General features: G+C 54.6%; 61 protein-coding genes, 1 other RNA gene and 1 pseudogene (1 of these 63 only partly in view). 49 read left to right on the forward strand and 14 right to left on the reverse strand.

The genetic code is table 11. The features are described from left to right. The 20 genes and pseudogenes from D7024_RS04480 to rnpB form a co-directional block, all read left to right on the forward strand. Positions 1-156: pseudogene (locus tag D7024_RS04480) on the forward strand (electron transfer flavoprotein subunit alpha/FixB family protein); the annotation flags it as partial. Positions 157-217: 61 nt separating this feature from the next. Then, complete coding sequence (locus D7024_RS04485) at positions 218-433, forward strand: biotin/lipoyl-containing protein (protein ID WP_121450708.1); 216 nt, start codon at positions 218-220, stop codon at positions 431-433. 344 nt (positions 434-777) lie between these two features. After that, the gene (locus D7024_RS04490; RefSeq protein ID WP_165859266.1) at positions 778-1,755 is read left to right on the forward strand and encodes a TAXI family TRAP transporter solute-binding subunit; all 978 of its coding nucleotides are present in this window, start codon (positions 778-780) and stop codon (positions 1,753-1,755) included. 1 nt (position 1,756) lies between these two features. Next, entirely contained in the window at positions 1,757-2,251 is a 495-nt protein-coding gene (locus D7024_RS04495; RefSeq protein ID WP_121450710.1) for a DUF1850 domain-containing protein, read from the forward strand. Between the two features lie 26 nt (positions 2,252-2,277). Then, positions 2,278-4,197, forward strand: a complete 1,920-nt coding sequence (locus D7024_RS04500) for a TRAP transporter permease (protein ID WP_121450711.1) — start codon at positions 2,278-2,280, stop codon at positions 4,195-4,197. A 258-nt stretch (positions 4,198-4,455) separates the two neighbouring features. Then, complete coding sequence (locus D7024_RS04505; protein ID WP_121450712.1) at positions 4,456-5,148, forward strand: tRNA (adenine(22)-N(1))-methyltransferase; 693 nt, start codon at positions 4,456-4,458, stop codon at positions 5,146-5,148. Then, entirely contained in the window at positions 5,139-6,260 is a 1,122-nt protein-coding gene (locus D7024_RS04510; protein ID WP_121450713.1) for a Nif3-like dinuclear metal center hexameric protein, read from the forward strand. Before D7024_RS04505 ends, D7024_RS04510 begins: the two co-directional genes overlap by 10 nt. 348 nt (positions 6,261-6,608) lie before the next feature. Beyond that, the gene (gene kamA, locus D7024_RS04515) at positions 6,609-7,838 is read left to right on the forward strand and encodes a lysine 2,3-aminomutase (protein WP_121450714.1); all 1,230 of its coding nucleotides are present in this window, start codon (positions 6,609-6,611) and stop codon (positions 7,836-7,838) included. A gap of 1 nt (position 7,839) precedes the next feature. Beyond that, the gene (gene ablB / locus D7024_RS04520) at positions 7,840-8,682 is read left to right on the forward strand and encodes a putative beta-lysine N-acetyltransferase (protein WP_121450715.1); all 843 of its coding nucleotides are present in this window, start codon (positions 7,840-7,842) and stop codon (positions 8,680-8,682) included. 28 nt (positions 8,683-8,710) lie between these two features. Next, the gene (locus D7024_RS04525; protein ID WP_121450716.1) at positions 8,711-9,475 is read left to right on the forward strand and encodes an ABC transporter substrate-binding protein; all 765 of its coding nucleotides are present in this window, start codon (positions 8,711-8,713) and stop codon (positions 9,473-9,475) included. Between the two features lie 57 nt (positions 9,476-9,532). After that, the gene (locus D7024_RS04530) at positions 9,533-10,183 is read left to right on the forward strand and encodes an amino acid ABC transporter permease (protein ID WP_121450717.1); all 651 of its coding nucleotides are present in this window, start codon (positions 9,533-9,535) and stop codon (positions 10,181-10,183) included. A 19-nt stretch (positions 10,184-10,202) separates the two neighbouring features. After that, positions 10,203-10,925 (forward strand): amino acid ABC transporter ATP-binding protein, encoded by a 723-nt coding sequence (locus D7024_RS04535; protein WP_165859392.1) that lies wholly within the window; start codon positions 10,203-10,205, stop codon positions 10,923-10,925. A 169-nt stretch (positions 10,926-11,094) separates the two neighbouring features. Next, positions 11,095-11,421 carry a YtrH family sporulation protein gene (locus D7024_RS04540; RefSeq protein ID WP_072866966.1) on the forward strand — a complete coding sequence of 109 codons (327 nt, stop codon included), beginning with the start codon at positions 11,095-11,097 and terminating at the stop codon, positions 11,419-11,421. Next, entirely contained in the window at positions 11,418-11,912 is a 495-nt protein-coding gene (locus tag D7024_RS04545; protein WP_121450719.1) for a sporulation membrane protein YtrI, read from the forward strand. The genes D7024_RS04540 and D7024_RS04545 overlap by 4 nt, the downstream gene beginning before the upstream one ends. Positions 11,913-12,496: 584 nt before the next feature. Next, positions 12,497-13,507, forward strand: coding sequence for a 4Fe-4S dicluster domain-containing protein (locus D7024_RS04555; RefSeq protein ID WP_121450721.1), 1,011 nt, complete (start codon positions 12,497-12,499; stop codon positions 13,505-13,507). Beyond that, positions 13,497-14,231 (forward strand): formate dehydrogenase subunit gamma, encoded by a 735-nt coding sequence (locus tag D7024_RS04560; protein ID WP_121450722.1) that lies wholly within the window; start codon positions 13,497-13,499, stop codon positions 14,229-14,231. The genes D7024_RS04555 and D7024_RS04560 overlap by 11 nt, the downstream gene beginning before the upstream one ends. 31 nt (positions 14,232-14,262) lie before the next feature. Beyond that, the gene (gene tatC, locus D7024_RS04565) at positions 14,263-15,021 is read left to right on the forward strand and encodes a twin-arginine translocase subunit TatC (RefSeq protein WP_121450723.1); all 759 of its coding nucleotides are present in this window, start codon (positions 14,263-14,265) and stop codon (positions 15,019-15,021) included. Positions 15,022-15,047: 26 nt separating this feature from the next. Further along, positions 15,048-15,260: a Sec-independent protein translocase subunit TatA/TatB gene (locus D7024_RS04570; protein ID WP_121450724.1), complete on the forward strand. Its 213-nt coding sequence runs from the start codon at positions 15,048-15,050 to the stop codon at positions 15,258-15,260. Positions 15,261-15,449: 189 nt separating this feature from the next. Then, positions 15,450-15,617 carry a histidine kinase gene (locus D7024_RS04575; RefSeq protein ID WP_121450725.1) on the forward strand — a complete coding sequence of 56 codons (168 nt, stop codon included), beginning with the start codon at positions 15,450-15,452 and terminating at the stop codon, positions 15,615-15,617. A 218-nt stretch (positions 15,618-15,835) separates the two neighbouring features. Then, positions 15,836-16,267: RNase P RNA component class A (rnpB, locus tag D7024_RS04580), an RNA gene on the forward strand. Between the two features lie 106 nt (positions 16,268-16,373). On the opposite strand, the gene D7024_RS04585 is transcribed toward rnpB, so the two are convergent. The 3 genes from D7024_RS04585 to D7024_RS04595 all read right to left on the reverse strand — a co-directional run bounded on the left by D7024_RS04585 (position 16,374) and on the right by D7024_RS04595 (position 18,915). Continuing rightward, positions 16,374-17,474 carry a glycosyltransferase gene (locus D7024_RS04585; RefSeq protein WP_125185618.1) on the reverse strand — a complete coding sequence of 367 codons (1,101 nt, stop codon included), beginning with the start codon at positions 17,472-17,474 and terminating at the stop codon, positions 16,374-16,376. A gap of 17 nt (positions 17,475-17,491) precedes the next feature. Further along, positions 17,492-18,589 carry a mannosyltransferase family protein gene (locus tag D7024_RS04590; RefSeq protein WP_121450727.1) on the reverse strand — a complete coding sequence of 366 codons (1,098 nt, stop codon included), beginning with the start codon at positions 18,587-18,589 and terminating at the stop codon, positions 17,492-17,494. A gap of 119 nt (positions 18,590-18,708) precedes the next feature. Continuing rightward, positions 18,709-18,915, reverse strand: coding sequence for a hypothetical protein (locus D7024_RS04595; protein ID WP_121450728.1), 207 nt, complete (start codon positions 18,913-18,915; stop codon positions 18,709-18,711). Between the two features lie 144 nt (positions 18,916-19,059). Between D7024_RS04595 and D7024_RS04600 the strand changes: the two genes are divergently transcribed. Both D7024_RS04600 and D7024_RS04605 read left to right on the forward strand, forming a co-directional pair. Next, positions 19,060-19,833, forward strand: a complete 774-nt coding sequence (locus D7024_RS04600) for a DEAD/DEAH box helicase (RefSeq protein ID WP_121450729.1) — start codon at positions 19,060-19,062, stop codon at positions 19,831-19,833. 7 nt (positions 19,834-19,840) lie between these two features. Further along, positions 19,841-21,403, forward strand: coding sequence for a helicase-related protein (locus tag D7024_RS04605; protein WP_121450730.1), 1,563 nt, complete (start codon positions 19,841-19,843; stop codon positions 21,401-21,403). 173 nt (positions 21,404-21,576) lie between these two features. Here D7024_RS04605 and D7024_RS04610 read toward each other — a convergent pair whose 3' ends face one another. The 8 genes from D7024_RS04610 to D7024_RS04645 form a co-directional block, all read right to left on the reverse strand. Further along, the gene (locus D7024_RS04610) at positions 21,577-21,705 is read right to left on the reverse strand and encodes a cyclic lactone autoinducer peptide (protein ID WP_121450731.1); all 129 of its coding nucleotides are present in this window, start codon (positions 21,703-21,705) and stop codon (positions 21,577-21,579) included. Then, on the reverse strand, positions 21,695-22,342 hold the full coding sequence (locus tag D7024_RS04615; protein WP_121450732.1) for an accessory gene regulator ArgB-like protein: 648 nt from the start codon (positions 22,340-22,342) through the stop codon (positions 21,695-21,697). Before D7024_RS04615 ends, D7024_RS04610 begins: the two co-directional genes overlap by 11 nt. Next, entirely contained in the window at positions 22,342-23,184 is an 843-nt protein-coding gene (locus D7024_RS04620) for a sensor histidine kinase (protein WP_121450733.1), read from the reverse strand. The genes D7024_RS04615 and D7024_RS04620 overlap by 1 nt, the downstream gene beginning before the upstream one ends. A 3-nt stretch (positions 23,185-23,187) precedes the next feature. After that, complete coding sequence (locus D7024_RS04625; protein ID WP_121450734.1) at positions 23,188-23,823, reverse strand: hypothetical protein; 636 nt, start codon at positions 23,821-23,823, stop codon at positions 23,188-23,190. Between the two features lie 132 nt (positions 23,824-23,955). Then, the gene (locus tag D7024_RS04630) at positions 23,956-24,483 is read right to left on the reverse strand and encodes a gamma carbonic anhydrase family protein (RefSeq protein ID WP_121450735.1); all 528 of its coding nucleotides are present in this window, start codon (positions 24,481-24,483) and stop codon (positions 23,956-23,958) included. Positions 24,484-24,796: 313 nt separating this feature from the next. Further along, positions 24,797-25,429 carry a GNAT family N-acetyltransferase gene (locus tag D7024_RS04635; protein ID WP_121452464.1) on the reverse strand — a complete coding sequence of 211 codons (633 nt, stop codon included), beginning with the start codon at positions 25,427-25,429 and terminating at the stop codon, positions 24,797-24,799. 159 nt (positions 25,430-25,588) lie between these two features. Next, entirely contained in the window at positions 25,589-26,941 is a 1,353-nt protein-coding gene (locus D7024_RS04640) for a sigma-54-dependent transcriptional regulator (RefSeq protein WP_121450736.1), read from the reverse strand. Beyond that, positions 26,916-28,469, reverse strand: a complete 1,554-nt coding sequence (locus D7024_RS04645; RefSeq protein ID WP_121450737.1) for an ATP-binding protein — start codon at positions 28,467-28,469, stop codon at positions 26,916-26,918. The genes D7024_RS04640 and D7024_RS04645 overlap by 26 nt, the downstream gene beginning before the upstream one ends. Before the next feature lie 383 nt (positions 28,470-28,852). On the opposite strand from D7024_RS04645, the gene D7024_RS04650 reads away from it, so the two are divergent. From D7024_RS04650 to D7024_RS04660, 3 genes are all read left to right on the forward strand, one after another. Further along, positions 28,853-29,524 (forward strand): hypothetical protein, encoded by a 672-nt coding sequence (locus D7024_RS04650; protein ID WP_121450738.1) that lies wholly within the window; start codon positions 28,853-28,855, stop codon positions 29,522-29,524. A gap of 213 nt (positions 29,525-29,737) precedes the next feature. Further along, positions 29,738-30,691: a sulfite exporter TauE/SafE family protein gene (locus D7024_RS04655; RefSeq protein WP_121450739.1), complete on the forward strand. Its 954-nt coding sequence runs from the start codon at positions 29,738-29,740 to the stop codon at positions 30,689-30,691. Positions 30,692-30,717: 26 nt separating this feature from the next. Continuing rightward, a complete protein-coding gene (locus tag D7024_RS04660) occupies positions 30,718-31,200 on the forward strand; it encodes a DUF1634 domain-containing protein (RefSeq protein ID WP_121450740.1) in 483 nt (160 codons plus the stop codon). Positions 31,201-31,320: 120 nt separating this feature from the next. On the opposite strand, the gene D7024_RS04665 is transcribed toward D7024_RS04660, so the two are convergent. Both D7024_RS04665 and D7024_RS04670 read right to left on the reverse strand, forming a co-directional pair. Then, complete coding sequence (locus tag D7024_RS04665) at positions 31,321-31,641, reverse strand: hypothetical protein (RefSeq protein WP_121450741.1); 321 nt, start codon at positions 31,639-31,641, stop codon at positions 31,321-31,323. 16 nt (positions 31,642-31,657) lie between these two features. Beyond that, on the reverse strand, positions 31,658-32,647 hold the full coding sequence (locus D7024_RS04670; protein ID WP_121450742.1) for a sulfite exporter TauE/SafE family protein: 990 nt from the start codon (positions 32,645-32,647) through the stop codon (positions 31,658-31,660). A gap of 391 nt (positions 32,648-33,038) precedes the next feature. Between D7024_RS04670 and D7024_RS04675 the strand changes: the two genes are divergently transcribed. Beyond that, positions 33,039-35,075, forward strand: coding sequence for an FAD-dependent oxidoreductase (locus tag D7024_RS04675; protein ID WP_121450743.1), 2,037 nt, complete (start codon positions 33,039-33,041; stop codon positions 35,073-35,075). On the opposite strand, the gene D7024_RS04680 is transcribed toward D7024_RS04675, so the two are convergent. Then, positions 35,032-36,684, reverse strand: a complete 1,653-nt coding sequence (locus D7024_RS04680) for a PAS domain-containing sensor histidine kinase (protein ID WP_121450744.1) — start codon at positions 36,682-36,684, stop codon at positions 35,032-35,034. The two genes, D7024_RS04675 and D7024_RS04680, sit on opposite strands and share 44 nt — an antisense overlap. Before the next feature lie 175 nt (positions 36,685-36,859). On the opposite strand from D7024_RS04680, the gene D7024_RS04685 reads away from it, so the two are divergent. The 23 genes from D7024_RS04685 to D7024_RS04795 all read left to right on the forward strand — a co-directional run. Further along, entirely contained in the window at positions 36,860-37,891 is a 1,032-nt protein-coding gene (locus D7024_RS04685; RefSeq protein WP_165859267.1) for a bis-aminopropyl spermidine synthase family protein, read from the forward strand. A 561-nt stretch (positions 37,892-38,452) separates the two neighbouring features. After that, positions 38,453-39,160, forward strand: coding sequence for a 30S ribosomal protein S2 (rpsB, locus tag D7024_RS04690; protein ID WP_121450746.1), 708 nt, complete (start codon positions 38,453-38,455; stop codon positions 39,158-39,160). 149 nt (positions 39,161-39,309) lie between these two features. Then, complete coding sequence (gene tsf, locus D7024_RS04695) at positions 39,310-39,963, forward strand: translation elongation factor Ts (RefSeq protein ID WP_121450747.1); 654 nt, start codon at positions 39,310-39,312, stop codon at positions 39,961-39,963. A gap of 81 nt (positions 39,964-40,044) precedes the next feature. Then, positions 40,045-40,776 (forward strand): UMP kinase, encoded by a 732-nt coding sequence (pyrH, locus tag D7024_RS04700; protein ID WP_013823596.1) that lies wholly within the window; start codon positions 40,045-40,047, stop codon positions 40,774-40,776. After that, entirely contained in the window at positions 40,766-41,326 is a 561-nt protein-coding gene (gene frr / locus D7024_RS04705) for a ribosome recycling factor (protein ID WP_207666892.1), read from the forward strand. Before pyrH ends, frr begins: the two co-directional genes overlap by 11 nt. A 5-nt stretch (positions 41,327-41,331) precedes the next feature. Then, the gene (locus D7024_RS04710) at positions 41,332-41,547 is read left to right on the forward strand and encodes a hypothetical protein (RefSeq protein ID WP_243113693.1); all 216 of its coding nucleotides are present in this window, start codon (positions 41,332-41,334) and stop codon (positions 41,545-41,547) included. Between the two features lie 3 nt (positions 41,548-41,550). Further along, positions 41,551-41,718: a 4Fe-4S ferredoxin gene (fdxA, locus tag D7024_RS04715; RefSeq protein WP_121450749.1), complete on the forward strand. Its 168-nt coding sequence runs from the start codon at positions 41,551-41,553 to the stop codon at positions 41,716-41,718. Positions 41,719-41,778: 60 nt separating this feature from the next. Next, positions 41,779-42,603 carry an undecaprenyl pyrophosphate synthase gene (uppS, locus tag D7024_RS04720; protein ID WP_121450750.1) on the forward strand — a complete coding sequence of 275 codons (825 nt, stop codon included), beginning with the start codon at positions 41,779-41,781 and terminating at the stop codon, positions 42,601-42,603. Continuing rightward, the gene (locus tag D7024_RS04725) at positions 42,582-43,370 is read left to right on the forward strand and encodes a phosphatidate cytidylyltransferase (RefSeq protein ID WP_243113694.1); all 789 of its coding nucleotides are present in this window, start codon (positions 42,582-42,584) and stop codon (positions 43,368-43,370) included. The genes uppS and D7024_RS04725 overlap by 22 nt, the downstream gene beginning before the upstream one ends. A gap of 10 nt (positions 43,371-43,380) precedes the next feature. After that, positions 43,381-44,454, forward strand: coding sequence for a sporulation integral membrane protein YtvI (gene ytvI / locus D7024_RS04730; RefSeq protein ID WP_121450751.1), 1,074 nt, complete (start codon positions 43,381-43,383; stop codon positions 44,452-44,454). A gap of 15 nt (positions 44,455-44,469) precedes the next feature. Beyond that, positions 44,470-45,621, forward strand: coding sequence for a 1-deoxy-D-xylulose-5-phosphate reductoisomerase (locus tag D7024_RS04735; RefSeq protein WP_121450752.1), 1,152 nt, complete (start codon positions 44,470-44,472; stop codon positions 45,619-45,621). 5 nt (positions 45,622-45,626) lie between these two features. Beyond that, positions 45,627-46,646, forward strand: coding sequence for an RIP metalloprotease RseP (gene rseP / locus D7024_RS04740; protein WP_121450753.1), 1,020 nt, complete (start codon positions 45,627-45,629; stop codon positions 46,644-46,646). Between the two features lie 13 nt (positions 46,647-46,659). Next, the gene (gene ispG, locus D7024_RS04745) at positions 46,660-47,721 is read left to right on the forward strand and encodes a flavodoxin-dependent (E)-4-hydroxy-3-methylbut-2-enyl-diphosphate synthase (protein WP_121450754.1); all 1,062 of its coding nucleotides are present in this window, start codon (positions 46,660-46,662) and stop codon (positions 47,719-47,721) included. 21 nt (positions 47,722-47,742) lie between these two features. Next, complete coding sequence (locus tag D7024_RS04750; protein ID WP_121450755.1) at positions 47,743-49,458, forward strand: proline--tRNA ligase; 1,716 nt, start codon at positions 47,743-47,745, stop codon at positions 49,456-49,458. Between the two features lie 11 nt (positions 49,459-49,469). Further along, a complete protein-coding gene (locus D7024_RS04755; RefSeq protein WP_121450756.1) occupies positions 49,470-50,639 on the forward strand; it encodes an MGDG synthase family glycosyltransferase in 1,170 nt (389 codons plus the stop codon). Positions 50,640-50,671: 32 nt separating this feature from the next. Beyond that, on the forward strand, positions 50,672-51,346 hold the full coding sequence (locus D7024_RS04760) for an MgtC/SapB family protein (protein WP_121450757.1): 675 nt from the start codon (positions 50,672-50,674) through the stop codon (positions 51,344-51,346). A 148-nt stretch (positions 51,347-51,494) separates the two neighbouring features. After that, the gene (gene rimP, locus D7024_RS04765) at positions 51,495-51,962 is read left to right on the forward strand and encodes a ribosome maturation factor RimP (RefSeq protein ID WP_121452466.1); all 468 of its coding nucleotides are present in this window, start codon (positions 51,495-51,497) and stop codon (positions 51,960-51,962) included. Between the two features lie 12 nt (positions 51,963-51,974). Beyond that, a complete protein-coding gene (nusA, locus tag D7024_RS04770; protein ID WP_121450758.1) occupies positions 51,975-53,060 on the forward strand; it encodes a transcription termination factor NusA in 1,086 nt (361 codons plus the stop codon). Positions 53,061-53,177: 117 nt separating this feature from the next. Then, the gene (gene rnpM, locus D7024_RS04775; protein WP_121450759.1) at positions 53,178-53,444 is read left to right on the forward strand and encodes an RNase P modulator RnpM; all 267 of its coding nucleotides are present in this window, start codon (positions 53,178-53,180) and stop codon (positions 53,442-53,444) included. Then, entirely contained in the window at positions 53,441-53,758 is a 318-nt protein-coding gene (locus tag D7024_RS04780) for a L7Ae/L30e/S12e/Gadd45 family ribosomal protein (protein ID WP_121450760.1), read from the forward strand. The genes rnpM and D7024_RS04780 overlap by 4 nt, the downstream gene beginning before the upstream one ends. A 95-nt stretch (positions 53,759-53,853) precedes the next feature. Further along, positions 53,854-56,403, forward strand: a complete 2,550-nt coding sequence (gene infB, locus D7024_RS04785; RefSeq protein WP_121450761.1) for a translation initiation factor IF-2 — start codon at positions 53,854-53,856, stop codon at positions 56,401-56,403. A gap of 25 nt (positions 56,404-56,428) precedes the next feature. Further along, positions 56,429-56,788, forward strand: coding sequence for a 30S ribosome-binding factor RbfA (gene rbfA, locus D7024_RS04790; protein ID WP_121450762.1), 360 nt, complete (start codon positions 56,429-56,431; stop codon positions 56,786-56,788). Further along, positions 56,781-57,671, forward strand: the 5' portion of a protein-coding gene (locus D7024_RS04795; protein WP_121450763.1) for a DHH family phosphoesterase. 81 nt of this gene lie beyond the right edge of the window; the window shows 891 of its 972 coding nt (coding positions 1-891); it begins with the start codon at positions 56,781-56,783; the stop codon falls past the right edge of the window. The genes rbfA and D7024_RS04795 overlap by 8 nt, the downstream gene beginning before the upstream one ends.

Below are 57,671 nucleotides of genomic sequence, written 5' to 3' on the forward strand. Positions count from 1 at the left end.
ATGGGCTCATCCAAGGTGATTGTGGCTATAAACAAGGACCCGGAAGCCAATATCTTCAAGGTGGCCGATTACGGGATCGTGGGGGACCTGTTTGAAGTGGTGCCCCTGCTCACACGGGAGTTCAGAAAGCTCCTCGGGAAGGAAAAAGAGTGTTAAAGAGCTAATCCTGTAGATTAGATAACGCGACAGAATCCCATTATACAGGAGGTTTAGTTCCATGAGTGTTCCCGTCAATTCTCCCATGGTAGGCAAACTGATCTCGGTTGATGTCAAATTAGGCGATCAGGTCAAGGAAAACGATCCCGTGGCTACCATCGAGGCCATGAAAATGTACGTTAAAATTTACGCCCCGGCCAGCGGTGTAGTCAAAGAGATTAAGGCCAACCCGGGCGATGTGGTTAATCCCGATACGGTAATTTTAACTTTAGAGTAAGGTAAGGGCTTATACAATTGTATCAGACTTGTTATTGCTGCAGTTTAAAAGCAGTCCATCAAGGAGAGAGGCCTTCTAATTGAGGTTAAGAAGGCCCTCTCCCATCCTGTTCCGGGCCTTTTTACTCCGGTGATAACACAACAAGAGAAAGCTTTGAAAATACCGCAAAATTCAAAAACTAAAAAATATTAACCAGGTTCATACATGAATAAAATTTAAAAATACAGGCAGAAGGGAGGGAAGTTCCAGGGATACCATTTTGCAGTTCTCCGGCGGCCTTAATCACCAAACAATTATTTCAAGGAGGTATTATGGTGGTGTCTTTCAGGAACAGGTTTAGGGTTTTGTTAGCAGTCACGCTGGCCATTTTGCTGGTTCTGGCCGTGGCCGGGTGCGGCGGCCAGGGAGGCGGTAAAGTGCAGCGGTTGTCCATTGCCACCGGCAGTACCGGGGGAACCTACTATCCTTATGGCGGCGCCATGGCGGGAATAATTAACAAGCACGTTCAGGGCGTTGAGGCTACGGCCGAAGTTACCGGTGCCTCCGTGGAAAACGCCCGCCTGCTGGACAGCAACGAGGCACAAATTGCACTGATGATGAACGACGTTGTTTACCACGCCATCAAGGGAGAGCAGGCTTTTAACAAGCCCATCGAGTTGCGTACCCTGTTTGCCATGTACCCCCACTTTTTCCACGTAGTGACGTTGAAAGACAGCAAAGTTAATTCCATGGCCGACTTGAAGGGCAAAAAAGTTTCCGTAGGAGCGCCGGGTAGCGGCACCGAGACCATGGCCAACCAGGTGTTAAACGCCCTCGGCCTGAGTTACGACCAGTTCCAGGTATTCCGTTTGTCCTTTACCGAAAATACTGAAGCCTTGCGGGATAAGGTAATTGACGTGGGCATATGGTCGGTCGGCCCTCCCACGTCCTCCATCATGGATCTCGCCACCACGCACCAGATCAAGCTTTTGAGCTTCAGCAAGGAAGAGATGGCTAAGGTCTACGAGAAGTACCCCTACTACGGTGAGATGAAGCTGGAGGCCGGGACCTACAAAGGCGTCGACGAGGAAATAACGGCCCCGTCGGTATGGAACAGCGTGATGGTACACAAGAACATGTCCGAAGACTTGGCCTACAAGATTGTCAAAGCTATTTTTGAAAACAAAGAAGAAATCGTCCAGGTGTACTCCGGTGCCAAGTACACCACCCCCGAAAATTCCATCCAAAACGCCGTGGCGCCCCTGCACCCCGGTGCGGTGAAATACTTTAAAGAAATTGGGTTGGAAGTTCCCCAGCACCTCATTCCCCCGGAGATGAAGTAGTTTGATTAAAGCCGGTAAATGTAAGGTTTGGGTGCTCGTGCCAAGCCTCTTCTTGATTTTTGCGTTGCTGGTGCCGGTGTTGGTTCTGCTGGGTTATCATATGGCCTCGCGACCACATATGCTGCTGGTGCGTGAGGTTAATTCAGGCCGTGAGTTACGGGTGGGCTACATCAACCAGGGGGAGAAGTTTGAGATTCGTTACATGCACTCCGTCGACCGCCTGCCCGTGTACGAAGAGTTCCAATTAATCAATGGCGAACTGGTTCTCACCGGCACCAGGTTCCTTTCTTTCGGAGCGGGGTTGGGGTACGCTGGCGAGGGACTTTTGCGCGGCGAAGGCAAGTGGAACATCATCGAGGGCATGTACCGGCGAGTGGATTCCCTGCCGTTGAGAGTAGGTACCATTGCCGACCACACCTTGCTTTACCGTGGGCGGGAAATTCACCTGGGCGACCACTTTGATGGGCAGGCGCTGGTGCGTATCGAAGTAAAATAGTTTTATTTGGAAAGGAGGAGCGCACTATGAGTGATCCCGCATTGAGCCCCAGCGGGGAAAGAAGGAAAAGGGATTTTCTAACTCCCCTTGCCATCACGGCCGTATCCCTGATCCTGACCTTCTTTCACCTTTATACTGCAGGTGTATCTATGCTTACGGCCTGGATACAAAGGGACATCCACCTGGTTTTGATCCTTATTATAGTATTCCTGGCACTACCGGCACGCAGGGGCGGTGAACGGAACCGGGCCACCATTCTGGACTGGGTTCTTATTGCTTTAGCCCTGGCGTCGGGATCTTATATCGTGGTAAATTACCAGGACATCGTGCAGCGGTTGGGTGCGCCCAACACCGCCGACATTGTTTTCGGTATTATTATGATCGGTTTAATCCTGGAGGCTACCCGCCGGGCTACCGGGTGGGTGCTGGTGATCATTGCCGGCACGTTTTTGCTTTATAACTTTATCGGGCCCTATATCCCGGGATTGCTGGGCCATAAGGGCTACTCCGTAAGCCGTGTTGTCTCCCAGATGTACCTGACCACCGAGGGGATATTTGGTGTGCCCCTGGGGGTTTCGGCCAGTTATATTTTCCTGTTCATTTTCCTGACCTCCATGCTGGAAAAACTGGGCATGGGCGATTTCCTGCTCAGACTGGCCATGGCCCTGATGGGCCGCTTTGCCGGGGGACCGGCCAAAACGGCCGTGCTGGCCAGCGGCTTCATGGGCTCCATTTCGGGCAGCGCGGTGGCCAACGTGGTGGGTACCGGTACCTTTACCATACCCCTCATGAAGCGCAATGGCTACAAGCCGCACTTTGCCGGGGCGGTGGAAGCCTGTGCCTCCTCCGGCGGGCAGCTCATGCCGCCCATTATGGGTGCGGCGGCCTTCATCATCGCGGAATTCCTGGGTATTCCCTATATCAACGTGGTGGTGGCGGCGATCATACCGGCGCTATTGTATTACCTGTGCGTTCTCTTCGGCGTCCACTTTGAAGCCTGCCGGCTGGGCTTAACCGGGCTGCCCAGGGAACAGCTGCCCAATGCCTGGAAGGTGTTAAGGGAGGGCGGCCATTTCCTGATCCCCCTGGTCGTCCTGGTCTATTTCCTGGCTGTGCTCCAGTACACACCCGTTCGCTCCGGATTTTACGCCATTATCGCCATGTTCATTGTCTCCTTCTTTAATAAGGAGACCCGGATAAACTGGTCGCGCTTTAAAGAAGGAGCCGTGGCGGCTGCGCAAAATACGTGTACCGTGGCCCTGGCCTGTGCTGCGGCAGGCCTGGTGATCGGCAGTATCAATATCACGGGTGCCGGGTTGAAGATCTCCTCGTTCATTGTCGCCCTTTCCGCCGGCACCCTGTGGCTCGCGCTTTTGATGACCGCCGTGGTGGCCCTGATCATGGGCATGGGCCTGCCTACCACCGCCGCATACATCGTGACCGGCACCATGGCCGCGCCGGCGCTGATCAAGCTGGGCGTGCTGCCCCTGGCTGCCCACCTGTTCGTCTTCTACTTTGCCATTATTTCCGCTATTACTCCGCCGGTGGCCCTGGCGGCCTATGCCGCGGCGGGTATTGCCAAGGACGATCCCATGAGAATAGGTTTCACGGCCTGTAAAATTGGCCTGGCCGCCTTTATCGTGCCCTTCATGTTTGCCTACGAGCCGACCCTGATCGCAGAAGGCGACTTCTGGCACATTGCCTGGGCCGTACTAACGGCCATCATCGGGGTAATGGCCCTGGCCGGGAGTACCATTGGCTTTGTGGTGCGGGCGGCCAGCGTGCCGGAGAGAGCCATGCTGCTGGCCGGTTCCCTGATGACCCTTTATCCGGGTATATACACAGATATCATCGGCTTAATCTTGATTGCTTTGGCCCTCGGTGCCAACATTATCAAGGGGAAAAAGCTGGTCGGGAAAGTTTCGGCCCAGAGCTTTATACCGTGATTATGCACACAACCCTGGCAGGTTGCAAATAAACCGGAGGTTAAAGATAAGGTTCCCCACCAGTGGGGGCCTTAGTTTTTTTGCCGCCCTTATCTTGCGGTTGGGCGCTGGTAAATGTTACAATATACCGTAGCATAACGCCGGGGGTTGTCCCTCGTGCTCCGGTGCTCCTGGCCGGCCTCCCCCCGGTTTAAACTTCGGCGATTTATTTAACGTGAACTTGTAATCATAAACAACGAAAAATGGAGGGACTATTTATTGCGTCTGACCAGGCGTCTTGCGGCCATTGCCGCCTATGTACCACCGGGGGCAGTGGTGGCGGATATTGGGACTGATCATGCCCTGTTGCCCATCTATCTGGTGGAGAAGGGTATCTGTCCCAAAGCGGTGGCTACCGAATTGAATGCCGGGCCTTACCGCAGCGCCCGTACAGCGGTTCACCTGCAGGGCCTGGACGGTAAAATTGATGTGCGCCAGGGTGACGGCCTGCGCCCCCTTTTACCCGTGGAAGCGCAAGTGATTGTGCTGGCCGGCCTGGGGGGTAACACCATCCGGCAGATTCTGGCCGCTGCCCCGGAGGTGCTGGCCGCCGTCAGGCGGCTGATCCTGCAGCCCATGGTGGATGCGGGGGATCTGCGGTTGTGGTTGGTGGAAGAGGGCTGGCGCCTGGTTGATGAAACGCTGGTAGAAGAGGACGGCCATTTGTATGTGATTGTGGTGGCCGAACCCGGCCTGGAAAAAGTAACGGATCCTTTTACGCTGGAGATCGGCCCGCGCCTGGTAGAAAAGAAACACCCGCTCCTTCCCGCTTACCTGAACAAATTAATGGCGGAGTACCAGCGTGTTCTAAAGGCCCTGGCCCGCAGCCGTAGTCCCCGGGCTAAGGACAAGTCCCTTGAACTTTCGGCCAAGCTGGCCCGGTTGAAGGAGGTGTTAATGAAGTGTCAGTGACTGGTGCAAACATTGCCGCCATCATTGAGGAGATGGCTCCCCTGGAGCTGGCGGAACCATGGGATAACCCCGGCTGGCAGTTGGGGGATCCGGGGGCTCCGGTCCGGCGCATACTGCTCTGCCTGGACGTAAATGAGGCGGTATGCCGGGAAGCCCTGGAAAGGGATGTTCAGCTGATTGTGGCTCACCACCCCCTGTTTTTTAAAGAGCTGAAGCAAATCCGGATGGACCGGCCCGGTGGAGCACTGGTGGCCGGCCTCATCCGCGCCGGTGTTTCCGTTTATGCCGCCCACACCAATCTGGACCGCTGTCGCGGTGGAGTAAATGACGTCCTGGCCCGGCGCTTGCGGTTGCAGGATATCCAGGTACTGAGTCCCGGAAAGGAACAATACTTGAAACTGGTGGTTTTTGTGCCCCTGGATCACGTGGATGCGGTGCGCTCGGCCATCGGGGCAGCCGGGGCCGGGTGGATTGGGAATTACAGTGATTGCACCTTTGGGGTGGAGGGAACAGGTACGTTCAGGCCCCTGGAAGGGACCAATCCCTATATCGGCCGGCAGGGCCGTCTTGAGCAGGTAAGGGAGGTCCGGCTGGAAACCATCGTCCCCCAGAGGCTGGTGGAGCGGGTGGTGCGGGCCATGCTGGAGGTCCATCCCTACGAGGAGGTGGCCTACGATCTCTATCCCCTGGCCAACCAGGTCACCCCTTCCAGCGGCCTGGGCAGGATGGGCGTGCTACCGGAGTCGTTGCCCCTGGAGGACTTTGTTATTCGGGTAAAAGAAACCCTCCAGTTACCCGCGCTACGCTGGGGAGGAGAGAAAGGACGTCCGGTTAAGCGGGTGGCCCTTTGTGGCGGTTCCGGTGGTGATCTCTGGCCCAGGGCCCTGGCGCTTAACGCGGACGTCTTCGTGACGGGAGATATCGGCTATCATACCGCCCGGGATATGCTTACGGCGGGGTTGGCTTTTGTGGATGCCGGTCACTTTGGTACCGAAAGGGTAATCCTGCCGGTCCTGCAGGAATACTTACACCATGCCTGCCAGGAAAGGGGTCTGGCTGTAGAGTGCTTGCTTAGCAATGCGGAAGGGGATCCTTATTTCTTCTTATCTTAGTGACTCTTGGCGCGCCGATGGGTTGCTGCCCGGTTGCCACTTACCGGTGCTACACGTTAGCTCAGGATAACACTGTTCCTTTCTGAACCACGAGCACATTATATTTACGGCCTACTAATGTATGGCCAGAATCCGGTGACCAGATGGTTGCCGGATTTTTGTGTTTTTAAAAGCATCTTACGGATATGGCTTGTTAATCAAGCCATATCCAGCCTGACGGGAAAAATGGGTGGATTATTGAACTGTTTGCCTCACAATTATGTGTGTTATAATAGGGGAAACATGGCAACTTATAAACACCCATGAAGTTGTCAGGTATCTTTTAGAAAAATTCTTGGGAGTGGTCTGATGAATAACCAGTTAAAGTTGTGGGAAAGGTGGCAGGTAACTGAAGAGGAATGGAACGACTGGCACTGGCACCTGGAGCATCGCATTACCACCGTGGATGAGCTGACCCGGTTTATTAAACTTACTGCCGGTGAAATGAAGAACATTGCAGCCTGCCTGAAAAAATTTCGCATGGCCATAACGCCCTACTATGCCGGCTTAATGGATCCGGTCGATCATAAATGCCCCATACGGCTCCAGGCCGTACCGCAACCCGAAGAACTGCAAACGGTGCCCGGGGATATGCGCGACCCCCTTCATGAGGAAGCCGATTCACCGGTGCCCGGACTGACGCACCGTTACCCCGACCGGGTGCTCCTTTTGGTCACCGATTGTTGTTTTATGTACTGCCGGCACTGTACCCGCAGGCGGCTGACCGGCCAGCGGGACCGGCCCTTGCCCAAATCCCACCTGGACAGGGCCATTGCCTATATCCAGAACAATCCGCGCGTTCGAGACGTGGTGATTTCCGGTGGGGACCCTCTCACCTTAACGGATGAGCAACTGGAATACATTCTGCGCAAATTGCGGGCCATTCACCACGTGGAAATTATCCGCATTGGCACCCGCGTTCCCGTGGTTCTGCCCCAGCGCATAACTCCGGAACTCTGTGCCATGCTGGAAAAATATCACCCCCTGTGGATTAATACCCATTTCAATCACCCCCGCGAAATAACCCCCCAGGCAGCCAGTGCCTGTGCCCGCCTGGCCGGTGCCGGTATCCCCCTGGGTAACCAGGCGGTACTTTTACGGGGGGTAAACGACCGGCCGGACGTCATGCTCCAATTGGTGCATAAGTTGCTGCAAATCAGGGTGCGCCCCTATTACCTGTACCAGTGCGATCTCTCCGAAGGAATCGGCCATTTCCGCACGCCGGTAAGCACCGGGATAGAAATTATTGAAAGTCTGCGCGGTCATACCAGCGGGCTGGCCGTCCCCACCTTTGTCATTGACGCTCCGGGAGGAGGCGGCAAAATACCCCTGGGGCCGAACTACGTCTTATCCCAGGGGCAGGGGAAGATAGTCCTGCGCAACTTTGAGGGAAACATCCACGTCTATACGGAACCTGGCTGGGAGGAAAAGAGATACGCCGGCAAGGGCGCGGGAGTGGCCGGATTATTACAGGGAAAGGCGGTTACCTTCCAGGCAAACAAGGAGAGCAGGGTGGCCCAGGTCAAAGGGGGTACTTGACTTGGGTGACCGGATGATCAGGCATTATGGACCGGATTTTGGGGTGTCGGCCCGTTTGGACCAAACCAGCGAACGGATCTGGGTAACTGATTATGAGGCGGGGAATCCGGCGGCACTGCGCAGCTTTCTTAAAAAGCTGGCTTTAAGGCGGGGCATGGGTAAAATTATCTTTCCGGTCAAATCCGGGGATTTGCTCAAAATCCAGGGTGGCGGGTTTCATGTGGAAGGTATGATCGATGGTTATTTTCAAGGGGAGAATGCCTATTTCCTGGCAGCCTTCCTCAGGGCAGAGCGGAGAGACTCCAGGGTTTTAAACCAGGAACAAAAAGTGCTCCAGGAGATACTGGCCAGCAAAAAGGACTGGCGGGGTAGTTTGCCGCCGGGATTCACCCTGCGCCAGGCAGGAGGGGATGACATATTCCCCATGGCCAGGTTGTTCAAAAAGGTTTTCCGCAGCTACCCCACGCCGGTATATGATCCCTTTTACCTGGCCTGCTCCATGAAAAAGGGAGATCTTTTCATGGTTGTTTATCACGGTGACCGGTTGGCGAGCGTGGCGGCAGCCGAAATTCAATGGGAGCACCGCAGGGCCGAACTGACCAACTGTGCCACCGATCCCGCCTACCGGGGTATGGGTTTGAATAGCCTTTTGCTTTTGCACCTCGAAAAACAGTGCCTGGAACGCAATATTAACTGTCTTTACAGCCTGGCCCGGGCCTCGTCTTACGGAATGAACCTGGTCCTTCACCGCCTGGGTTATGTCTTCCGGGGTACGCTCATCAACAACTGCCACATTGATGGCGGGTTTGAAAACATGAATATCTGGGTTAGACCGGTGGAATAAGAATCGGATGAAAAAAGGAGGACTTAAAGTGGGAAAAAATAAGTGGCTTTCTTTGTTACTGGGTTTTGTCTTTGCGCTGGCCATCCTGGCCGGCTGCAGTTCCAGTGGTGGTACGGAACAGGAGCCTGCCTTTACCTACGCCATGTCCGGGCAGTACCGTCCTTTTAACTACTTCGACGAAAACAACCAGCTCACCGGGTTTGACGTGGAAATTGGCCGGGCCCTGGCTGAAAAGATGGGCATGAAGCCCGTGCCCATTGCTACACCCTGGGAAGGATTGATCAGCGGCTTAAAGGCGAAAAAGTACGATGCCATCCTTGGCAGTATGACCATCACGCCGGAAAGGCAAAAGCAGGTGGACTTTTCCGATCCCTATTACGTTTCCGGCCCCCAACTCTTTGTGCGCGGCGATTCCTATATTAAGGGTATCCAGGACATAAAAAGCAACACGCCCGTGGGTGTGCTGATCTCCAGTGTTTACGACCAGGAAGCCCGGAAATATACCAAAAACATCAAGAACTACACCAGTGATGTGACCGCCCTGCAGGATCTGGCCCGGGGACGGGTGGAAGCGGTAATTACCGACCGGTTTGTGGGTACAATTGCCGCCCGCGAGCAAAAGCTGGACATCAAGCCGGTGGGAGATCTGCTTTTTGTTGAAAACGTGGGCATAGCCTTTCGCAAGGGCGACCCGCTGCGGGAAAAGGTAAATCAAGCGCTGGAAGAAATCAAGGCTGACGGGACCTACCTGGCCATCAGCAAGAAATACTTCGGCACCGATATAAGTAAGTAGTGTTGTTTTTACTCCGGTGCGCTGCCCGGATAGACATCACTTGCGGGAGGACGCAAAATGGACTTCTTACACTACCTGGTAACCTCCATACCCTTTTTTATCCGGGCTGCTGCGGTTACGGTGGAACTTACCGCTACCGCCCTGGCCATGGGCATGGTTATTGGACTGGTGTTTGCCCTCATGAAAATATCCGGGCGCAGATTCTGGCGTTATATCGCCGACACGTATATTACCGTCATTCGCGGCACCCCCCTCATTGTACAGCTCTTTGCCATTTATTTTGGCCTGGCTACCATTGTGGACTTTGGCAGCTTCTGGTCGGCGGCCATCGCTCTGGCCGTGCATAACGGCGCTTACATTGCGGAGATTTTTCGCGGCGGTATTCAATCCATTGACCGGGGACAAATGGAGGCCGCCCGTTCCCTGGGCATGAGCTACGGCCTGGCCATGCGCCGCGTTATATTACCCCAGGCCTTTAAGCGGGTCGTACCTCCTTTAGGCAACCAGTTTATTATCGGTTTAAAGGATTCATCGCTGGCCGCCTTCGTAACTATGAAAGAGTTGTTTGGTGTTTCCATGCAATTGGCTTCCACCCACTTTGCGGAGCTGCAATTTTATACCATCGCCGGCCTGTATTACCTGGCCCTGGTTGTTCTCTTTACCTTCCTGGTCAACCGCCTGGAACGCCGTTTGAAAGTAGAAAGTTAAGGGGGAAGGGGAAATGAGCCTGGTCAAGGTGCGCAATCTCAATAAGTGGTTTGGTCGCCTGCATGCCCTCAAGGACGTCAACCTGGAGGTGCGGGAGGGGGAGGTGGCGGTGCTGATCGGGGCCAGCGGTTCCGGCAAAAGCACGCTGCTGCGCTGCTTGAATTTCCTGGAACGGCCCGAACAGGGCCAGGTTATATTTGACGGTAAAGTGATTGATCCCCGGCAGGATGACCTCAATCTTTTACGCCGGGAGGTAGGCATGGTCTTCCAGCATTTTAACCTTTTTCCCCATATGAGCGTGCTGGAAAATATTATCGAAGCACCGGTCATGGTGAAAAAGGTGCCCAGGGGAAAAGCCATAGAAGAAGCACTGGCCCTGTTGCACAAGGTGGGGCTGGCCGATAAGGTGGACGCCTACCCCTGTCAGCTTTCCGGCGGGCAGCAGCAGAGGGTGGCCATTGCCCGTGCCCTGGCCATGCATCCCCGGTTGATGCTTTTTGATGAGCCCACTTCAGCCCTGGATCCGGAGCTGGTGGGGGAAGTGCTGGCGGTGATGAAGCAACTGGCCCGGGAAGGCATGACCATGGTCGTGGTGACCCACGAAATGGGCTTTGCCCGGGAGGTAGCGGACCGGGTAATCTTTATGGATGAAGGGCGGATTGTGGAAGAAGGAGAACCGGCCCAGATTTTCAGCCGGCCACAAAAGAGCCGCACCAGGGATTTCTTGAGCAGGGTCCTGTGAAATTTCACTTCATTCCCCACCACCTTCATAGAAAAACTCCCTTTGCAGGCCAATTTGCGAAAGGGGGTTTTTCTTTGTTTAATTAACTTTTTAAAAAATCCCCGACCAGTCATATCTTTCCTGCCGGAAAAATACCTTTGTTATAAACTTGTCCCGGGAGTGATCCGGCATGGAGACGTTTCTCAATAAGATGGTGTTGATTTATTTTACGGCTCTGGGCATTCTGCTGGGGGCATCGCTGGTAGGATCCCTGGCTGCCGTTCTGGTTCGGGAACCGCCGGTGATCACCATGCTTAAACTGGCCCGGGATATTAAGATCTGGGCCATTGCCGCCGCCATCGGGGGCACCTTTTCTACCTTTGAAATCTTTGAAAGCGGGCTTTTCCAGGGAGAGGTGCGTGCGGTGATCAAGCAGCTTTTTTACATCGTCAGTGCCCTGGCCGGCACTCAGACGGCCCATTACCTGATTCTGGCCCTGTGCGGAGGTAATAAATGAAAGCTCGCTTGCTGGCGGCCTTGTTAATTGGAATGCTTTCAGGCGGTGCCCTGGTTAATGCCCTGCTGGGACAGCAGGTAGACCGGTTGACCCTGGTCAACAACGAGCTGCAGGAAAAGCTGGCGGCCACGGAAAAGGAATTGCAGCAGGTAAAAGAAAATTTGGCCAGCCGCCGTCCTCAAACCATTACTGCCCTGGAGGTTAACGTCACGCTGGTCCAGGAAAAGGAAATACCCGGGTTGGATCAGGCCAGGGCCCGCCTGGTTATAGAAAATCACGTGCGGGAATGGCTGCATCCTTTACTGGGGCAGGAGTTGAGCCGTCTGGATCACCTGCTGATCCCCCGGGTGGTGGACCGGCGCCAGGTGGATGTAGACGGGAGAAAGTATGTGCTGGGAGTAAAACTGGTGGTAGTGGCAGAGCGGACAATTATTTACCTGGAAGCGTTGCCCCAAAAGAACGTCTATGCCCCCGGGATGTCCCCGCAATAAAAAGCTTATCCTTACCCTGTAGGGTATTCTATTTTTGTCTATCTAATGTCCGCTGTTAAATCTTCCTCCCTGAAAAAAAGAGACACCTCCCTAAAAACCTCCCTAAAAAGCTGAGTTATCCCCACTTTCCAACTACCCTGTTTTGGCTCCCGCTCGCTCCGGTGAGCCTCGCGGGCCAAACTAGTGCTCGGCTCAAAGCTCCGGCAGGCTTCCGGCAAATTCGGCATCCTGCCTCAGTTGCCGGCCTCGGGCATCCATGCCCTCGGGCCTGCCTTCGCTTTTCGCCTCGCCAAGTTTGGCTGGCCGCTCGGCTCAAGTCGCTCGCTTCCGAGCCAAAACAGGGGCTTTAAAAAACTGGGGATACTTCAGCCCTAAAAAGGTATTGACAGAGCGGGTGGCGCGTGCTAATCTAGAATCACCAATACCCCTACGGGTACCCGTTGCAACAACCAGTGACTTTTTATCTTAATCTTGAAGTTTAATTTAAATGTATATCTTTGGAAGCGGAAGTCGTCCCTCTCACTTCGGTGCTCCAAACAGGACGAAAACCCGGGTTGTTCAAAAATTTTAAAGGGGGGTAACAGATGTCTTTGTTATCACGGCGGGATTTTATCAAGCGCACCCTGGCGGCAGGCGTAGCTTCCGGGCTGGTGCTTTCCGGGTTGGGGAAGGCAGCCGAAGGTGCCACCATTACCCCCCGGGGGACCTTCTATGATTTAACGAAATGTGACGGCTGCAAGGGATTGAAGGTACCCCGGTGTGTTAGCGCCTGCCGGGAGGAAAACAGTTTCAAGTTTCCAAAACCAGCCGAACACATCGAATACTACTGGCCCCAAAAGAAAAAAGAAGACTGGCAGGATAAAAAGGACCTGACTACCCGCCTGACGCCCTATAACTGGACCTTTGTGCAGCATGTGCAGGTAAAACATAATGGCCGCACGGTGGACGTATTTATCCCCAGAAGATGTATGCACTGCGACAATCCTCCCTGTGCCAACCTCTGTCCCTTTGGGGCTCAGGGCAAGACCCCCGAGGGTCCGGTGATCATCAACCCCAATCTCTGCCTGGGGGGTGCCAAGTGCCGGGATGTTTGTCCCTGGGGAATACCCGCCCGGCAGGCAGGGGTGGGACTGTACATGAAGTTAGCCCCCAGGTACGTGGGAGGCGGGGTAATGTACAAGTGCGACCTGTGCTACCACCGGGTAAAGGAAGGGAAAATCCCGGCCTGCGTGGAGGCCTGCCCCAGGGGTGCCATTGCCTTTGGCGATAAGGAAGAAATGCGGGCTTTGGCCTGGAAACGGGCCCGGGAAATTGGCGGTTATGTTTACGGGGATAAGGAAAATGGCGGGACATCCACCTTTTACGTTTCGCCGGTGCCTTTTGAACTCATTCATGAACAATTGCTGGCCCAAAAGAAGAAGCAGCCCAATCCCACTGCTCCGGGATTTCCCGGCATGCCGGTGGGGGTGGGGAACTTCCTGGATTCGGTCAACGGTATTGCCGGTGCTTTGCTGGTGGCCCCGCTGGCGGGAACCTTCGCAGCCGGCTATGCGGCCTACAGGACAATGAAGGGGGAGGAAGACCATGGCGGATAAGATTCTGGTACGGGAAAACAAGGTGCGCCGCCACAATGTATCGGTGCTGTTTGTCCACTGGGCCGTGGCCATTTCCACCATCCTGCTTATTTTCAGCGGTTTCGGTCAGATGCCCATGTACCGGCGCTATATGGTCTATAAGATTCCGGGCCTGGGGTGGTCGGCAGATTTCTCGGTAACCCTGTACATGCACTATGTGGCCGCAGCGGTGTTGATGTTTGCGGTAGCTTACCACATTGTTTTTCACGTCCTGCGCAAGGAATACGGCATCTTGCCCAGGAAAGGCGACCTGAAAGAGTCTTATATGATCATCAAGGCTATGCTTACCGGTGGCAAGGAGCCTCCCAGCGACAAGTTTCTGGCCGAGCAAAGACTGGCCTATGCTTACATTGGCTTCTGGCTTCTGGTTATCATTGTCACCGGGATCATCAAGGTATTGAAAAATCTGCCGGGCATTAATTTCACGGGTAACACCATGATCTGGGTCACCGATATACACACTTTTGCCACCTTTATGTTGATTTTCGGCATTCTGGCCCACCTGGCGGCTTTCCTTTTCAAAGCCAACAGGCCCCTTTTGCGGGGTATGTTTACCGGCAAGGTGGACCTGGAATACGTGAAGCACCGGCATCCCCTGTGGTATGATCGCATGGTTAAAAAGCAGGCCAAATCTCCAGACTCCCGGGAACGGGCGGCTAATTTACCACAGGACATGACGGTTTAATGCTGGCCAGCAAAGGCGGGAGGTGAAGGGGATGGATGGGAAGACCATGTCCCTGGCGGGGCATCTTGGGGAACTGCGTAGAGTAGTTATTGTCTCAACCATAGCTTTAATAGCCTGTGCGATCATTGCCTTCTTTGCCTTTGGCGATCAGCTGCTGGCCTTCTTGACCAGGCCCTTGAAAGAGCTGGGTGTGCCCGTAATTGCCACCCGGGTGGGTGAGGCGTTCATAACCAAAATTAAGGTCAGCTTCCTGGCGGGATTCATCCTTGCGTTTCCGGTTATGGTGTGGCAGGTGCTGGGTTTTATCCTGCCCGCCCTCACCCGGGGGGAAAGGCGCCTTTTGCTCGTGCTCTTTCCCTTCTCGGTGACCTTTTTTGCAGCCGGGGTTGCTTTTGCCTACTTTACGGTCTTTCCCCTCACCGTACGGTTTTTGCTGGTACTGGTAACGGAAGGGCTGCAGCCCATGATCACCGTGCGCGATTATCTTTCCTTTGTGCTGGCTTTCTTCATTCCCTTTGGTTTGGTTTTCCAGCTGCCCCTGGTGGCCTTTGTTCTGACCCGGATGGGGCTGGTCACGCCCCGCTGGCTGGTAAAAAAACGCAAATACGCCTTGCTAATAAATTTTATTCTCGCGGCTATCTTAACACCGGGCTCTGATGTAATCTCCCAGTTGATGATGGCCATGCCCATGGCGTTGCTGTACGAGGCAGGCGTTCTGGTGTCCTACCTGGTTTACCGCCTGTCCCGGTCTAAAATGAACAAAGTGAGCATGGTAGAGATCAACACTTAAATCGGAACGAAAAAGGAGGGATATCTATGTTTGGTATGGGACCGTGGGAGCTGATTTTAATCCTGATTATTGCCCTGGTTATCTTTGGACCGTCCAAACTACCGGAAGTAGGGCAGGCTCTGGGGAAAGGCTTGAGGGAATTTCGCCGGGCGGCCAACTCGGTCAGGGAAGAGATAAAGGAAGAAGTGATGCAGGATCAGACCACAAATGTGACGAAAACGGTTAGGGCGCAGGACTAAAATGCCGGTTTAAAAACACGCCGCCGGGGCCGTGTGCCGGTGGTGCCAGGCGCAAGGCTTGCGAAGTGCCGGTAACAGCCCCGATCAGTTGCCTTAGTAGCGTGGGCGAGATCCGGTCGGAAGCGAGACGGGGTGTGGTCGGTGCGGTAGGACCGGCACGCGGTTTTCAGGTGTGGTAGGGGTGGTTATATGGGTAACGGAGACTTGAAGGAGGAAATTGCCCGCCTGGAGGAAGAAATTGCCGAACTCAAAAGGCGCTGGCCGGCCCATTCGGTTAAACCGGCCATGGTTGAGCAGCTTGAGGGACTGGAAGAAAAGCTGGAGCACTTACGCCGGATGGAAGAACGGGAACTATGAATATCAACCACGTGGTGCGGCCGTGTAAAATTTAAGTAGGCGCCCATGACGCATTCAGCGCCACTAACAGCGGACAAAATGGCAGGCGAGTACAGAGTTACCTACTGAATCTTAATACGAACGAGGCACCTACTGGAGCTTGACACGGACACGTGGTGCACGGAATTTGCAAAAACAATTTGAATGTGCTATAATCATCTATGCGAAACGAGTTGCTGTGAGTAAACCGGGTGGTCGCGGGTGCCCGCGGGGGCACCTGAGGAAAGTCCGAGCTCCACAGGGCAGGGTGCTGGGTAACACCCAGTGGGGGCGACCCCAAGGAAAGTGCCACAGAAATGCAGACCGCCCAGCACTCAGCCCAGCAGTTTAAAAGGATACTTCATGACAGGCATGGACGGATAACTGCGAGGTAAAACACCTTCAACTGTTGGGCTGAGTGCTGGGCAAGGGTGGAACGGTGCGGTAAGAGCGCACCAGCGGCCACGGCGACGGGCCGGCTAGGTAAACCCCACCTGGAGCAAGACCGAATAGGGGGACAATGGGGTGGCCCGCTCCGTCCCCGGGTAAAGGTCGCTAGAGGCGTCAGGCAACTGGCGTCCCAGATAGATGATCACCCAAGACAGAACTCGGCTTACAGGTTTGCTCACAGCATTAATAAAAAGACCGGACTGTTCTTGAAGAACAGTCCGGTTTCGTTATTTTCCACAACCTTTTCCCGGCTTAATATTCCCATGTTAAACCCTGCCAGGTATTTTCCTATTGTGAATCGGGGTTTTCGTTGGCCAGCCGGGAAGTGGCGCTTGTCCAGGTCCACCGGTTGCTGGCATAATAATTCCATGCCGTCGAGGCGAGAATTCCTGCCCCGTTGGCCATGATGGCCGGTATGCGGAGGTAGCAGTGTAAAGCACTTAAAACCGCTACATTGATCACCATGCCCGCACCGGAGCATAGGTAAAATTTTACTGCCCGGCTCAGCATGTGGTCCTCCTTTTGCTGCGTCCAGGTAAAAAGGTCGTTCAGCAGGAAATTGCCGAATATGGCCAGGCTGGTGGACAGCAGGGCGGAAAGCACCATATCCAGGAAAAACAAACGGGTAAAGAGCAGGAAGAAGAACATGTTTACCGCGATCCCTGTTGTTCCCACGAGGCAAAACTTCCAGAAGCGCAGGTCTTCGGGGCTGCTTAAAACCAGTCGTACCAGGTGGCGCAGGTAATTGACCTGTTCGGTCAAACTCATTTTGGAGTGATTACCCCGGCGGCGCTCAAATACGTAGGGAACTTCAGCCGGCCGGTGGTAACGCCCGCGCACCAGCACTTCCATGAGAATCTTCCATCCCAGGGGTGAGAGTCTCACTTCTTCAATTACCTCTTTTTTCAGCATGAAAAACCCGCTCAAGGGATCATTGATCGGACGCACCTTTTTCAAGGCCAGACGGCCAATCAGTCGGGCGGTCAGGGAAATTGCTCTCCTTAAGGGGGTTAAGCCGCCGTCTTCACCCCCGGGTACAAAACGGGAAGCAATGACCAGGTCGTTTCCCTTTTCGATGCTTTCTAACAGGCGGGGAAGGACCTCCGGCGGGTGCTGGAGATCCGCGTCCATTACCGCCAGCACGTCGCCCCTGGCCGTCCTGAACCCTTCCACCACGGCCGTGGCCAGACCCCGCTGGTTTTGCCGGTGGATGAACCTGACGTTGGGGTTGTTACGGCTTAATTCTTCCAGCACTTTAGTCGTGCCGTCGGTACTATCATCCACAAATAAAATTTCAAATTCTTTTCCCTTCAGGGACTGGCAAATGCGTTTGGTCAGGGGAATGATATTATGTTCTTCGTTGTAAGTAGGGATGATTACCGTAAGCAAAGGCGTTACCTCCCGGTTTAAGCGACCCAATACCCGCGGGCAAAAAGCAAATAGAGAAAGAAGAACAGGGATGAAGTTAGGGCAAGGATGAAATTGTGCCCCCGTTCTACTTTGACCAGCCGGGCCAGGGTCAGGTAAATCGGAAATAATACCATCACAAATCGCGGCATGCTCAATAGCGGTGCGTGGGGTGCCGGAGAGAAAAGCGGCACCAAAAGCCCGATCAACGCAAATAACGTGTAGGATGGGCGTTCTTTACCCAGGGACATGAAGAACAACGCCAACCCCGCCAGAGTAAAGGAAAGGTCCAGCAATTGACGCCCAAAGCTCCGGTTTTCCCACAGGAGCACCGCGGCCTGTTCCACACTTAGCCATGGCCAGGCAAAGGAGCGGTGCCAGAATTGCTGGGCCTCGACAAAGGCCAGGGGGTTGCCCAGTTCTGCCTGCAGGAAAATCATGAAAAACAGCAAGCCCGCAGGGATCAGGGCTAGAAAAAGAACGTCCTTGCTTATTTTCCCTTTCGTCGCACGCCAGTATTCCCACAGCCCGGGAAAAAGTAAAAAGACCCCCGTGTTCCGCGTGGATGCGGCCAGCATGCCGCAAAGGCCGGCCGGAAGCCACCGTCCCTGGCGCAAGAAGTAAAAGGTTAACAGCACCAGCAAAAGGTAAAGGGATTCGGTATAAATGGCGGACAGGTAAAAGGCGGTTGGAAATAGGGCCAGATACCACATGGCCCGCCGGGATGTTTGCGGGTCATAGTCCATGCTGGCCAGCCGGTAAAAAATGGCCAGGATACCGGCCAGGGAAAGATTGGATATAAAGATGCCGGCCGCTGCCGGGTCCACACCCAGCCGGCTGAGCAGGTGAATGAGCAAGGGGTAAAGGGGGAAGAAGGCAGCGGACTTTTGGTTATAACCCTCCTGGGCGATTCTCAGGTACCAGCCCGCATCCCAGCGGTTGAGCCCCTGGCCCACAAGGGCAAAAAACTGCCTGGGATCATAATGGCCCGGGAAAAAAATAACGGCAAAATACCCGGCCAGCACTATTAACAGCTGGTGGGCCAGGTAGATAGTAATTATATCTAAATTAAATAGAGAAAACAGCCGCCGGAACATAACCACACCCCATAAGTTTTACTTTTGAGTTTCTATTTATACACCAGCCCGGTTAAAAATAAAAAGCGAGATCCTCAAGTCATCCTGATCTCGCCCTTAATATATGTGTTTAACGTTGTTTATGCATCCTTGTATTGGCGGAGATGGAAGTGGTTATGCTGGATGTGCAGAACATGGCGCGCACCGCACTGGGGGCAGTTAATAGACTGCTCGTCCACAAAGCGCATCTCACCGATGTGCCGGCTGCAGCAGGTAACCTCCACGCCGGTAATGCGCCCGTCCGGAAGATGATTTACCCGGTAGTCCACCAGGGCTTTTTTGCTCACGGGATACCACTCCTAACAGACATTTTTTCTATTATACCGTGAATACTGGGAATGAGTAAATTTCAACGTTTATGTCACCCTGGCAAATGGTGTATAATGGCCATAGTGAGAGAGTAAAGTGCCAGAGAAAGGACGGTTTAGTCATTGGTACAGAAAAAAGAAACCGGTGCCCGGCGTAAACGCCGGCCACGGCGCTGCCGGTCAAAGATTGTATTACCTGCAGTACCGTTAAAGCTCGATCGCTTTCAGGAAGAAGCAATTGCCGCTTTGCTGGACGGATATACCGTCCTGGTAGCTGCACCAACGGGAACCGGTAAAACCCTGATTGCCGAAAAACTGCTGGAACATATATTGGCTGCGGGCAAGGGAGCGGTGTATACGTCGCCCATTAAAGCCCTGTCCAACCAGAAATACCGGGACTTCGGGCGGCTTTTCGGCCCGGAGCGGGTAGGGTTAATTACGGGGGACCTTTCCATTAACGAAAGGGCTCCCCTGCTGGTGATGACCACGGAAATTTTTCGCAACTGGTGTTTTGCCAATCCCGGGGAACTGGAGCACACCTCCCACGTCATTTTTGACGAGATGCACTACCTGGACGACCCGGATCGGGGTACAGCCTGGGAGGAAAGCATCATCTTCGCCCCGCCCCACATGAAGATTTTAGGCCTCTCCGCTACCGTACCCAATATCCAGGAAATCTCTTCCTGGATGGCCGAGGTGCGGGGAGAAGTGGTGAAAGTGATCGAAGAACGGTGCCGGGCCGTTCCCCTGGAAATCTCCTGGATTGCCCCCGGGGGAGATGTGCTGGATGAGGAAGAGGCCCGGGAGGAAATTGCAGAAAGGCAGGAAATCCGCCGCTGGCGCCGTCACCGCTGGAACGATATGATGGTCGCCGGGCGGGAGGAATTAGATTATTAGAGGTGTTATGACCTTGGCCGCCATATTTTCCAGCCCAACCTGTGTAGAAGTGATTGAAGCCATTCAGGACCACCTGCCGGCCCTTTATTTTGCCTTCGGCCGCGGACGGACCGAGTTGCTGGCGGAAGAACTGGGCCGGGAGTGGGATTTTCTTACTCCCGGGGAGAAGCGTTCCGTCCGATGGATGATTCAGGAGGCAGAGGAGAATAATCCCGGCCTTTTCGGTCCCCGGCGCCAAAACCTGCGCCGCCTGCTGCTTCAGGGCATTGGCTACCACCATGCCGGCCTGTCGCCGCTGCTCAAGGACCTGGTGGAAAGACTGTATGAATCCCGGCTGATTTATGTTCTTTTCTGCACGGAAACCTTTGCCGTGGGGGTCAACTTTCCCGCTGCCAGTACGGTTTTTGACGCCTGCCGCAAGTGGGACGGCCAGGAGTTTCGTCCCCTTTTAAACCGGGAATTTTTCCAGATGGCCGGCCGGGCGGGCCGGCGCGGGTATGACCCGGTGGGGCGGGTTTTCGTGCGCATCGACGAGCGTTTCCCCGAACAAACCGGCTTTTACCGGGAGGGCGAGGTGGAACCGGTCCGGGGCAGGCTCACCATTTCGCCCAATACGGTCCTGAGCCTTTTGCACTGGAAAACCGATGCAGAAATACGCCGCCTGCTGGAAAAAAACTTATCCGTCTATCAAAGCAATAAAGAAAGCCGTCAGCTCCGCCAGGAAGTGCACAAGCTGGAAGAAAAGGCGGCGGAACTGGCCCGGTGTTTTTGCCCCGACCGGGGCCAGCCCTGCTGCGAACTTTACCGGGTCAAACTGCGTAAGGAGCTGAACCAGCTTAAGAAAAGCAAGCACCGCAATCGCGCGGACAGCAAGCTGCGGCGGCAGGAGATTCAAATCCTGTTGCAAAAGGGACGTAAAAAGTGCCGCTACAAGGTATGCCTGGACGCGGCCAAAAAGGCGCGCCGGCTGGAAGAAAGAATCCACCTGCTGCACAAGCGTTTGAAGCAGCTGGAAAAACACTCCCGGGATTACGTCCGGGAGTTTGAGAATGTGTGGGGCCTCCTGGAAAAACTGGGTTATGTGCAGGGCCGGGAGCTTTTACCCCGTGGGAAATTTGCCCTTTACGTGCACGTGCAGGAAATACTGGTTACCGAGCTGGTTTTCTCGGGTATTATCCTGGAATCCCCTCCCGCCGAGGCGGCCGCCATCCTGGCCGGGGTGGACTACCAGCCCGGGCGGGATGAACAGGTAATCCCACCACCCTTCTCTCTGGAGAGGGTGGAAGAACTGCGCCGCTTTTTGCTCCAGAGCGGGGTACCGGAGTACTTTTGTGTCTGGTCGCCCCTGCCCGCCGCCCTGGCCGCAGCCTGGTATGAGGGGGCTTCCTTTGAACAGCTTTTGGGTATGACCAACCTCCAGGAAGGGGATGTCTTTTCGATCCTGCGCCGGGAAATTGACCTGCTGCGCCAGATTGAAAGGGCCGCCGGGGAAGAGCGCGCCCTGGCCCTGCTGGCCAGGGAACTGCGCCGTCGGCTGGACCGGGATGAGGTGGCCGTGGTGGGGGTGTAAAGAAAAAAGCGGGCTTTTAGCCCGTTGTGTTTTTGCTATCGAACAGGAGTTATGTATGAGCTGGCTGTTAAGGAGTTATGTACAGGATGACCACCGCTGGCGCTCCAGCAGTAGCTTTTTCTCTCTAGCTTTTACTTGACTTTTTCTTGACTTTTACTTGACCTTACTTGACCTTACTTGCGTAACTCGGCGGGCACTTCCGGCTGGTACAACAAGCCCCAGCTGGCCGGGTAAATACCCGTGGCGGCCACCACCATAGCCACGGTGGCAACAAGCCCTAAAAACCAGTGCTTAAGCCGCATTCTTCACACCTCCTTTGCCGGGTATGAATATAGAGTGCAGCCGGCTCAGAAAAACGTCCAGCCATTCCACGAAGCGGTAGCCGGCCGGGGTGACAGTGAAGGATTGAAAGGCCAGGCCCAGGGCGCTGGCGGCCACCAGGTCACCCCGCAGGGGAACGAACCAGACCAGGGCCAGGTAGCACAAGGGTACCAGAAGGGAGATTATTTTCAGCGCCCGGCGATGGCCTTCCCGGGTGATTGGCTTGGCCGGGGTATCCGCCGGCGCCCAGATTAGGGCAACTATAATGGCGAAGAGTACCGCAGCCAGGGCCATTTCCGTGACAGGGGCGTTACTTTCGCCCAGCCAGCGGGCCAGAAAACCCAGGCCTGTGAAGGTGGTTAGAGAGCTAATGAGGCAGCGATAGTAGGCGGTACAGTGGGCTCCCCCGGCGGCCAAGCGGAAAACTACACTGGCCAGCACTACCGCCGCAACCTGGAAGAAGATGCCCAGGAGAAGGGGTATAGTTACAAAACAAACAAGCTTCACCACTGCGCCCAGGAGCAGCTCCAGGCCGTAGGCCATCACCGCCGTTCGCTCCTCCTGCTGCAGTTCTTTGCCCAGCCAGGAGGCGATCCTCTGGGCCAGGTCGTGGATCATTACTCTCCACCTGCCTTGGGTAGGGTTACCGTAAAGATGGTAGGCGGGGAGGTTAGCCGCACCTGCCCACCGTGCTGTTCCACTATCTCCCGTACAATGGCCAGCCCAAGGCCCCGGTTTTCCCCCTTGGTGGAAAAACCGGGCTCAAAAATCTTTTCCTTTATATCCTCTCTTATTTCCGGGCCGGAGTTGCCTACCGAGAGGATATAGCTTTGCTCGTCTTCTCTTATTTCCAGCCTGACGTAACGGTCTTTCGTCGCTAAAAACATCACCGCTTCCATGGCGTTGTCCAGCAGGTTGCCCAGCATCCGGTTCAGGTTGTGGGGGCGCATGGTCAGCTTGCTCAGGTCGGTTTCAATGACCAGGCCGAAGCTGATGTTCCTGTTGGCCGCCACGGCCGCCTTTTGCTGGATCAGCGCGGCCACCTCGGGCTGCTTCAGCCGCAGGGTTTGGGACAAGATGCGGATGTCTCCTGTCACCTCGGCCAGGTACTCCCGGGCACTTTCCAGCTTACCCATCTGGAGCATGCCGTACACGGCCTGCAGGTGGCTGATGAAGTCGTGGCGCTGGGCCCGGATGTTGCGGATCATTTCCTCCAGGTCCTGGATATGCCTGGCCTGTTGGCGTATTAAATTGTCCTGTTCTTCCAAAACAAGCAGCTTCCGCAGCAAAATAAATCCCAGAGTAACATTGCCAAAAACTACTATGTCCACTATTGTAACCCAGGCTAGCGGAATGGATGCATTAATGAAAGCCAGGTATTGAGTAAACAGGGAGATTATTAATGCCTGTCCTAAACTGAAAACTACTATTAGATAGTTGGGAAATGATAGCGTACTCATCGGTTAATCCTGCTCCCGGTCTTTTGTTTGGTTGGAACGGTAAATGCCTGGTGAGCGTAATGTAACCTTTTTTCTTATACACCATAAGGTGATTGAAGCCAGCAAAATTAGTTCGGGGATGGCTAATAAAATACGAAGAGTCTGAGAGTGCCAAATTTGAGGCATTGTTTTTCCCGTAAGCATAATTATTACAGGCCATATAAGTATTTCCACTGTTATTAGGATAACTATGCCGATCATAGCCACACAAATGGCCACAGGAACAGAAGTTTTGAAAAACATAATCACAAGAAGAGCGATTACGATTATCCCGATTAAGGTATGTACCCCGTAGGGTATGGGCAGTTCACGTACAAAATATGAACACAGTGAAGAAAGTACTCCTGCCGGAATAATCCGCTGCCATTTAAGCTCTAAGCCCATAAGGGTTAAACCCAAGGTCAGGATGATGACACTCTCCGGAATAGACTGAAAAATCAAAGCCAGCAGAGGCATTTGGTCCATGGTTGTCTCTCCATTTAAGATTGTCGGTATAATACTCATCACGGGTTTCAGCCACCCATTACCAGTTTCCCCGTCCTTGGTGCCACTCGTTTTCCATTTAAAACCATAGTTTGGTATATATTTCTGCGGAAACAAAAAATCTCCTTCTTTTCAACAAAATTTTTTTTCTAATTTTCAACATAAATTTTTATTACTTCTGTTTTTCACGTTGAGCAAAGACGGAGCTAAAAAATAAACCTACCCCTGAGGCAGTTAAGTACGTTTGCTTCAAAAGGCAGAGGGGGATATGGCAGATCGGTATTGCTGTGCCCGCCGTCTATAATTGACGACCAGTTTTTGAAATTTTTCCGTTTCCTGTGCTGAAAGTTGTCGAACTACCCGGGCCGGAGAACCCAGCGCCAGATGCCCCGGGGGAATTTCCTGTCCCTCCACCACCAGTGCCCCGGCACCCACCACGGCCCCCTGGCCCACGCGGGCACCGTTAAGGACGATGGCTCCCATGCCGATAAGTGAGCCGTCTTCAATGGTGCACCCGTGGAGAATGGCGCCGTGGCCTACCGTAACCCGATTTCCGATTTTCAAGGGGTAGCCGGGATCTTCATGCAATAGACACCCGTCCTGAATGTTTGTTTCCTCACCTATTTTGACCTCATCTACATCACCACGGATAACCGTATTAAACCAGACGCTGCTGCCCCGGCCGATTTCCACCCGGCCAACTACTCTGGCCCCCGGGGCAATAAAAACATCTTCCGCTAACTGTGGCTTATAGCCTTCAAACTCATAAATGCCCATGGTTTATCCACCCCTTTTTATAAGAACTATACCTCACTCCTCCGGAGAAAGGCAACCGGTTTAAGAAGCCTTTAGGTAGCCGTTTTACTAGCTGACCTGAAAGGGGTATTTAAGCACTGTCGTGTATTAAGCCCCAAAAAAAGTGCCCTTATTGTTAAGGGCTTTTGATGGGGAAAGGAGAGGCGGTTTGTTCAGGTTGTGAAAATTTTCACTACCAAGTATACACCATACTTTTTCCTTTGTCAAGAAAAAAGTTGAGTACAAGTCTTGAAGTTAGTGCATGACTTCTGTACTGTTCTCTTATGTGGTAGTACTAATCAACCAGCGAATTCTGATAGGTGAGATCTTCAAACGCTTTAACATGCGTTTTACTTACCCTCTTGCCGAAGCGCACCATCAACATATTGGCCGGATGTTCCAAAATTTCCGGATCGTCTGTTCCCCGTCTTTTAAAACCTGCGCTTCCGAAAAGTCGGGTCAGCATGCGCTGGTAGCCAAAGGCGTCCAGTCCGCTTCCCTGCAGATCCCAGTGCCAGTAGAATTCGGTGGTGATGACCACGTAATCCTCCAGCATCTCGTTCTTGAAGGCCTGTTGTAGCAATTCTTTTGCTATGCCCAGACGTTGCCAGCTCCGGCTGACTTCAATGGCTCCCAGTTCCAGCAGGCGGGGATGCCTGCTCCAACGGGTATATTCACTGGGTCTGTGAAAGAGTACATACCCAATGATTTCTTGCCCGTGCCGGGCAATATACACCAGCCCTTCCGGGTTACCGGCGGCAATCATTAAAGCTTCTTTTTGCCGTACGGGGCTGCGGAAGTTGCGCAACCGTTCGTTCATAGTAAGAGTAGCAAGGTATTCTTTACTGACAGGCCCTTCAATAAATACCGTACCCTGTGGTGTGGTTAACTGTTTTATTTCGGTTGTTTTGGTACTAGCAGTTAACATGGTCGTCCACCGATCTTTCTTTATATTTTTCTTTATATTTTTACCTCGATGGGTAAAGCCACTCTGGTTATAAAAATATTCTGATAAAATCCCCAAAAATCCTGCCGCCGGAAAAAACTTTTTCCGGCTTTTTTAAAAGATTATTCCTGCACCCAACAACTAACCGGTGATGATACCGTATTTTTGCGCCCGGTATAAGAGGGCCGAGCGGGTAATGCCCAGCAACTGGGCAGCACGAGTTTGATTACCCCCGCTTTTCTGCAGGGCCTTAATGATCAGTTCCTTTTCCACCTGTTCCAGGGAGATGCCTTCATCGGGGAAGCGGATCACCAGTTCCTTTTCATTTTGGGGCGTGTTCAAAAGCTCCTTGGGCAGGTGTTCGGGTAGTATCTCGCTGCCCTGGCAAATAATGGCCGCCCGCTCAATAACGTTCTGCAGTTCCCGGATATTTCCCGGCCAGTGGTAACTGCACAACAGTTCCATGGCTGCCGGGGAAATTTTGTTCACCAGGTACTTGGGGCGGAATTTTTCTAAAAAATGGTTGGCTAAAAGAGGAATATCCTCCTTTCTTTCCCGTAGTGGCGGCAGGTGGATCTGGAACACATTGAGGCGGTAATAGAGATCCTCCCGAAAAAGCCCCTTTTCTATGGCTTCCGTCAGGTTGCGGTTTGTAGCCGCAATAACCCGCACATCCACATGGATTGTTTCGGTGCCTCCCACCCGTTCGAAGGACATTTCCTGGAGCACCCGCAGGAGCTTGGCCTGCATGGAAAGAGACATTTCGGTAATTTCATCCAGGAAAATCGTGCCCCGGTCGGCCAGTTCAAAACGGCCCAGTTTACGGGCAGAGGCCCCGGTAAAAGCTCCCTTTTCATGGCCAAAAAGTTCGCTTTCCAGTAATTGTTCGGGTAGGGCCGCACAGTTAATGGCGACAAAGGGCCCGTCCCGTCGGGGGCTGTTCTGGTGAATGGCTACCGCGGCCACCTCCTTACCGGTACCGCTTTCCCCGGTAATTAACACGGTGGCATCGCTCGCGGCCACCCGCTCGATCAGCTTAATCACTTCCTGGATGGCCGGGCTTTTCCCCACCAATTTGCTGTACTTTTTGGTTAACTCGGAGCGCAGGAAACTAACTTCGGTGGCCAGCTGGGTGATCACCAAGTTTTGCTTGATAACCATTTTCAATTCATCCAGGTCGAAGGGCTTGGTGATGTAATCTGCCGCCCCGATTTTCATGGCCTCAATGGCCGTCTCAATGGTACCGTGGGCGGTGAGAATAACCACCGGGATTTTAGGCTGCATTTCCCTGGCCTTGCGGAGTACATCCATCCCGTCCATCTCGGGCATTTTTAGGTCCAGAATTACCAGGGAAGGTTGTTCCTCGCGGATTAGTTCCAGTCCTTTTGACGGGGAGGTGGTGGACAACACATGGTAGCCTTCCTGTTGCATGGCCCGTTCCAGTGCCCAGCAAAGATGCTGTTCGTCATCAATGATTAGAATTGTTGGTACCATGGTTAGCCCCTCCTGTTGGATCCATTATGGGTAGGCATACGGTAAAGGTGGCTCCTTTTTCACTGGATGTTACATCAATGTTTCCGCCATGGCTGGCGACGATCTGGTGGCTTATGGACAGCCCCAGTCCGGTTCCGTCTTTCCGGGTAGTATAAAAAGGATCGAAAATCCGTGAGATTTCCTCACTGGCAATTCCCGGGCCGGTGTCGCTGAACTGGATGTATACGTGGTTGTTATCGGCGTAGGTTTTGATGGTTAACCTGCCTCCGTTGGGCATGGCCTGGACGGCATTCAGGATTAAATTGACAAACACCTGTTTAATGCGTTCTCCGTCCACTTCTATAAGCGGGATGTCCGGATCCTTTTCTACAGTTAACTGTACTTGATGTTGCCTTAGCAGGGGAGTGGTAAAGGTAAGCACTTTATCCAGCAGGGAATTTACCGACGCGGGATGGACGAAATTTTTCGTCGGCCGGCCGAAATCCAGCAATTCCTGGATGATTCTGTTCTGCCGGTCGATTTGTTCTTTTATGATATCGGTATACTGCCTGATATCGTGTACGTCCTTTAAGTCCTGCTCCATCACCTGGATGATGGTTTTAACAACGGAAATGGGGTTGCGCAATTCATGGGCGATGCCGGTTACCAGGCGGCCGAGGGCGGCCAGACGTTCGGACCGGTGCAGTTGCTCCTCCAGCTTTTCTTTTTCTGCGATGGAGCGGGCCATGCGGTTGATAGCCCGGGCAATTTGACCGGCTTCCCCTGGGAGATCCGGAAGCAAGTGGTTCAAATCCTTCTCCAAATGGCCCAGCCCTTCCTTAATCTGATTTACAGACCTGACGAGATTATGGACTAAAAACAGGACCCCTCCGGTGCAGGCAAAGAAAACAAACAGGGTCACATAGCGGGAGATAAGGCGAAAGTAGCGGCTCTGGGCAAAGATGGGATGCAGGCGTTCATCTACCCACGCCACCGCCACCAGCTTGCCGTCAATAATTAGAGGTGTTAGATATTCAAAGGTTTCATCATTTAAACTGGTAGTCAAGCGGGCCAGGGGACGCTGGCTGGCCACTACCGCCATCAACCCCGAATCGGCCTCATTCAAAATGCGTCTTTCCCTTTCCCGGCTTTCCTGGGGTGAAAGCTGGCGGTACTCGTGGAGAAAACCCTGCACGAAAATTTGTTTACTATCGGGCAAATAAAGGCCAAACCTGACGCCGGGATAGTTGGGCACCAGGGGGGCGGTGACCTCGGCAAAGCTGGCCTGCAGGTAACTGGCCTGGCTTTCGGGATTAAGGTTTGTAAATTTCTCGTCCCTCAGTTTTTTTTGCAGGGTTTCTTTCAGGCCGGGGACAACCTGCTTGTGCAATAAAGAGCCAAGGCGCTCCTCCAGGGAGGAAATCATGGCCTCTTCGCTTTTGGTGGCAAAGATAAGGTCGTAAAGCAGCAATAAAACCGGAATCAGCAGTAGCACCACAGTGATAGCCATAATTTGAAAGCGCAAACTGCGCCAGCTGACCCTCTTCATGCTCTCCCTCATTCCTGCCAACCGGATGATGGATAACAAACACCTGCTGTCTGAAAACAGACACCGGTTTCCCTTTGGTAATTAACTTCACAATCTCTTTTTTGCTCACTGGTTAGAACCCCAACTGTCTGTTTTTAAACAAAACCCATCCCATGTTGAGAGGCGAAACCTGCTTTTTTCCGGGCATAACAGGCTGGTACGAAAAATGCAAAACCGATTAATAACTTTTTTCACAAGCCTTCGCGTTTATTATAACATAGCGATTGTCGCAAAAGAAACATCATCCGGGTAATTACCAGGAGTTTTTTATCGGCTAACATGTGCATGGGGTTACAAGCACAAAGCCTTCGCGGGTACTGGTCAAGTGAGGTGAGTGAGGGGTCATGGTGGAGAGAGATATGTTGCAACTTTTTAATCGCCGCAAGGAAGAGTTCTTAAAAAAGATCACCCAACAGGCCACGGAAGGCAAGGGGGAAAAGGCCGGTGTAATGCGCGAGCTCAAAAAATTTCTGGACTGGTTCGAGTTCTGGTTGCAGAGCGAGGAAAGCATTGATATAGAACATGCTACTCCCGCCCCCGAGGAAAAAAACTTCGACCAATTTTTAGACGAAGTGCTGGCCGAGACCAGGCGCATCCTGGCGGAACAAAACGTCGAGGTGACATACACTTTACCCGGGCAAAACCTGGGGATCAGCGAGTCCTGGAAGTGCGTAAAGGTATTTGGCAACAACGATATTTACTACCGCATTGGCCGGACCCGGCCGCGGAAAGGGCCCTACCAGGGCCGGGAGCTTTTAGTTATCGACCTGGTTATGGATGGCTATAAAAAGCAGGTTTTTCTGCCCCTTTTGGAACTGAAGGCGGAAATTGAAAAGCGCCTGGGGGCCGTGCTGGAAAGGGAACTGCCCAAGGTGGAGGCGACCGGCAAATACCGGCTGAAAGTGATCCTGCCCTATGAAGTTGTACGCAGGGGCGATACCCGGCTGGCGGCACGCAAGTTTGCCGACTTCATTGCCGTAACCAAGCCGTTAATTAACAGGTTGGGCATTCGATGATGGCCGCCTATTAGTGCGAGAGGTTTAGGGATAGGCATTACTTAAAGAGGGGGTGAAAAAACCGGCAAAAACAAGCGAAAGGGTTAACAAGCAAAAGGGTCAATAAGCAATAGGGACGAGTGTCCCGGTAAGCAGGCCGGATGGTTTCCGGAATTAAGTCAAGGTGTCCGGGATTTGAGGCCATAATAAAAATGGATCCTGGAGGGATAAGACATGCTTGATTGGTTGGCTACCTTTACAGGGGGCGGGCTGGCGGCTAAAGCGACCGCAGCCGTGACCACCACTGGAGCGGCGGTAAGCACGGCTGCCGGGACCCCGGGTATGCCCTGGTGGGTGTGGCCGCTGCTCCTGTTTATTACCACCTTTGTGTTGGGTATTGTGGCCGTGCTTGGGGGTGTAGGTGGCGGTGTTTTGTTTGTTCCCATCGTGGGCAGCTTTTTTCCCTTTAACCTGGACTTTGTCCGCGGGGCGGGCCTGCTGGTGGCCCTGGCCGGGGCGTTGGCGGCAGGACCGGGCCTTTTAAAACTTAACCTGGCCAACCTGCGCCTTGCCCTGCCGGTGGCTTTAATTGCATCCACCTTCAGCATGGTGGGAGCGTTTATCGGCCTGGCCCTGCCCAACAACGTGGTGCAGACCGCTTTGGGTATTACCATCGTGCTCATTGCCATTTTATTCGTAGTTTCAAAAAACACGGAGTTTCCCCAGGTAGGAGGAAGCGATAAGCTGGCCCGGTTTTTAGGAATAGGGGGCACCTATTACGAACGTTCCTCTGGTAAAACCGTAGACTGGTCGGTATGGCGGACGCCACAGGGTTTCCTTTTGTTCATCGCTATCGGGATCATGGCCGGCATGTTCGGCCTGGGTGCCGGGTGGGCGAATGTGCCGGTGCTGAACCTGCTCATGGGTGCACCACTTAAAGTAGCAGTGGGCACCAGCAAGTTCCTCCTCTCCATTACCGATACGTCGGCGGCCTGGGTCTATTTAAACCAGGGTGCTGTGCTGCCCGTTATTGCCGTGCCTTCCATCGTGGGCATCATGTTAGGTTCCTTCGTTGGGGTGCGGTTGCTGGCCACGGCCAAGCCCAGGGCCGTAAAATACCTGGTGATCGTTTTGCTCCTGGCTGCCGGGCTGCGTTCACTGCTCAAGGGCCTGGGGATCTGGAACTAGGTGTGAGAGAATAAGGAGGGGAAAAAATGGCCAAGCCGCAAGCGGAAATGCTGAAAAGTCCCGCGCCGAAAGAAGCACCGGCAAAAGCGCCCGCGGCGCCACAGGTGGAGGTGGCGCCGGAGCAGCTGGCCTACGCCAACGTGCTCCTCTACGGATCCTGGCTGGGGATCGCCCTGTTGCTTTTGAGCAACATTATTTATCTCACCGGACTGGTGAAGCCGTACATTGAACCGGCCATGCTTCCCCAGTACTGGGGCATGAAGGCCAGCGAGTTTGTCCAGGTGGCGCATATGCCCACCGGGTGGAGCTGGTTAAAGATGCTCGGTTACAGTGACTTCCTGAACTTTATCGGCATGGCCCTCCTGGCTTCGTTGACCATCGTTGGGTACTTGATTCTATTGCCGGCTTACCTGTCCAGGAAGGACGTACCGTATACTTTTATAGTCCTTACCGAAATAGTGGTGCTCGTTCTGGCGGCTTCGGGTATCCTGGCCGTGGGCGGACACTAAAGGCATATTGATGGCGAAAAGTGCGCGGCGGCCCTGGTATCAAATGTGGCCACGGCCTGAACTTCAGGGGCCGCCTTTTTTAAAGGCCACCTTGTGAGCGATACCACAATACCGCTGGCGTTAGCGAATGAAATAATTCACAAGGCCGTACAGGCAAAGGGCGGTGGGGATGGACAGGGTAAACACGGGCAAGAGAAGCTGCCAGCGGTTAACCCGGGCATCTTTTTCCGCCCGCACAGCGCGGGAAATTTCAATTTCGGCAAAGGGGCGGCTCAACTTTTTTTCCCACGTGCCAAAAGGCGGTAGCCCCGGATGGTCCGGGAGAGGGAAATTCCGGAGCGGTTCGTAAAGGTAGATGATATTCCGCTGGTGGTAAGTGGCGGACATCCCGTCGGGCCGTTTTTTATTTCGCTGTTGATTGCCTTTCGGCGGCCAGTACATCGCCCTCGCCCCCTTCTTAAAGACTTTTAAAGTTTTGCGGCATATTGTCGCGGGGTAACGCATCATTCCAGCGTACCTGGCAGAGGGAGATTAAGGTAAAGCCGAGCATGGTGACCAGGGCCGACCCAAACATGAGCGCGGTGGTATAAAAGGGGGCCAGGCTAGCCGCCCGGCTGCCCAGCAGCACCACGGCGGAGCTTAATCCCCACCAGGCCAGGAAAATGCTTTCCTCCGGGTTTTGTAATTTCTCCCGCCGGAGATGCCACGCGTAGATGTAACCGGCCAGATAGCCGGCGCCGAGGCTCATGAAGGTTAACCTTGCTCCGGAAAAAGTGGACAGGTCGGGAAGGAAGATAATCGCGGCAAAGGCCCCGATCAAATACAGGGTAAAAGAAGCGGTGGCCCGAGCCTGCCGGCGGGATAAACCTGTCAGGTACATCAAAAGCGGTTCCAGCAGGGCACGGGTGTTTAATCCGGCCAGGCCTGTACAAAGACCGATGGATCCACCAACCAGGCTTACCCGGCCTACCGTGATGTACTTTGGAAATGGGAGCCCCGGTGTAGCAAGGGGGTATCTCCAGAATAAACCGCCCGGTGGGAGCGGGTTTTCGTCCTCGTAGCCGAATTGGCAGTAGTGGCGATAACGGCGGGCAGCGATAAGGGCGGTGATGACCAGAACGGTGCTGTATATGAAAACGAGGATTGCCGCACCTGCCGGCAGGGTGCTGAGCCGGAGAAGGAGTTGCTTGCCGGTCACCATAAAGGGCAGGGATAAAATGGCCAAGGTCATGCCCAGCCGTTTGTAGGCATGCCGGGTGATTTCAGGGTGGTATATTAACTTTAGTTTACCGGCTGCATTGAGGAGAATGCCGCTGCCTACGGCTGTAGGTAGGGGCAGGCCGGTAATAATCAGCAGGGGGACGGTAAACAACTGGTAAGCAGGACCGCCAGCGCGATATAAAAATCCTCCGGCAAAACCGATCGAGAAAAAGATGGCCGGGATCATTTTATCCCTCCCCTAATAAGTGGCGCGATCAAAATAAAGGTCAAAGTGTGCATGTGATAACTAGCACATAACCTGTTGCTGGTATAATAACATAAAAGGATTTGTAGGGCAATAGGCTGACAGGCCAACTTGTGATATATAGCACATAAAATTCGATACTTCCGCCGTGTAAAAACTAAGTAGGTAACGGATTGACATTGACAGCCTCCGTCTTATGACTAAATTTTTAACCGATCTGGCCCGGGCATAACTGGGGCAAGCCAGCTAAAACCGGTAGTTCCGGATTTTTCAGAATGGATGAAGGAATTAGACCTCCGGTAACGAATCATAACGGTAATGTACTGAATTAAACTGCAAAAGCGATCCGTTTGCTCCAGAAGGGGGTTTTATAATGATCGCGCCGTTGCCGCCCTGCAGTGCCAATTGTCCGGTTAATACCGATGTGCCCGGTTACCTGGCCGCCATAGCCCGGGGAGATTATCAAAAGGCTGCCAGGCTGATCCGGGCCAACAATACCTTTGCCTCGGTATGTGGCTGGGTTTGTCCCCATCCCTGCGAAGATCATTGCCGGCGGGGACAGGTGGATGCCCCGCTATCGGTACGGGCGTTAAAGAGGTTTGCCCTGGAAAAGGCCGGGGGAGAAAGTCTTTTTCCCGATAAGCCGACTGCGCAGTCCCTTCCTTACCGGGTGGCCATAGTGGGGGCTGGTCCGGCGGGACTGACCGCAGCCTGGGATCTGGCAAGAGCCGGGTATACCGTGACGGTATTTGAGCGCCAGCCCGAGGCCGGGGGACATTTATATGCTTCCCTGCCCACCTATCGCCTGCCCCGCCGGGTGGTGAGGGAGGATGTGGGGCGCATCGCCGCTGCCGGCGTGGAGATACGTACCGGGGTAGAGATTGGCAAAGATGTTTCATTAACCGACCTGCAAAAGGAATACGATGCGGTAATCCTGGCCGTGGGCCTTTCTAAAAGCCGGAGCTTAAACCTGCCGGGGTTTGATCATCCCGATGTCCTGCTGGCCCTGCCCTTCCTGCAGGGGACCAACCTGGGCCGACCGGTGAACATTAAAAAAAGGGTGATTGTCATTGGTGGGGGCGATGTTGCCATGGACGTGGCCCGGACCGCCCTGCGCCTGGGGGCTCAGGAGGTACGGGTGGTTTGTCTGGAGACCTGCGACATTATGCCCGCCCACCCATGGGAGGTAAAGGAAGCCCAGGAGGAAGGGGTAGAACTCTGCGCCGGATGGGGACCCGTCCGGGCGGTGGTGGAGGAAGGGCTGGTTCAGGGGTTGGAAGTTAAAGGGGTGTTATCGGTTTTTGATGAACAGGGTTGTTTTAACCCCACCTTTGATGAAGGCAGACTCTCATTTGTTCCCGGTGAAATGATCATTCAGGCCATCGGGCAGTGTGCCGATCTTTCGTGCCTGGCGGACAGTCCGGTGGCGGTAAACGAACGGGGCCAGCTAATGGTGAACCGGGATACCCTGGAAACCAGCGTGTCCGGGGTATTTGCCTGCGGGGAGGTGGCCTGTGGTCCCGGCCCGGCCATTGCCGCCGTGGCCAGCGGCCACCGGGTTGCCGCTGCAGTGCGGGCTTATCTGGAAGGAGTATCCCTTCCGGCCGGTAACGTAGCAACCATCGGTGAGTTGCCAGAACGGGTACGCACCCGTTTGCCGTCCTTTGCCAGACAGGAAATACCCGTACTTCCTGCCGACCAGCGCCGGTATTCCTTTGTGGTACAGGAATTGGAGTTTCCCCCGGTGCAGGCCCTGCGGGAAGCGGAGCGCTGCCTGCGCTGTGGTTTGGGGGCGGAAGTGCTTAAGGAACGTTGCGCCGCCTGCCTTACCTGTCAGCGGGTTTGTCCCTACGGAGTGCCGGTGGTGGAAGGAAGAGCGAACATACCGGTGGAGGGTTGCCAGGGGTGTGGTATCTGTGCGGCGGCCTGTCCGGCCGGGGCTATTGTGCTTAAGGGATTGCCGGGGGAAGAAGTGCATGCCCTTTTGGAGGGGGAAAAGGGGCGGGTCGGCGGGGTAAGTTCCGCGACCGATCCACCGCTGGCCGTCTTTGTTTGCCAGCGGGCTTATTTCCAGGGACTGGCCCCGGAAGTTATCTCTTCCACCCCGGGGTTGGGGCAGGTCCGTCTGGTTTCCCTGCCCACGGCCGGCGCGCTGGACCCGCTGTGGTTGCTGAAAGCGCTGGATGAGGGGGCTTTAGGCGTAGCAGTGATCACCTGTGGAGAAAACAACTGCCGTCATGTCGGTGGGGCTGCCCGGGTCAAGGAGCAATTAAAGCGCTTCCAAAAGTTGCTCGCAGAATTGGGGTACGAACCGTTCCGTTTGCAGTGGCACTGTTTGGGTGCCGGTGGAGATCCCCTCGCCTGGCTCAGTGAATTTGCCCGGAGTCTTGTACAGGCAAATAAATCCTGAATTCGCTGCCGGCCCCCTCTTGACTGTTCACTTCAATCCTCCCGCCGTGGTTTTCAATAATGCGGTAGGATATGGTCAACCCCAGGCCGGTCCCGGCATCCTTGGTGGTGAAAAAGGGTGTGCTCAGCCGGGATAATATCTCCCCGGACATACCGTGGCCCGTGTCCCGTACCACCAGCAGGATTTCATCGGACTCGGCCAGCCAGCGGGAGATGAGGGTCAGTCTTCTTACCGGCTGTTCTTCCATGGCCTGCAGGGCGTTGTGAATTAAGTTCAGCAGTACCTGTTTGAGCTGGTCCGGTTGCGCCTTGATGGAGGGTAATTCCGGGGCAAGATCCGTGACCAGCTCCACCTGGGTCAAAAGGCACTGGCTCTCCACCAGGGGTAAAAGTTCATTGATCAGCCGGTTCAGGTCCACGTTTTCCCCGTGGGTGGAGTGGGGGCGGGCCAGCACGAGAAAATCACTGATGATTTCATTGGTCCGATCGACTTCCTGGATAATTACATCCAGGTATTCTTTATTTTTTGCATCCTCCACGCGTTCGCTCAGGAGCTGCGCAAATCCCTTGATGGAAGTAAGGGGATTGCGCAGTTCATGGGCCATGCCGGCGGCCATCTGGCCAACCACTACCAGCTTTTCCTGGTTGTGCTGGAGTTCCCGCTGGTGGCGCAGTTCCGTAATATCGTTGAAGACGGTGACCGCGCCGCTAACCCGGCCGTGCCTATCCCGCAGGACATCGGAACTGATCAACAGGTAAAAGTCTTTTCCATTAAATTTATACTGTATCTCCAGGGGGCCCAGTGCTTCGCTCCTTTCCAGAGCCTGCAGAGTAATCAGGTTATTTCTGTCCGTGTGAGGGAAAATATCCCAGATATGACGACCTATGGCACTGGAGACCGCTACTCCGGAGATTTGTTCTGCCGTCCGGTTAAACATGATTACCCTTCCGGTGGCATCGACGACAATTACTCCCCCTACCATGCGTTCTAAAATTGTATCCGAGGTTTGTTTTAACAGATCGTATTTTACTTCGGTGCTGATATCCCGGAAGTAAATAATGATGCCCTCCCGGTTATTTCCCCGCATCAGGGGTCTCGTTTCCAGGGCCAGGTGGATCTGTTCGCCGTTTTTGCCGGTAATCTCGATTTCCCGGCACAGCAGGAGGGATTCAGGATCCCCACCCGGGGGGCAGCTGGTTGTCTTCTCTTCCTGGAGCCATTGTTGCAATTCCGTTAATTTTTTTCCTACCACTTCTTCCCGGGTGTATCCCACCAGCTGTTCCCATGTCCCGTTGATATAGCTGATGTTTAGTTCGTTATCCACGATCATGATGGCCATGGGGATACTACCCAGAATATCATTGAGGCGGTATTGCTTTTCATGGTTTTCTTTCCGGGGAGGGCCCTGGAGGTGGTACTTGTATATAATAAAGGGCAGCAATACGGATGTCAAAAGCAGTAGGGTCAGGCTTAAGACCAGATTTAATATTGTCCCCTGTTCGAGGGTTTTCTCCAGGGCAATAATCGTGCTTATATGAAGGATAAGAGAATAGAGTAAAATGGCCAGGGAGGCCGCTATTAAGACCTGGGGCCAGTTCCGCGCAAACAAACCGCATCCACCCTTATTTCGAGAGCATTCAAAGCACTAACTAATTCAACGTTTAGAATCATTTTCCTGCCCGTGGTGACAAACTTTTCCTTAAAAACATCGAAGATTTTATTTTTTTGTCCACTCATGGTATAAAAGATTTATGGCCATTAAATTAACCAGCGGAGGTGGGATGTTGAACAGGACGCAGAAACAAATTTTCCGTGCTCTGATGGCAAAACCCAGCACTTTTTGGCAGCTAATCAGGGAACAGGATGGACACCTGGCTCATTTTACGCAGGTAATGGAAGAAATGCTTGCCCGGGGCTTGGCCCGCTATGAAGGCAGTCATATTTATCTCACCGATAAAGGGAAAAAGCTGGCCCAGGACCAGGGTATATCCCCCTTAGAACCGCTGGCCTGTCCCACTTGTGACGGGAAAACCGTTACCTTGCAGGGCAGGTTTTCCCGGGTGCTGGAAGAGTTTAAGGAGATTGCCCGGCAAAGGCCACCGGCCATTGCCGAATTTGATCAGGGGTATGTGGACACAATGAGTACCGTAGCCCGGGTGGCCATCATGTACCAGCGGGGTGACCTGGAAAACCAGGATATCCTGCTCATAGGAGATGACGATTTGACCAGCATTGCCATAGCCCTTACCGGTATGGCCAGGCACATTACTGTTTTAGAGGTGGATGACCGGCTGGTAGAGTTTATTGATCTCCAGGCCAGGAAAAAAGGTTGGACTAATCTTTCGGTACACAGGTATGATGTGCGCCACCCTCTCCCCCGGGAGTTTCAGGGCCAGTACGATACTTTTTTGATTGATCCGGTAGAAACACTGCCGGGCATCCGCCTGTTTTTGTCCCGCTGCGCCCTGTCTTTGCGGGGGAAAGGCAGTGCTGGTTATTTCGGTTTGACCCACCTGGAGGCTTCGAGGGACAAATGGTATTTCATTCAGAGGCTGATCCTGGAAATGAATTTTGTGATTACAGATATAATCCATAACTTCCAGGAATACGAACTGGAAAGGGAAGGATTTGTGAGCAAAAACTATCCCCTTGTCCAAAGAGCCTTCGGCCCGTTGCCTGTACCGGACACCAACTGGTATACCTCTAACTTTTTCCGGTTGGAGGCTGTAGGGAAGCCACGGGTTCCGGAACAAGAAAATATTCCCACCGGGCGCGAGTTTTACTTTGATGACGAAGCTTACGCTACTTTACCGTAGTGCTCTACCTGTCAACGGACAGTGAAAATGTCACCTGAAAAATGCTTTATCTGGACTGAGAAAATGTCACCCATATTGATCATTCATCCGGACTGAGAAAATGTCACTTTTAAGTTAATGGGAGGCGACGGTCTTGACGGCCACCCCTCACGTGGTTAAGTTAAAAACACCGACGGGGCGGCTCCGGGGAACATGCGATAAGGACGCAGCACACCCCGTCAGGTAAGCAATTGTACCACATGAGGGGACCCCGGCCGTCAAGACTACCCTTCGGCGCCGCCTGAAAGCCTCAAGGGCTCACCAAAGAACATGCAAAACTCAAGAAAATGTCTCCTCTCTCCATGGTGACATTTTCTCAGACCGCTTACAGGGTGACAATATCACAGTCCGACGACATACCGTAGTGCTCTACCTTGCGTACGCGGGTAGTTTGTGTTAGAATACATCCTGGTGTGAATTACACACGCCGCCAAACTTCTACAGGGGTGCCTCGTAAGGGGTTTTGTGGAAGAATGAAGGTGGCGGAGGAATCAAAACCAGCAGGGGAGGAGGTGTATTGGGGTGGCGATTATTTCCATGAAGCAGCTCCTTGAGGCCGGGGTACATTTCGGGCACCAGACCCGGCGGTGGAATCCCAAAATGGCTCCGTACATTTTTACGGACCGGAACGGTATTTATATTATTGACCTGCAAAAAACCGTTCGCAAGATAGAAGAGGCCTACAACTTCGTGCGGAACCTGGCCGCCGAGGGTGGAACCATTCTCTTTGTGGGTACCAAAAAGCAGGCGCAGGAGTCGGTGAAGGAAGAAGCCGAACGGTGCGGGATGTTTTACGTGAACCAGCGCTGGTTGGGTGGCATGCTGACCAATTTCCAGACCATTCGCCGGCGTATCGAGCGCCTGCACGAACTGGAGCGCATGGAAGCCGACGGGACTCTGGCCGTCCTGCCGAAGAAGGAAGTGGCTGAACTCATGCATGAAAAGGAAAGGCTGCAGAAGTTTCTCGGCGGTATTAAGCATATGCGCAAATTGCCCGATGCCCTTTTTGTCATTGATCCCCGCAAGGAGCGCATTGCGGTGGCCGAGGCCCGGAAGCTCAAGATACCCATTGTGGCAATAGTGGATACCAACTGTGATCCCGACGAGATCGATTATGTGATTCCCGGAAACGACGATGCCATCAGGGCAGTGCGCCTGCTTACCAGCAAAATTGCCGATGCCGTTCTAGAGGGACGGCAGGGTGAGCAGGTTGCAGCAGCAGCGCAATAAAGGGTAGAGGTTTGGTGGGGGCCCCGCAAGAAATAATTGCTTACGGGGAACCCCTGCTTTTTTCTATTCTTTTTTGTTTGGCAAGCTTACATAATGGACATAATACTTTGAAGGAAAAATCTGGGATAAAAGGAGGCAGGAATTAACCAATGGCTGAAATAACAGCGGCAATGGTCAAAGAATTGCGCGAGCGTACCGGGGCCGGCATGATGGACTGTAAAAAGGCCCTTATGGAAACTAACGGGGACATGGAAAAGGCCGTGGACTTTTTACGGGAAAAGGGCCTGGCTGCCGCGGCCAAGAAGGCCGGGCGGATTGCCGCCGAGGGCGTGGTGGATGCCTACATCCACGGCGGGGGGCGCATTGGCGTCCTGGTGGAGGTAAACTGTGAAACCGACTTTGTGGCCAAGACCGACGAATTCCGGCTGTTCGTGCGGGATATCGCCATGCAGGTGGCCGCGGCCCGGCCGGAGTACGTGCGGCGCGAGGATGTGCCGGAACACGTGATTGCCCGGGAAAAGGAAGTCCTGGCGGCCCAGGCAGTCAATGAAGGAAAACCGGAGAAAGTGATCGAAAAAATCGTGCAGGGGCGACTGGATAAATTCTTTAAAGAGGTTTGCCTCCTGGAGCAGCCTTTTATTAAAAATCCCGATATTACCGTGCAGGAGCTTTTAAACGAGAAAATTGCCAAAATAGGCGAAAACATCGTCATTCGCCGCTTTACCCGGTATGAACTGGGTGAAGGCCTGGCCAAACGGCAGGATGATTTTGCGGAGCAGGTTGCGGCCATGACCAGGTCTTGAGGTTTAAAATTCCCGCCCCCTGGAAAGAGGATTTTACCTGGCACTGTAGAAATAAAACTGGGGAAAGTGGAGGTTCTACCATTGGCGCAAGCACCCAGGTACAAACGTGTGGTTTTGAAACTGAGCGGAGAGGCCCTGGCCGGCAACCAGGGCTATGGTATAGATCCCGATGTGGTCAAATCCATTGCCAGGCAGATTGATGAGCTTGTCCAGATGGGTGTGCAGGTGGCTGTTGTGGTCGGCGGTGGCAACATCTGGCGCGGTGTGGCCGGTAGCGCCAAGGGAATGGACCGGGCCACCGCCGATTACATGGGTATGTTGGCCACGGTGATCAATTCACTGGCTTTGCAGGATGCCCTGGAGAAACAGGGAGTGAATACCCGGGTCCAGACGGCCATCGAGATGCGGGAGGTGGCCGAACCCTACATTCGCCGGCGGGCCATCCGGCATCTGGAAAAGGGGCGGGTGGTCATCTTTGCGGCAGGAACCGGGAACCCCTATTTTTCCACGGATACTACCGCTGCTTTAAGGGCGGCTGAAATAGAAGCGGATGTTATTTTGATGGCCAAAAGGGTCAATGGCGTTTATGATTCAGATCCCTTAAAAAACCCCAATGCCCGGCGCTACGAGCGGCTTACATATATTGAGCTCCTCAATAAAGGGCTGGCCGTAATGGATGCCACGGCCACTTCATTATGCATGGATAACCGCATTCCCCTGGTGGTTTTTAACCTGAACCAGGAGGGAAACATTAAGCGGGCGGTGCTGGGAGAAAACGTTGGTACCTACGTCGGGGGTGAGTATGTTGGTTAATGCCAGAATTGCCGAGGCCGAAAATAATATGAAGAAAACCGTGGAACTGGTCAAAAAGGAATTTGCATCCTTAAGGACCGGTCGCGCCACTCCTGCCCTGCTGGATAAGGTGCTGGTCTCCTATTACGGCACCCCTACCCCGATCAACCAGCTGGCCACCATTTCCGTGCCGGAGCCGCGCCTTCTGGTTATTCAACCCTGGGACAAATCCATTTTACCGGAAATTGAGCGGGCTATTTTGAAGTCCGACCTGGGGATTACACCTACCAGCGATGGTACGGTCATTCGCCTGGCCATTCCCCAGTTAACCCAGGAACGCCGGGCCGAACTGGTGAAGGTGATCAAGAAGAAAGCGGAAGAGGGCCGCGTGGCCATTCGAAATATTCGCCGTGAACTTAACGATAAAGTCAAGCAGCAACAAAAAAATGGTGAAATTTCCGAAGACGAATTGCGCCGTGCTCAGGACGAGATTCAGAAACTTACGGATAAGTATATTAAGGAAATCGATCAGCTGGTAAGCATTAAGGAACAGGAGATTATGCAGGTCTAACGGTCATGGTCAAGGGGGAGCAAATACCCGATGTGCTGGCTCTGGAGGTAGAAGAAGCGTTTTCTTTGTGCCACTTGCTGGGCTGGCAGGTTCATGTGCAGACAACAGCTCCTCCCCGGGGGAATCCCCGGGGGCCACAGCGTGTTGTTCGCTTTACCGTCATCGCCCCCAGGAAAGGTGTGTTGACGGTGGCGCGGGAAGAAGCGGGAAAGGAGGTGTAATCCTTGGCCTATCGCATTACTGAAGAATGTTTGGCCTGCGGGACCTGTCTTGAGTCCTGCCCCAACGAAGCCATTATTGAAGGCGACACTTACAGAATTGACCCCGACAAATGCGAGAATTGCGGTACCTGTGTCGAGGCCTGTCCTACCGGAGCCATTATCGAAGAGTAATGGATAAAACCCCCTCTTCCGGAGGGGGTTGTTTTAGTCGGGTAATAGGGGGGGAACCCTTTGCTGAAAGACCTGGTGCGCGTTTTGCGGAGCGGCGGGAAAAGGAATTCTTCTTTAGAGGAAGAAAGGCTTTTAGCGCAGCTTGATTTGAACCGTCTGCCCCGTCATGTGGCCATTATTATGGATGGCAACGGCCGCTGGGCGCAAAAAAGGGGCTTGCCCAGAACCTGCGGCCACCGGGCCGGGGTGGAGTCGTTACGGGAAACGGTGCGTACCTGTGCCGAGCTGGGCATTGGCTACCTTACCGTTTACGCCTTTTCCACGGAAAACTGGAAGCGCCCCAGGGATGAAGTGGATGTATTGATGAATTTGCTGGTGGAATACCTGCACAAGGAAATAGAAGAATTATGTACCAATGGTATCCGCCTTCATCCCATTGGCCGCATACGAGAGTTGCCTTCCCATGCCCGAAAGGCCCTGGACATGGCCGTCTCCCGCACCAGGAACAACCAGAAGATGGTCCTCAACCTGGCCCTGAATTACGGTGGACGGGTCGAGCTGGTGGATGCCGTGCGGTCCATTGTAAAAGAAGCGCTGGACGGAAATCTTACCCCGGGGCAAATTGACGAATCCACCATTTCCAGTCACCTTTATACCGCCGGTCAGCCGGACCCGGACCTGTTGATTCGACCTTCCGGTGATTACCGGGTGAGCAACTTTCTACTGTGGCAGCTTTCTTACACCGAATTCTGGATGACCACCGTGATGTGGCCCGATTTTCGACGGGTGCACCTTTTGCAAGCCCTGGTGGATTTTCAGCGGCGGGAACGGCGCTTTGGTGGCCTGATTAGAGGTGAAAAAAGGTGCTCAGGCACAGAATCTTGAGTGCACTGGTGGGCATTCCCCTCTTCATTGCCGCCGTCTGGCACGGGAACCTGCCCCTTTTGGTGTTCACCGGGCTGCTGATGGTGCTGGCTGCCATAGAAATGGTTGCTCTGTTTCAGCGCTTAGATTTATATCCGCCCCACGGACTGGCTGTGTTGGGAAGTCTTTTCCTGCTTGGTAGCGCATATTTATACAGGGATGCGGGCCTGGGGGGAGCAATTGCACTGATACTATTTTTCATCCTGGTCTTCATGGCATTTCTTTATCCGGCATTTTCTCCGGTGGAAGGTGCCGTTACCCTGCTGGCTACCCTTTATATCGGTTTGTTCGTTTATATTTATCTCCTGCGCTTGTTGCCCAACGGCTGGATATGGTTGACCTTCACGCTGGTGGGCACCTGGACCAGTGATACCGTTGCTTATTTTATTGGAAAAAGGTGGGGACGGCGCCGGCTGGCGCCGGCTTTAAGCCCGGGCAAAACCGTAGAGGGGGCAGTGGGAGGTCTGGCGGGCAGCCTGCTGGCGGCAGTTGCTTTCGTGATCATTTACCCTTTTCTTCCCCGCGGTCCCCTGCTTCTTTTGGGGCTGCTTTTAGGGCTTGCGGCAGTCGTAGGGGACCTGGTGGAGTCAGCTTTTAAGCGGCAGGCGGGGGTAAAGGATGCCGGGGATATCATTCCCGGCCACGGGGGTATCCTCGATCGTTTTGACAGTATGCTCTTTACTGCTCCATTAGTATACTACTATGTGGGTATGTTTATAATAAGCTGAGGTGACTCGGGTGCCCAGGTCTTTACGGGTAGCTATCCTGCTCTCTACTGTTTTACTTTTTTATCTGGCCTGGAAATACATTATTCCTGAATTACTGGTCATTTTAAATTTCTTTTTGACCGTACTTACCCCCTTTATTTTGGCGGTAATTATTGCCGTACTCATTGAACCTATGGTACGCTTTCTTCATCAAGGTTGTCGCATCAACCGTTCGCTGGCTGTTGGCCTGTCCATGCTGGTGGTTATCGGCGGGGTGGGAGCTTTGTTAACCCTGCTGGTACTGCGCCTGGCGGTGGAGCTTTCCGAGCTGTCGGTGCGCCTTCCCCAGTACATGGGGCCTTTACAGGCGGAGATCAACCGGTGGGTGGAGCAGGGTAAAATCTTTTATTTTCAACTTCCGCCGCTGGTTACCGGGCGTATTCAAGAAAATATGGGCACCTTCACCGGCTGGCTTTCCCATGTGGCCGGCTCTTTGGCTGGCTCTCTGCTGCATTTAATTACTTCTCTGCCCAACGCGGTGCTGGCCATCGTGGTCGGTCTTATTGCTACCTATTTTATTAGCCGGGATTACCAGTTGATCATAAAACTGTGGTTAAAAACAGCTCCCGAGCCCTGGGGACAGCGGGTGGTGGAGGTAAGCCGCCAGGTCATGGGGGCTTCCTTCGGTTATTTGCGCGCCCAGTCTTTTTTGGTGACTCTGACGACCATCCAGAGCATTGTGGGGCTTTATATAATTGGAGCCAAGTATTCCCTGACTATTGGTTTACTGATTGGACTTTTTGATATCATTCCGGTGCTGGGACCGGCAACGATTTATATACCCTGGGCCATATGGTCCTTTATTACCGGTCAAATTACCTTTGGAGTGAAGCTGGTGGTGCTTTACCTGCTGGTTTGGGGGGTAAGGCAGACTCTGGAGGCCAGAGTGGTAGCGGCCAGCCTGGGGTTGCATCCCCTGGCCGTACTGGTGGCCATGTATGTGGGGTTGAAGGCCATTGGCGTGCTGGGCCTGGTTCTGGGCCCCCTGACCCTCATCGCCCTGCAGGCCGCCCTGGGCACCATCAAGCCCGTGAATCACAGGTAGGAGACGGATATTAACATGAAAGAGATTGTCATCCTCGGCAGTACCGGTTCCATTGGCCGGCAGGCCCTGGACGTGATCAGGCGGTTTTCCGATAAAATGCGTGTGGCCGGCCTTGCCGCCGGAAGCAACTGGCCCCTTATGGTTGAACAGATCCGGGAATTCCGTCCGCGGGTGGTTGCCCTGGCCCGGGAGGAGGAGGCCCGGGAATTGGAGCGGCACCTGCCCCCCGGGGACTTACCCGAGCTTTTCTGGGGTTCTGAAGGCCTGGAAACCGTGGCTACTTCCATAGACAGCGGAGTGGTTTTAAACGCCCTCACGGGAACCGTGGGGCTGGGTCCTACGGTGGCGGCACTAAAAAAGGGCCTGGATATTGCCCTGGCCAACAAGGAAACACTGGTAGCCGCGGGTGAGCCGGTCATGAAGCTTGCCCGGGAAAAGGGAGCCAGTATTTTACCGGTGGACAGCGAGCATTCGGCCATCTGGCAGTGTCTTGCCGGCCAGCCTCAAAACAGGGTGGGTAAGATTATCCTTACGGCTTCGGGGGGGCCTTTCCGCAAAGAACCGGCCGATCTTTCCCGGGTCACCGTAGACGAGGCCCTGGCTCATCCCAACTGGCGGATGGGTAAAAAGATTACCATAGACTCGGCCACCCTGATGAATAAGGGGCTGGAAGTGCTTGAGGCTCACTGGCTTTTTGCCGTGGATTATGATCAAATAGAAGTGGTGGTCCATCCCCAGAGTATTATCCACTCGATGGTGGAATTTGTCGATGGCTCGGTCATGGCCCAGCTGGGCTTGCCGGATATGCGCTTGCCCATCCAGTACGCCCTGTCTTACCCCGACCGCTGGCCCAATGAATTGCCCCGGGTGGACTGGCTTGCTTTAGGCGAACTCACCTTTGAACCGCCGGACACCAATCGCTTTCCCTGTCTGGCCCTGGCCTATGCCGCCGGTCGCACCGGCGGGACCATGCCGGCAGTGCTTAATGCCGCCAATGAGATCGCTGTGGAGGCTTTCCTGGCCGGCGAAATTGGTTTCACCGCCATTCCGCAGCTTGTGGCCGGGGTCATGGAGGAGCACGAGGTTATTCCCGAGCCCACTTTAGAAGAAATTCTGGCAGCGGACCAGTGGGCCCGCCGGACAGCGCGGGAAAAAGTAAGAGGGTGATGGCGATGCAGACATTCTGGGCCTCCATTCTGGTTTTCGGATTGCTGATTATTTTCCACGAACTGGGCCATTTCATTGCCGCCAAGCGAGTTGGCATCAAGGTTCATGAGTTCAGCGTGGGATTTGGCCCGAAGCTTTTAAGTATCCCCCGGGGGGAAACTGCCTACAACCTGCGCCTGTTTCCCCTGGGCGGCTTTGTGCGCATGGCGGGGATGGATCCCACGGAGGAAGTAGAGGACGAGGAAAAGAGTTATAAGAACAAGACCGTGGGCCAGCGGGCTGCCGTGATTGCGGCCGGTCCATTAATGAATTTTTTCCTGGCCGCCCTTTTGCTGATGGTTATCTTTATGGTCCATGGCTTTCCAACTCCTACCACCACCATCGGTAAACTGGTTCCCGGTCAACCCGCTGAAAATGCCGGGTTAAAACCTGGGGATCAGATCATTGCCATTAACGACCAGCCGGTAACGCGCTGGGAGGATATAACCCGTCTGGTAAATACCCATCCGGGGCAGCCCATTACCGTGACGGTGTTGCGGGATGGATGGAAGGAAAAGTTTAACCTGGTCACGGCCGTAAATGCCGAAGGGCAGGGTATGATCGGCATTTACCCCCGCCAGGAGATGCGTCCTCTGGGCCCCTTTGCGGCTCTGTACCGGGGAATGGAGTATACGGTACGCCTCAGCGGATTGATCCTGGAGTTTGTCGGCAGGATGATCGTGGGCCAGGCCCCGGCCGAGGTGGGTGGGCCGGTGCGCATTGTCCAGGAAATTCATACCGCCGTCCAGCTGGGGTTCTTTTACCTCCTGCAGCTGGCCGCCTTTTTAAGCATCAACCTGGGCCTGTTCAACCTTTTGCCCATTCCCGCCCTGGATGGCAGCAGGCTTCTTTTCCTGGCCCTGGAAGGGTTGAGGGGACGGCCGGTGGATCCTGCCAAGGAAAATTTTGTCCACCTGGTGGGCTTTGGCTTGTTGCTACTCTTAATTATGGTCATCACATATAAAGATATATTGGGATTGCTCTAACGGGGGGAGGTCCGTGCAGCGAAGACACACACGCCCCATCTATCTCGGTGGGGTGCAGGTAGGGGGAGAGGCGCCCGTTTCGGTGCAGTCCATGACCAATACCGATACCCGGGATGTCCAGGCCACCCTGGACCAGATCGACAGGCTGGTCCAGGCGGGCTGTGAAATTGTGCGGGTGGCCGTACCCGATCAACAGGCGGCCCGGGCACTAAAAGAAATCAAGGCCAGGTGTCCCATCCCATTGGTGGCTGATATTCATTTTGACTACCGCCTGGCCCTGGCGGCCCTGGAAAGCGGTGTGGATGGCCTGCGCATTAATCCGGGCAATATCGGGGGCCGGGAAAGGGTGGCCGCCGTTGTGGATGCCGCCCGGAAAAGAAAGGTCCCCATCCGCATTGGGGTTAATGCCGGATCCCTGGAAAAAGACCTGCTAGCCGAGCATGGTGGACCAACCCCCCGGGCCATGGTGGAGAGTGCCCTGCGGCATATCCGGTTGCTTGAAGAAATGGATTACCGGGAGATCAAGGTTTCCTTAAAGGCGTCCGATGTACCGGTGATGCTTGAGGCCTACCGCTTGCTGGCCCGGGAAGTGGATTATCCCTTTCATGTGGGCGTAACCGAGGCCGGAACTGTCCGCTCCGGAACAATCAAATCGGCCGTGGGTATCGGGGCGCTGCTGGCCCAGGGAATTGGCGACACCATCCGGGTGTCCCTTACCGGGGATCCGGTAGAGGAGGTACGGGTGGGCTATGAAATTTTAAAGGCCCTGGGCTTGCGCCGGCGGGGAATCGAGCTTATTTCCTGCCCCACCTGCGGGCGGACGTGTATCGACCTGGAGCGCATTGCCCTGGAGGTCGAGGAGCGCCTTTCCTGGGTGGACAAACCTTTAAAGGTCGCCGTCATGGGTTGCGCGGTAAACGGCCCCGGGGAGGCCAGCCACGCCGACGTGGGCATTGCCGGGGGGAAGGGGATTGGTATTCTCTTCCGGGGCGGCCACATTGTGGAACGTGTTCCTGAAAAAGACCTGGTGGACGCCCTGGTACGGGAAGTGGAAAACATTTTATCGGAGAAATGAGAGTAAGGGGGACTTACATAAGTGCGTGTCAGTCAGTTGTTTTTGCCTACTTTAAGGGAAGTGCCGGCTGAAGCAGAGGTGGTGAGCCACCAGTTATTGCTGCGGGCCGGATTCATCCGCAAGGCGGCGGCGGGAGTGTATACCTTTTTGCCCCTGGCCTGGCGGGTAATTAAAAAGATAGAGCAAATTATCCGGGAAGAGATGGATCGCCAGGGCGGCCAGGAAATTATGATGCCCATCATCCAGCCGGCGGAACTCTGGCAGGAGTCCGGCCGTTGGGACGTATACGGCCCGGAACTGTTCAGGTTGAAGGACCGGCACGGGCGGGATTTCTGCCTCGGCCCGACCCATGAAGAAATTGTAACGGTCCTGGTACGGCAGGAGGTCAACTCCTACCGCCAGCTGCCCCAGCTGCTTTACCAGATCCAGAACAAATACCGGGATGAACGGCGTCCCCGTTTTGGCCTGTTACGGGGACGGGAATTTATAATGAAGGATCTCTATTCATTCGACCGGGATGAAGCCGGCCTGGAGATAAGCTATCAAAAAATGTACGAGGCCTACACCCGGGTGTTCACCCGCTGCGGGTTGAAGTTTCGCCCGGTGGAAGCCGATTCCGGCGCCATTGGCGGCAACGATACCCACGAATTTATGGTGCTGGCCGATTCCGGGGAGGCTTTAGTGGTTTTTTGCCCGGATGAGTCATGTGGTTATGCGGCCAATGTGGAGCGGGCCACTTCGCCGGTGCAGCATGGCGTAACCGTTGAGGAAATGCCGCGGCCCCTGGAGACAGTGGATACCCCTGGTATGCACACGGTGGAACAGGTAACCGGTTACCTGGGAGTGGATGCCCGCCGCCTGATCAAAACCCTTCTTTACCAAACGGAAAAGGAAGTGGTGGCCGCCCTGGTGCGGGGTGACCGGGAAGTAAACGAGGTTAAGCTGCAAAAGGTCCTGGACGTGCTGCGCCTGGAGCTGGCCGATGCGGCCACCGTGGAAAGGATCACCGGGGCTACGGTGGGTTACGCCGGCCCGGTTGGCCTGCAAGATGTCCGGCTGGTAGCCGATGAAGAGGTCATGTTGCTGGTTAATGCCGTTGCCGGGGCCAACCGGGATGATGCCCACCTGGTCAATGTAAATCCGGGACGCGATTTTACTCCCCAGGTGGTAGCGGATATACGTGAGGTGCGGGCCGGGGATCCCTGCCCCAAGTGCGGTGCACCCCTCAAGGAAACCCGCGGTATTGAGGTAGGACAAATTTTCAAGCTGGGAGACAAATACAGCCGCGTTTTGGGAGCCACCTACCTGGATGAGCACGGCCAGAGCCGGACCATGATCATGGGTTGTTACGGCATTGGCGTAACCAGGACCATGGCAGCGGCCGTGGAGCAAAACCACGATGAAAACGGGATCATCTGGCCGGTGTCCATCGCTCCCTTCCATGTAGTGGTGGTTCCGGTGAACCACAGGGATGAACAGCAGATGAGCCTGGCCGAAGAGGTTTACCGGGAGCTGGAGGCCAACGGGATAGAAGTGGTCCTGGACGACCGTCCGGAACGGGCGGGGGTAAAGTTCAAAGATGCGGATCTGGTGGGTTACCCTCTGCGCATTACTGTGGGCAACCAGGCTGTCCAAACAAGGGAGCTGGAGGTGCGCTACCGGGCTAGCGGGGAAACCCGGCTGGTGCCGCGGGAGCGGATTACCGATCATGTCCGGGAGTTTATTGCCCAGGCTTAGAGGGGATGATTATGGCTATCCTTGAACGGGTGGTCATTTTGTCGGTAACGGCCGGCACGGGTCATATGCGGGCGGCTCATGCCTTAAGAGAGGCCATTCAACAAAGCAACCCGGCCGCAGAAGTAATTGTCCTGGACACCTTCCGGTATACAAGCCCTTTTTTAGAAAAGGTGATTTTGGGCACCTACATGGAAATGCTCAAAATCACCCCGGTGGTTTATGGCTACCTTTACCGTCAGGCAGAACGGGGTCAACCCCTTTCAGGATTTGCCAAGCAGGAATTCAACCGCATCCTGAACAAATTGACCGCCCCCAAACTGGTTAAGTTTTTGAATCAAACCCGCCCCCAGCTGGTGGTTTGTACCCACCCCTTTCCCGTGGGCATTTTAGACCGGCTGAAAAGCCAGGGCCTTTTCCGGGTGCCGGTTATGGCCACCATTACCGATTTTACCGTCCATTCCTTCTGGATCTTTCCCGATGTGGATGCTTACGTGGTGGCCAGCGAAGACTTAAGGGAGCCCTTTGCGGAGTTTGGCATTCCCCTGGAGCGGGTACACGCAACGGGGATCCCCATAGACCCCGCCTTTGCCCGGCCGGTGGATCGCTTGAGCATCCAGCAGAAGCTTAACCTGGACCCTTGCCGCCCCACCGTGCTGGTAATGGGAGGCGGTTTGGGTTTGGGCCCTCTAGCCGAAGCGGTGCAATACCTGGGGAACGGCCCCGTACCCTGCCAGTTGCTGGTGGTTGCCGGGTACAATGAACAGCTGCGGAAACGGCTGTTGCAGCTGGCCGGGTCCAACTGCCACCCCACCAGGGTTTTTGGTTTTGTCGAGAATATCCACGAGCTTATGTCGGTGGCCCATATCATGGTGGGCAAGGCCGGCGGATTAAGTTGTGCCGAGGCCCTGGCGAAAGGCATACCCATATTTATTGTGGATCCCCTGCCGGGTCAGGAGGAACGCAATACCGAATATCTCTGCCGGGCCGGTGCCGCGGTACAGGTGAACAGGGTCCAGGACCTGGGCCGGGAGATTCTGTCCTGTCTTTTAGATAAAAGGCGTCTTTGGGATATGTCGGCGGCGGCTACGCGTCTTGGTAAGCCCCATGCCGCCGGGGAGGCAGTGGAATTAATGAAAAGGATTTTACAAAAGGACGTCCTGGCCGCGGTCCGGGAGCAGTAGTGGTGTGTTTGACGGTGGCGGGGGGATAGAGTGTGTTAACGGAAAAGGAAATTATCTTGCGGTTGGTACTGGCGGTCGTCCTGGGGGGAATGATCGGCCTGGAACGGGAAAGGCTGTACGTTTCCATCCGTACCTATTCGGCGGGCTTTCGCACCCATATTCTGGTTTGTGTGGGGTCTGCCCTGGCCATGGTGGTATCGGAGGGCCTTCATTACCAGTTTAAGGGTGATGCGGCCCGGGTGGCCGCCCAGGTAGTCAGCGGCATCGGTTTTCTCGGTGCCGGAGCCATCCTGCGGGAAGGCCCCCTGGTGCGCGGGCTGACCACCGCCGCCAGTTTGTGGGTGGTGGCCTGTGTCGGCCTGGCGGCAGGGGGCGGGTTTTACCTGGCGGCCACTCTGGGTACCGTCCTGGTTCTATTTGCCCTGGTCATTTTGGGGGCCATTGAAGATTATGTGCGCAAAAGACACCAGGCGGATGTATTGAATCTTGTGGTGGCCAGTGCCCCCGAGGACATCCAGAGGGTGGGGGCGTTGCTGGATGAATTTGGTCTTATAGTTAAAAATATTGAAGTCGAAAAAATGGGTGATGGAGATCGTCAGTTACTGGAAATCACCGTCCAGTTCCGCCCCCGTGTCAATCGCGTGTTGATACTGAACAAGCTGGCCTCTTTGCCGGGGGTGTACCGGGTCGAACACCGCCACAGTTAAAACCCTTGCCAGCCACTGTTTTCTGTGGTATACTTTGATTTGGTTTATGTTCCGTCGCCTTTTGTCAGCAACAGGAGTGGGTAACACCCACTCTTTCGTCTTATAATATACAGATACAACCTTAATCGATTAAGAGGAGGAAATGGCCGTGGTTAAAAACAAGGTAGTGGCGACAGTGGAGGAACTGGCCACACCGCTGGTAACCGGCTTGGGGTTAGAGCTGGTCGACGTGGAATATGTGAAGGAGGGGGGGCGCTGGTACCTGCGCATTTTCATTGATAAGCCCGGGGGAGTAACGCTGGATGACTGTCAGGCGGTGTCCGAAAGCCTGGATCCCCTTTTGGATGAGGTAGATCCCATCCCCCATTCATATCACCTGGAAGTTTCTTCCCCCGGCATCGAGCGGCCATTAAAGAAGCCTGCCGATTTTGAGCGCTTCTCGGGCCACCGGGTGCAGCTTACCACCTTTACCCCCCAGGACGGGCAAAGAAAGTTTACTGGCCGCCTGGAGGGTTTAGAGGACCAGATGGTGGTGCTTACCCTGGATGACGGGCAGGAACGGCGCATCCCCTTCCCCGAGGTGGCAACGGCACGACTAAAAGCAAGTTGGCTCTAGGAGGCAGGCGAGATGAACACCGAAATTTTGACAGCCGTAAAGGAACTGGAAAAAGAAAAGGGCATTTCGGCCGAGGTTCTTTTTGAGGCCCTTGAAGCGGCCTTGCTTTCCGCGTACCGGCGCAACTTTGGTTCCCTGCAAAATGCCCGGGTGATTGTTGACCGCCAGACAGGGGATTTCAAGGTTTATTCCCAGCGTACGGTGGTGGAGGAAGTGACCGACCCCCGGCTGGAGATTTCCCTCGAGGAGGCCCGGAAAATCGACCCCCGCTACCAGGTGGGGGATGTGATTGAAAAAGAGGTCACTCCCCGCAACTTCGGCCGGATAGCCGCCCAAACGGCCAAACAGGTGGTGGTCCAGCGGATCCGGGAAGCGGAGCGCAACATAGTGTACGAGGAATTTGCCAGCCGGGAAGGGGATATCGTTACCGGGATTGTCCAGCGGGTGGAACAAAAGAATGTCTACATCAGCCTGGGCCGGACGGAAGCCATTTTAACCCCGCCGGAGCAGATGCCCGGGGAAGAATACCGTCCCGGAAACCGGATCAAAACCTACGTGGTGGAAGTGCGCAAGACCACAAAGGGGCCGCAGATACTGGTTTCCCGTACCCATCCGGGCCTGTTAAAACGGCTTTTGGAGCTGGAGGTGCCGGAACTCCAGGAAGGGTTGGTGGAGTTAAAGGCTATTGCCCGGGAAGCCGGCTACCGGTCCAAAATCGCCGTTTATTCCCGGGAGGAAAAACTGGATCCGGTGGGAGCATGTGTGGGTCCCAAGGGCATGCGCATCCAGGCGATTGTTAACGAGCTAAACGGGGAAAAAATTGACGTGATTAAGTGGAATCCCGATCCTTCTAAATTTGTGGCCGCGGCCTTAAGCCCGGCCAAAGTGGTGGCGGTGGAGATCTGGGAGGAAGAAAAAATTGCCCGGGTGATTGTGCCGGATTACCAGCTTTCCCTGGCCATTGGCAAGGAGGGTCAAAATGCCCGCCTGGCGGCCAAGCTCACCGGGTGGAAGATAGATATCAAGAGCGAATCCCAGATGCAGGAGATATACGCCCAGGAGTACAGCGAGTACTATGGTGATGACAATGTCCTGTAATTTTGCAAAGACCGCAACAAGCCAGGGTGCGCTTTTTTCGCGACAACCGAAGAGCGGGCGGCGACCGGACCGGCTGTGTAAATTTATAATATTGTGGGCATCAGGAAGGTGATCCATTTGCCCAGGGTAAAAAAGGTGCCTCAGCGGATGTGTGTGGGCTGCCAGGAAATGAGACCAAAGAAAGAATTAATCCGGGTGGTGCGTACTCCACAGGACACCGTTGAGATTGATCCTACAGGCAAGCGTTCCGGGCGCGGAGCCTACATCTGCCCCCGGCGGGAGTGCTTGCAAAAGGCCGTTAAAGGCAAGCGGTTGGAGAAGGCCCTGCAGCGTTCCATTGCCCCGGAAATCATCCAGTCCCTGGCCGAGGGATTGCAGGAATGAGGGGCGGGGGAGTAACGCAGCTGCTTTTTCTGGCCCGGCGTGCCGGGCGCATCGTTGGGGGGGATAGGGCGGTACGCGCCGCCATCCAGCGGGGTTACGCCAGACTGGTGCTTCTGGCCACCAATGCTTCCGGGCGTACCAAAAGGACCTTTTTGTTTTTGACCCGTTCTATGGGGGTTCCCGTGGTTACCTGGGGACTAAAAGAAGAATTGGGTCGTATCTTGAACCGGGCTACCTGTGCCGTCATGGCCGTTACCGATGAAAACTTTTCCCAGGGGATTTTAAAACATTTAGAAAGGGGAGATAGTGGCTAGTCGTTAGTTGTTAGTCGTTGGTGGTTGGTGGCGACTGACAGCTGCAACTGACGACTGATGACTAACCACCAGCCACCCACTCTGGAGGTGTTTGCATGGTCAAAAAACGAGTCCACGAACTGGCCAAAGAACTGAACATAGAAAGTAAGGAGCTGATGCAAAAGCTTAGTAATATGGGCATTTCAGTGAAATCACCCCTCTCCACCCTGCAGGATGCGGAGGTGGAGCGGGTGCTGGCCGAGTTAAAGGGCGGGAATGAAAAAGTGGTGAACAATAAAGGTGGAAGCCAGCAGGCCCAGGCACCGGCGGCCCAGGCACAGGCCAGGGCGGATAAGCCTAAGGAGGGCAAAAACAATCATAAAAAACGGCACGCGGAACGCCCCCGGCACCAGCAGGACGCCCGACGCTATGACCGCGGGCCGGGGCTGGTGGACCGGGTACCCTCCCGTCCTCCGGACCGGCGTTTTCAGGAGCGCCCGTTGAAGGTGGAACCGCCCCAACCCCAGCCAAGGGCTCAGCAACCCCAACAGGTCCAGCAGCCCGCCAACAAGGTGCAGCAGCCTGCTGCCCGCGGTAGAATGCCTGCCGAAAGAAAGACCCAGGCCGCCCCTCCCCAGGGTGAAGCGACCGGGCGCCAGCCGGCCAAAACAAGGCCTGAACATTTAAAGGTGCCCAAAGTTCCGCAGGAAATTAAGGCCGTTAGCGAAAAGGTGCGGTCCGATAAAACCCGGGGGGAAAAGAAACAGGAAAAACAACATACCGCCCGGGCCCGGGACAGGAAAGAGCTCCTGGATGAAACCCTGGTCGACCGCAAGTTGCGGCCCCTGACCAGCCAGAAAAAGAAAACGGCGCCCAGGGAGCCGGAACCCAAACCTGTGGTGGAGAAAAAGCCCATTGTTATTGGCGAATCCATTACGGTGAAGGAACTGGCCGAAAAGATGAAGAAGAGCCCGGCCGAGGTAATTAAGAAACTAATGATGCTGGGTGTGCTGGCCACCATCAACCAGGAAATTGATGCCGATACCGCCACTATCCTGGCCCAGGAATTGGGTTTTGAAGTGGAAGTCAAGGTGGAACAGGATGTCGAGGCTCTCTTCATGCAGGAGCCGGAAGATGATCCCGCCGATTTACAGCCGCGCCCTTGTGTGGTTACGGTTATGGGCCACGTGGATCACGGGAAAACTTCCCTGCTGGATGCTATTCGCGAGACCAATGTTACCGCCACGGAAGCCGGTGGGATTACCCAGCATATCGGTGCCTATCAGGTAGAGCATAATAATAAAAAGATTACCTTTCTGGACACCCCGGGTCATGAAGCTTTTACCGCCATGCGTGCCCGGGGAGCCAGGGTCACGGATATCGCCATTTTAGTGGTGGCGGCAGACGACGGGGTAATGCCCCAAACCGTAGAAGCCATCAACCATGCCAAAGCTGCAGGCGTACCCATTATAGTGGCCATCAACAAGATCGACCGGCCCGATGCCAATCCCGACCGGGTTAAACAGCAGCTTACCGAGTACGGTCTGGTGGCTGAAGAATGGGGCGGCGACACGGTGATGGTTCCCGTCAGCGCCAGGACACGCCAGGGGTTGGAAGATCTCCTGGAAATGATTCTGCTGGTGGCCGAAATGCAGGAATTAAAGGCCAATCCCAACCGTCCCGCCAGGGGAACGGTGATTGAGGCCGAACTGGATAAGGGGCGAGGTCCGGTGGCCACGGTGCTGGTGCAAAACGGCACGCTCTCGGTGGGCGATAACCTGGTGGCGGGTACGACCTGGGCGCGGGTGCGGGCCATGATGGACTATAAAGGCCGGCGGGTGAAAAAGGCGGGTCCTTCCACGCCGGTAGAGGTCCTTGGTTTTTCGGAAGTACCCCAGGCCGGCGACCAGTTTTTTGTAGTGCCTGATGAAAAGACCGCCCGTCAAATAGCCGAAAAGCGGGCCAACCGCAAGCGCGAAGAGGAATTTAAGGCCGCCATGCCCCGGGTTTCCCTGGACGCCCTCTTTAACCAGATTAAAGAAGGCCAGGTTAAGGAACTGCGGGTGATCATCAAGGCCGATGTACAGGGTTCGGCCGAGGCGTTGAAACAGGCCCTCGAGCGTCTATCCACGGAAGAAGTAAAGGTAAACATCATCCACCAGGGTGTGGGGGCAATCACCGAAACGGACATCATGCTTGCTTCGGCTTCCAACGCCATTATCATCGGCTTTAACGTACGTCCCGATGTTAACGCCCGCCGCGTGGCTGAGAAAGAAAAGGTGGATATCCGCCTCTACCGGGTAATTTACGATGCCATCGAAGACGTCAAGGCGGCCATGAGCGGTCTTTTGGAGCCCGAGTACCGGGAAGTGATCCTTGGCCGGGCCGAAGTACGGAAAACCTTTAAGATTTCTAAAGTGGGCACCATTGCCGGCTGTTACGTGACCGATGGCAAAATTGTCCGGGATGCCGGCGTCAGGGTCATCCGGGATGGTGTGGTTATTTATGAAGGCAAGCTGGATTCCTTAAAACGGTTCAAGGACGACGTCCGGGAAGTGATGCAGGGCTACGAATGCGGCCTCGCCCTGGAAAAGTATAATGAGATCAGGGAGGGCGATATCATCGAGGCCTTTACCATGGAAGCGGTAAAAAGGGAACTGGCCTAGCAGGGTGAACGGGGAGGTGCGGATTGTGCCCTATCGTCCGGAACGGTTGGCCGAAATCATTAAGAAAGAAGTATCGGACATGCTACGGGATGAACTTAAGGATCCGCGCATCGGTTTTGTCACCATTACCGGGGTCGAGGTATCGCCTGACCTGCGCTATGCCAGGATCTTTTTCAGTGTCCTGGGTTCGGAGGAGGAGGCTAAAGCTTCCCTTGAAGCTTTAAATCGCGCCCGGGGCTACGTGCGCAGTGAACTGGGGCGGCGGATCCGCTTGAGATATGCCCCGGAAATTTCCTTTAAGCTGGATCCTTCCATCCAGCGGGGTATCCGGGTGATGGAGCTGCTGCATGACGTGAAAGAACGGGGTGCCGCGGGTGATGACTAGCCTGGGTACAATAGCAGAATGCCTTAAAAAGTCCAGGCGGGTAGTTTTAAGCGGGCACGTCATGCCCGACGGGGACTGCCTGGGTTCGGTAGCGGCCCTTGGCCTCGGTCTTTTAAAATTGGGCAAGGAAGTAACCCTGGCCAGTCCCGATCCCCTGCCCGAGCTATACCACTTTCTTCCCGGGGCGGACCGCTTTCTCATCGGGGAGCAGGCCTTGAAGGGGGATTATGATACCTTTGTGGTCCTGGATAGTTCCGTGCCCGAGCGGCTGGGCCCGTTAAAAGATCTGCTTTTTCGCGATTTGGTGGTCTGTATCATTGACCATCATGTGGGCAAACACGATTTTGGTCACCACGTCTATGTCGATCCGAAAGCGGCGGCAACCGGTGAAATTATCCAGGACCTTTTGGATTTGCTGCAGGTACAGCCGCAGGTGGAGATAGCCAGCTGCCTTTATACGGCCATTGTTACCGATACCGGTTCCTTTCGTTACCAGAACACTACCCCCCTCACCCACCGCCGGGTGGCCAGGCTCATGGACGAAGGGGTTGATGCTGCCCGGCTGAATGTATTGTTGTTTGAACAGAAATCCCTTTTACACCTGCGGGTTCTCCAGGCGGCCCTGCAGACGCTGGATCTTACCCCCTGTGGACGGGTAGCCTGGATGAGCGTTACCCGCGAAACACTTGATAGTTTGGGAGCCCGGGAGGAGCATACCGACGGGCTCATCGACTATGTGCGTTCCCTGCGCGGGGTGGAGGTGGCCCTGTTGTTTCGGGAAATTGTTCCCGGCCGCTGGAAGGTAGGTTTACGCTCCCGGGGGCGGGTGGATGTGCAGCGCGTAGCCTCCCGGTTTAACGGCGGGGGCCACCTCCGGGCTGCA

It is taken from the genome of Desulfofundulus salinus (assembly GCF_003627965.1).
Lineage (GTDB): Bacteria > Bacillota > Desulfotomaculia > Desulfotomaculales > Desulfovirgulaceae > Desulfofundulus > Desulfofundulus salinus.

Bases quoted from the DNA above. Each gene is read 5' to 3' on its own strand.
- D7024_RS04735 (WP_121450752.1), top strand. From the start codon at position 44,470: ATGAAAGAGATTGTCATCCTCGGCAGTACCGGTTCCATTGGCCGGCAG.
- D7024_RS04560 (WP_121450722.1), top strand. From the start codon at position 13,497: ATGGCGGATAAGATTCTGGTACGGGAAAACAAGGTGCGCCGCCACAAT.
- D7024_RS04555 (WP_121450721.1), top strand. From the start codon at position 12,497: ATGTCTTTGTTATCACGGCGGGATTTTATCAAGCGCACCCTGGCGGCA.
- D7024_RS04670 (WP_121450742.1), bottom strand. From the start codon at position 32,647: ATGATCCCGGCCATCTTTTTCTCGATCGGTTTTGCCGGAGGATTTTTA.
- nusA (WP_121450758.1), top strand. From the start codon at position 51,975: ATGAACACCGAAATTTTGACAGCCGTAAAGGAACTGGAAAAAGAAAAG.
- D7024_RS04620 (WP_121450733.1), bottom strand. From the start codon at position 23,184: ATGAGTACGCTATCATTTCCCAACTATCTAATAGTAGTTTTCAGTTTA.
- D7024_RS04630 (WP_121450735.1), bottom strand. From the start codon at position 24,483: ATGGGCATTTATGAGTTTGAAGGCTATAAGCCACAGTTAGCGGAAGAT.
- D7024_RS04500 (WP_121450711.1), top strand. From the start codon at position 2,278: ATGAGTGATCCCGCATTGAGCCCCAGCGGGGAAAGAAGGAAAAGGGAT.
- D7024_RS04590 (WP_121450727.1), bottom strand. From the start codon at position 18,589: ATGTTCCGGCGGCTGTTTTCTCTATTTAATTTAGATATAATTACTATC.
- D7024_RS04610 (WP_121450731.1), bottom strand. From the start codon at position 21,705: ATGCGGCTTAAGCACTGGTTTTTAGGGCTTGTTGCCACCGTGGCTATG.
- D7024_RS04530 (WP_121450717.1), top strand. From the start codon at position 9,533: ATGGACTTCTTACACTACCTGGTAACCTCCATACCCTTTTTTATCCGG.
- D7024_RS04485 (WP_121450708.1), top strand. From the start codon at position 218: ATGAGTGTTCCCGTCAATTCTCCCATGGTAGGCAAACTGATCTCGGTT.
- D7024_RS04545 (WP_121450719.1), top strand. From the start codon at position 11,418: ATGAAAGCTCGCTTGCTGGCGGCCTTGTTAATTGGAATGCTTTCAGGC.
- frr (WP_207666892.1), top strand. From the start codon at position 40,766: ATGTTGGTTAATGCCAGAATTGCCGAGGCCGAAAATAATATGAAGAAA.
- tsf (WP_121450747.1), top strand. From the start codon at position 39,310: ATGGCTGAAATAACAGCGGCAATGGTCAAAGAATTGCGCGAGCGTACC.
- D7024_RS04650 (WP_121450738.1), top strand. From the start codon at position 28,853: ATGGTGGAGAGAGATATGTTGCAACTTTTTAATCGCCGCAAGGAAGAG.
- D7024_RS04660 (WP_121450740.1), top strand. From the start codon at position 30,718: ATGGCCAAGCCGCAAGCGGAAATGCTGAAAAGTCCCGCGCCGAAAGAA.
- D7024_RS04640 (WP_121450736.1), bottom strand. From the start codon at position 26,941: ATGGTACCAACAATTCTAATCATTGATGACGAACAGCATCTTTGCTGG.
- D7024_RS04655 (WP_121450739.1), top strand. From the start codon at position 29,738: ATGCTTGATTGGTTGGCTACCTTTACAGGGGGCGGGCTGGCGGCTAAA.
- D7024_RS04615 (WP_121450732.1), bottom strand. From the start codon at position 22,342: ATGATCCACGACCTGGCCCAGAGGATCGCCTCCTGGCTGGGCAAAGAA.
- D7024_RS04780 (WP_121450760.1), top strand. From the start codon at position 53,441: ATGAGGGGCGGGGGAGTAACGCAGCTGCTTTTTCTGGCCCGGCGTGCC.
- kamA (WP_121450714.1), top strand. From the start codon at position 6,609: ATGAATAACCAGTTAAAGTTGTGGGAAAGGTGGCAGGTAACTGAAGAG.
- D7024_RS04605 (WP_121450730.1), top strand. From the start codon at position 19,841: ATGACCTTGGCCGCCATATTTTCCAGCCCAACCTGTGTAGAAGTGATT.
- D7024_RS04710 (WP_243113693.1), top strand. From the start codon at position 41,332: ATGGTCAAGGGGGAGCAAATACCCGATGTGCTGGCTCTGGAGGTAGAA.
- D7024_RS04570 (WP_121450724.1), top strand. From the start codon at position 15,048: ATGTTTGGTATGGGACCGTGGGAGCTGATTTTAATCCTGATTATTGCC.
- tatC (WP_121450723.1), top strand. From the start codon at position 14,263: ATGGATGGGAAGACCATGTCCCTGGCGGGGCATCTTGGGGAACTGCGT.
- D7024_RS04575 (WP_121450725.1), top strand. From the start codon at position 15,450: ATGGGTAACGGAGACTTGAAGGAGGAAATTGCCCGCCTGGAGGAAGAA.
- D7024_RS04755 (WP_121450756.1), top strand. From the start codon at position 49,470: ATGGCTATCCTTGAACGGGTGGTCATTTTGTCGGTAACGGCCGGCACG.
- D7024_RS04645 (WP_121450737.1), bottom strand. From the start codon at position 28,469: ATGAAGAGGGTCAGCTGGCGCAGTTTGCGCTTTCAAATTATGGCTATC.
- rseP (WP_121450753.1), top strand. From the start codon at position 45,627: ATGCAGACATTCTGGGCCTCCATTCTGGTTTTCGGATTGCTGATTATT.
- D7024_RS04665 (WP_121450741.1), bottom strand. From the start codon at position 31,641: ATGTACTGGCCGCCGAAAGGCAATCAACAGCGAAATAAAAAACGGCCC.
- D7024_RS04675 (WP_121450743.1), top strand. From the start codon at position 33,039: ATGATCGCGCCGTTGCCGCCCTGCAGTGCCAATTGTCCGGTTAATACC.
- D7024_RS04635 (WP_121452464.1), bottom strand. From the start codon at position 25,429: ATGTTAACTGCTAGTACCAAAACAACCGAAATAAAACAGTTAACCACA.
- D7024_RS04540 (WP_072866966.1), top strand. From the start codon at position 11,095: ATGGAGACGTTTCTCAATAAGATGGTGTTGATTTATTTTACGGCTCTG.
- infB (WP_121450761.1), top strand. From the start codon at position 53,854: ATGGTCAAAAAACGAGTCCACGAACTGGCCAAAGAACTGAACATAGAA.